Source organism: Ramlibacter sp. AN1133 (genome assembly GCF_037890035.1).
Lineage (GTDB): Bacteria > Pseudomonadota > Gammaproteobacteria > Burkholderiales > Burkholderiaceae_C > Ramlibacter.
Map to the genome: position 1 here is coordinate 56,666 of NZ_JBBKTQ010000011.1, position 57,671 is coordinate 114,336.

The following is a 57,671-nucleotide window of genomic DNA, read 5'->3' on the forward strand; positions in this document are numbered from 1 at the left end:
CTCCTCGATGGCCCGCACCGACGCTGCGCGGTCCAGGCGCATCTTGCCGCCCAGGAAACTCTCGGTACCGATGTAGCCCAGCACGACGTCGGCGTCGGTGACTGTGGGCAGCCTGCCGCCCAGGCCGTAGCAGGCCGGACCGGGATCGGATTCGGCGCTGTCCGGTCCGACCTTCATCAGGCCGAGGCGGTCGATGCGGGCGATGCTGCCACCGCCCGCGCCGATCTCGATCATGTCCACCGCGGGGACCTGCACCGGCATGCCGCTGCCTTGCTTGAACCGGTAGACGTGGGCGACCTCCAGCTTGCGCGCCACGATGGGTGAGCCGTCGTCGACGATGAAGGCCTTCGCCGTGGTGCCGCCCATGTCGAAGAACAGCACCTGCGGATCGCCGATGGCGCGCGCGATGTAGGCGGCGCCGATGGCGCCCGCCGCGGGGCCCGACTCGAGCAGGCGCACCGGAAACTTCGAGGCCGTCTCCGCGACGGCGGTGCCGCCGTTCGACTGCATGATCAGCAGCGAGCCGTTGACGCCCACCTTGCTCATTTCGGCGCGCAGCGCCCGCAGGTACGGTTCGACGACGGGGGTGACATAGGCGTTGATGGCCACCGTGGAGGCCCGCTCGTACTCGCGGATCTCCGGGGCGACGTCGCAGGACAGCGAGACGGGCAGGCCCGGGGCCACGCGGGCGATGATCTCACCGAGCTTGCGTTCGTTGACCGGATTGCGGTAGGAATGCAGCAGGCACACCGCGATGGCCTCGACGCCCTGTGCGAGCAGGCTCCTGATTTCGGCCTCGGCCTGCGCCTCGTCCACCGGCGCCTCGACCGAGCCGTCGGCCAGCACGCGCTCGCGGATCGGCCGGCGCAGGTGGCGGGGGACGATCGGCTGCGGCTTCTCGATATCCAGGTCGTACAGGTCGAAGCGATGTTCGGTGCCGATTTCCAGCGCGTCGCGGAAGCCTTCTGTGACCAGCAGCGCCGCCTTCGCGCCGCGGCGCGTCAGCAGGGCGTTGGTGACCAGGGTGGTGCCATGCAGCAGGCGGACCACCTGGTCTGCGCGCAGCCCGCCAGTCTCGATCATCTGCTCGATGCCGCGGGTCACGCTGGTCGTGGGATTCACGTGGTCCGTGAGGACTTTCGCCGTGATGGAGCGGCCGCTTTCCAGTTCGATGGCGAACAGATCCGTGAAGGTGCCGCCGATGTCGGTTCCTACGAGGTACATGTGTGCTCCCGGGGCCCGTCAGCTGCGCTGGCCGGCCAGGCGTTGCGGGTCCATCGCGATGACGTCCACTTCCACGTCGATGCCGCGCAGGCCGGCCTGGACCAGCGTCCTCGCCGGACGCGGCTCGGGAACCATCTGCTCGTAGACCTCGTTGAGCGCCGGCACGTTGGCCAGGTCGGTGAGGTACACGGTCATCTTGACGACGTGCTCGAGTCCCAGGTTCGCGGCGCCGAGGATCGCTTGCACGTTGGTGAGCGTCTGGCGCACCTGGGCCGCGAATTCACCGCGCTGGGGCTCGTTGGTCTCGGGCAGCAGGGGCCCCTGCCCCGACACGAACACGAACGGACCGGCCGCCAGCGCCTGCGGGAACGGACCGCGGCCCGCGGGCGCCAACGGCGTGTGAATAGGGCTCTTCATCTCAGGATGCATCGGTATTGCTGTTGGTTGTCGGGAGGAGCTCCTCGTAGGAGCCCGCGATGTTTCCGATGTGCAGCCGCATGGCCTGCGCGGCCGCCTCGCCGTCGCGGCGCTCCATGGCGCTGAGCACCCGCTCCATTTCGGCGAACGAGGCGTCCACCCGGCCCGGCTTGGCCGCGTTGAAGGCGCGGACCCAGCGGATCTGGTCGCGCAGGTTGTTCAGGATCTCGGTGATCAGCGGGTTGCCCGCCACCCGGTAGACCAGGCCGTGGAACATGTCGTCGAGGGCGAGGAACTCGTCGAAGTTGTTTTCGGCGCCCTTGCCCTTGAGCGCCTCGAAGCGGGAGCGCACCTGGGCAAGTTCATCGACGGTGACCTTCTGCGCCGCCACGCTGGCCGCGTGTCCCTCCAGCAGCAGGCGCAGCTCGCTCATCGCCGCCACATCCGCGGCCGAGAACTTGCGCACGAAAGTGCCCTGCTGGGGCAGCACGCGAACCCAGCCGTCGCGCTCCAGGCGCGCCAGCGCGCCGCGCACAGGAGACCGCCCTACCCCCAGGTCTGCGGCCAGCTTGGCTTCGGAAAGCTTTTGTCCCGGCTCGTACCGCACCTCGAGGATGCCTTCCTTGATCTTGCGATACGCATCGGTGAATCCGACTTGCGTCATATCCCTTTCCCCTTCGTCCGAATGAACTGGTTAGCTAGGCAACTAGTTAACTAGTCGGCTAGACTCTAGCTCGAACCTTTCCGGCGGTCAACGCTTTTTCCAGGAGCTGCCTCATGCGCCCAGTCGTTCTCATCACCCACGCCATCCACAAGGCCGCCATGGCACGCCTGCAGGAAGAGGCGGACGCCCGGGTCCTGGCGGACCCGTCGGCTGCAGGCCTGCTGCGGGAGATCGGGAGTGCGGATGCCTTGCTGGTGCGCATGCCCATCCCGGCCGAGGCCATCCGGGCCGGGCGGCGCTTGCGCGTGGTCGCCAGGCACGGCGTGGGCCTGGACTACATTCCGGTCGACGTCTGCACAGAACTGGGGATCCCGGTCGTGTTCACGCCGGACGCCAACACGGAGTCCGTGGCGGAGCACGTGGTGGGCACCATGATCGCGCTGGCCCACCAGGTGGCGCGGGCGGACCGCATGGTGCGAGCGGGCCGCTGGGGGGAGCGCGACGCCATCATGGGCATCGACCTGCGCGGGCGCACGATCGGGATCGTGGGCGTCGGACGCATCGGGGCGCGCGTGGCGCAGATCTGCCGCGAGGGATTCGGCATGCAGGTGCTGGGGTACGACCCCCACCTGGATGGCGCAGCCATCGAGGCGCGGGGCGCGCAGCCGCGGACGCTGCAGGCCCTGCTCGCCGAAGCGGATTTCGTGACGTTGCACACGCCGTCGACGCCGCAGACCCGCCACCTGATCGATGCCAAGGCGATCGCCGGCATGAAGCGGGGCGCCTGGCTGGTCAACCACGCGCGCGGCGCACTGGTGGACACCGAAGCCCTGACCGCTGCCCTCAGGTCGGGTCATCTCAGTGGAGCCGCGGTGGACGTCCTCGAAGTTGAACCGCCGCCGGCGACGCTGGAGCTGCTGCAACTGGACAACGTGATCGTCACGCCCCACAGCGCCGCCCTGACCGACGAAGCCATGCGCCGCATGGGCTGCGACGCGGCAGAAGACGTCCTGCGCGTGCTGCGCAACGAGACCCCCGCGGCCTGCGCGAATCGGCAGGTGCTCAAGGGATCGCGGTAGTCACGCCGACGTTGCCGTGTGCATTCCCGATCTGCTCTCCACCTGGGCTGCGCTGGACCCTGTTGAAGGTCCGAGCAAGCCGTAAGCCCGAAGCGCCGGCCGATCTGGAGACCCTGGCGGACAAGATCAACCGCGTGCGCACCGCGCCCGTAGGTTCAAGTCAAACCGCCACCCCCGGCGTGGACCGCATCTCACGGCAAGGGAGGCTGCGTGGTTGCCAGGTCGAACTGCAGCCCGCTCGATCCTTCACCGCGGCCCACGGCGCGTTCCACACGTCTCCAGTTCAAACTGGTGCCACCGAACCAGCGGGCAAGAACCTCGGCCTCACGCAGGCGTACGCCGGCACGCGAGACCTCTTCATCGTGCACGCCCGTGCGTTGCACGCCGCGCAGCAGGCCGCCGGCGGGCTGTTCCGACGACGGAGCGACCATCGCGAGCCGAAGGATGCGCGGCAGGCCGGCCGCCAGTTCCAGCGCGAACCAGTTGGAAGGCACGCGCGTCTGCAGCACGTAACGCAGATCGCCCACGACAGGGGGCGTGAAGGATTGCGGAACCTGCCGGTCCAGTGCCTGGGCGCGGTCCAGGGGCGCTCCGGTCTCGCCCTCGACCGCATGTTCGATGGCCCACACAAGGTTGGCCATCTCGTCACGCATCAGCCGCACGTCCTGCAGGTCGGGCCCCCGCAGCACATGCGCGGCCACCGGTGGCACGAACAGCAGGTCGCTCGGCCGGCCATCCGCGGCGAGCGGAGCCAGGAACGACCAGCCCTGGCGCGGCGCCGCGCCGGCCGGACTCGGCGCCCGCACGGCCCCCGGCAGCAGGGTCGGAGCGAGGCCGAAGGTGTCGCTCACCATCACGCGCTCCACCCGATGGACCGCCCCCACCGCGAGCCGCAGCGGTACCAGGAATGCATCGTTGCCGTAGTCGAAGGCGAACTGCAGCACGGCCATGCGCGCCAAATCGGTGGCCGACGCCTCCACCGCGCCGAGGTCCACTTGCGCTTGCTCGAAGGTCCAGTAACGCGGCTCCGGCATGCCGGCGAAACGGATCGGCGTCGGCACCGCAGCATGCTGCGTGGTCCTGCCCCCGGTCAGGCCGCCGGCGCCCGAGGGATTGCCGAGGTCGAAGCCGTGCCAGTCGAGGTCAGTACCGTGATGTTCGACCGCTTGCAGTGGCTCGGGCAGCCCGGCGGCCCCCACCGCGAAGCGGTACTCCAGCCGCTGCGGCTGCCACGCCGATGGAGCGCTCGCCGCCGCGGGTGCATGACGGCGATCCACTTCGTCCGCCCAGGCCCTCAAGGCGGCGCCCGCCGCGGACGCCCAGCGCGCGCCGTAGCCGCGTTCGCGCACCGCGCGGTAAACCTTCTCGCCATCGGGCACCCGGTGGAGCGCCAGGGCGTGCAGCGCTGCCGCCGTCGGCTCGCCAGGCGCCGCGGCTCCATCGAGGTGGTGGGCGCGCAGCACCCCAGACAGTTGGCTCGAGTGGCCGGCGGCGCGCAGCCGCTGCGCCAGCAGCAGCCCGGTATCGAGCTTGCGCCGCAGCGTCCAGCCCCCCGGACGCGATGGCGCGGCCTCGATGACGGCCTGCAAGGGCATGGCCTGTGGATCGTAGCGCTGCACCGCACCGCCGCGCTCGACGGTCTCGAGCGCATGGCTCGTCACCTGCACGTCGGCGTGTACGGGCGTGCCGCCGTCCTCCCCGTCGAGTTCGCCGAGCACCCATTGCCGGCCAAGCAGCCACGCCGCGTCCCACACGCGCGCCGCCAGCCCGGGCTCGATGTCGGCGGATCGGGTGCGGGGCTCGAGGCGAACGAACACATCACGCATGGGCATCGCTCCTTGGTCGGTCCCGCGTCAGGGCGTGCCCGTGGCCAGGCGCCCGAGCAGGCTGCCCGGAAGCAGGCGGTCGCGCAGCACCAGCGCGGGCAGCAGCTGGCCGGCGGCACCGAGCAGGTCGGGATCGATCACGCGCATCTGCGCCAGGTGAAGCGCTTCCTGCACCGCCAGCAGCAGATCCTCCAGCCGCCACTCTTCACGCGGCGGCGGGTTGCACAGCAGGATCACGTTCGGCGCGGCGCTCGACGGCGCATCGGTGCGGAACGCCAGCGCTGCGTCGATGTCGGGCGCCGGTACGAACTCGGTCCAGTCGTCGATGAAGAGCCCGCTCACCGCATTGCCATCGCGCACGAGGGTGCCGGAACCGCACGCTGCCACATGACCCGTGCGGCCTGGCAACACGCGTCCGGGCAGGCCAACCCAGGATTCACCCGCGGCGACGGGCGTCTGTGCGACCTTCATCCGGTACGGCGACGCGACGGTGCGGGTGACGAGGTCCCGCGCCTGTAGCGCGTCGTCGAACAGCATCATCTTCGACCGCACCGCGGCCGCGCGCTGCACGAACGCACGCAGGTCGTCACCGCTGGTGCCCAGCGGTGCGGCCCAGACCGCCGCGAGTGCAGCGGCATCCACGCGCAGCAGCGGCAGCGCCGGCTGCGTCACGCCGAGCAAGGCCTTCATGCGCTCGGGCCATCCCGTCGCGGACGATGATGCGGCCAGGCGCTCCTCCAGCTGCGATTTCAGTCGACGCGCCTGCTCCTGCCTGGACGCCGGGGTATCGGGCGTGTCCGGCGCGGCCGATGCGTCGGTCCAGTGGCGCGCGCGATCGATGACGCTTTGCTCCGGCGGGTCATGGGCGAGCGCGGCAACCAGCGATCGCGCAGCCTGGCGCGCGAGGTCCAGGCGCGCCTCACCGTCCTGCAAGTCCAGCACTGCGTCCACTGGCAAGTCGGCCGGCGTCAGCGCACGCGCTCCGAGCAGCACAGCGCGCAGGCGCGAGGCCAGCGCGCGCAGTTCAGCCACGCCGATGCGAACGGAGGTCCAGCCGGCGGGACGCTGCAGGCTCAGTCGAAGTGCATTCGACGGCGTGGACAAGCTGATCGTCCCCTTGTCACGGTGGTGGAACTCGCCCAGCGCGAACAGACGCTGTTCGAGCAGCGCCGACGCCGTGGCCTGCATGGTGTCGGCCAGCAGCAGCACGTCGATGGCGGCCAGCGCCAGGTCGGCCCGCCGGCGCCGCTTGGCCGTCTTCAGCAATTCGGCCAGGGACGCGGTCCACGAGGTGGTCGCGTCGGTCACCACCACCCACACGCTGCGCGGAGACGGCAGCAGCGACGAAGCCCACGCATCGGCCGCGGCATCGGCCAGCGCACGTGGCGTTGCGTACCAGGCCGCGTCTGCCGCGGCGGTGTCGAACATCCAGCTCACGCGGTGTCCAACCGCATCGCCGCGCAACTGCGTGCGCAGAACCTCGAGGTCGTCGGGCAATACCGGCTGCCCGCTCATGCTGTTGGCGGCAGCGGCCGAGCGAGCGCTTTGACCGCGCACGAGCTGGTGGACCGATTCGGCCAGCAGGACGTCCGACAGGGCGTCGACCGCGTCGGCCGCCTCGCCCAGTGCCGCCTGGAGCACTTGTGCATCAGTGACTTGCACAGACGACGGCAGCAGGCCGATGTCGGGCACGGCCGAGTCAGGGGCCGTCGCCAGCCGCAGCAGCGCCAGGCCGTCGACCACCGCGTTGGCCGAGACCGCCTCCGCGGCCCCGCTGCCGGGGGTCAGCCGGTTGGCCTCGATGGGCGCCAGGCTGCGCAGCGGCGCGATCATTTGGGGTGCGGCACCGCCACGTTCGACCAGGGCGCGCTCGATCGCATAACCGAGCAAAGCGCCCAGCGGCTGGCCTTCGGCCACGCCCTGCAACAGCTGGCGTGCCTGGCGCACACGGCGCGAGGACAGGTCCACCGCGAAACTCGATCCGCGGCGCGCCGCCCAGTCGGCGAAATCAGCCGACATCAGCACGCCCGCGGTGGCGGCCTGCGCCAGGCTGGGCGCCAACGCATGGCTGCCAGATGCATTGCCGCTGCGCCGGTCGATCCGCTCGACCAGTCCCCAGGCTCCCAGGGAAAGCCCGGCAGCAGCCTGCAAGCCCGGCATCCAGGTCCCGGCGGCCGGGTCGCCACGCACCTCGGCCAGGCGCTGGGCGGCACGGCGCGCAAACCACCCGTCGAGGCGGTGGCCAAGCAGGCCGAGCCCTGCGCCCAGCGCCTGTTCCAGTTCGCTCGGCGAAGTGTCGCGCAGGCGTGCGAGCACGACCTGGACCTCGAAAGAACGCGGCGCCAGGGCGGGGTCGACGACGTAGGCCACGCGCCCTTGCGCGTCCACCACGCCTTGGCGCGTGGCGATCATGTAGCCGCGCGCCAGATCCCACCACGTATCGTTGGTGTAGCCGCCGGGCTCGAAGTACTCTGGGTGGTTGATCGCCGTCTGCCGCGCGGTGGCCATCGCCGCGTCGCTCTCGCCCGCGATCAGCGCCATCGCGTCGGCATGCGCGGCCGAGAGCACCGCTTGACGCGCCAGCTGAAACAGCAGGGTGCGGGGCAGCGGCAGTGCGCCACCGCCGGCCATGTCGCGGTAGCGGTCCTGCAGGATGTCGTCGATGCCCATCTCGCGTTCCAGCCATGCAAGGGTGGTGGCCGGCGTGGGCGCGCCCGGAGCATCGTCGAGGACCGGCGCCAGCGTGGCCAGCGCGGCCGGCTGCAGGTGCAGCCGGTCCAGCAGCGGAGCCTGCCCCGCCGCGCCGTGGCCCATGGCGGCGAGCAGCGCCGCCGCCGCGTCGCGCCGCGCGATCGAGTCGGGATCGATGGTCAGCTGCGGGTTTGCCGCCAGCGCCAGCGCCAGCCCGACCGACAGGCGTAGCCCGATCTGGCGCGGCCGCGCATCGCTGCGCAGGATGTCCAGCAACACCTGCAATCCGTTGCCGGCCTGCGCGCTGCCGACGCGCGGCACCTGCCCAAGGGCCGGCGCGTACACCTGGTCGCGCAGCACGTCCAGTGCGACGGCGAACCCCGCAGACGCGCCGGTGCCGGCCTGACCCACGGGCAGCAGGCCATAGGGCTGGTCGCCGACCCTGAGCGCCGGCAGGTCCTCGGCGCGCACGTCGTCGGCGAATTCGTCGAGCACGGCGCGCAGTTCCTGCGCGGGCACCGCGCCGCCGAGCGCTTCCGTCAGCCCTGGCTCGATCAGCATCACCAGCAGCCGACGCAGCGCCGCCACGCCCATGGCGTCGCGCTGTACCGCACCGCTGGGCGTGTAGCCAAGCACTTCGGCCGGCAGGCCCAACGCCGCGCAGAGCCGGAAGCTGGCGCAGTCCTCGGGCTGACCGGCGCGGATGCGCTCGAAGTTGGGCGTCGCCCTCTGGCCAGTGCGGGCCCCGGCGTAGATCGCCTCGTGCAGAAGCTCGGCGGGCGGCTCGGCCTGGTAAGGGGTGCGCTCACCCGGCAGCGCGTTGGTCGGCACGCCAGGCGCGCAGACGTCGAGGCCGTCGCTGCACTCGTGTGCGCGCAGCAGCGCCGCGAACGCGGCCGCACCGGCCGCCGCGTCGCGTCCGGCATCGACGCCGACCACCACCAGCCGATGCACCACCGCGTCCGGCGCACCGAGCGGCACCTCGATCCCCATGCCGGCCTCCCGCGCGGCGGCGAAGTCGGTCAGCCATGCCGCCTGCGCGCCGAGCGGGCCGGCGGCGGCATCGGTGTCGAACGGATCCGGCGTCACCAGCAGCGGATCGCGCACCAGTCGGTCTGCGGGCCGCACCACGTCGGGCGGCGACGGCCGCAGCGGCGGCGGCTGGTGCAGCCAGGCGCAGGCGATGAAGCGGTCCGGCAGCGCGCGCGCCCGCCCGGGCGAGGACCATCCGCCGGCGCGCGGGCCGAGCGCGTTGCCGTCGGCGACTTCCGCGACGTGTATCGCGCGCCGTGCGCCGACAGCGGCCACCAGTTCGGCCCACGCCGCGCGCGCATCGGGCTCCACGCGGGCCAGCGCTTTGCGGTATCGCGCCCGGGCCGCAAGCTCGGCCGAGGTGAGGGCCGGCTCGTGTCCGTCCAGGTGGATCGTGTCCGGGTAGATGCGCACCAGCAAGGTGTCACCGCGGTAGCGCGTCTCCAGCCGCACCGGCAGCAGCGCCAGCGGCAGCCGGCGGTCGACCACATCGACCCCGTCGCCGCGATCGAGCACCACCGTGCGCGCCTTGTCGCACTGGTCGAGCAGCTGCTGGCGTTTCTGCTGCCAGGCCTGCAGGTCGCTCAGCAGGCCGGCATCGCCCGGGCGCTGCATCGCCTCGCCGCGCAAGACCTGCAGCCTGGCGTCGGCGTCACGCAGACCGGAACGGAACTTAGCGAGCGCGTCGCGGGCACGTTGGCGTTCGGGGGTCAGCATCGTGTCGCGCGTTTCACAGCAGCGTGGAAGCCGCGACGTAGAGCCGTTGCGGCGGCAGCACGCAGGCGGCGGCGAATTGGGCGGCATCGGCGCCCGCGGCGGGCACCGCCCAGGCATTGTCGGACAGTCCCGGGCGACCGAAGCGCAGGGTCTGCGGCTCTTCCTGGAAGGTCAGGAAGCGGTCCCTCACGCTGGTGATCGGCGTGGCGAATCCGATCAGCCGCGTGTCGGGTTCGAGCAGCGTGTCGAAGGCGGGAAGCGCCCGGTCCGCGGCGCTCAGGGCGCCGACCTTGGGCGCGCCGGTCGCAGCGTCGCGGGCGTGCAGGTAGACGGTCGCCCGGGGGAAGCGCCGCACCAGCTCGCCGCGCATCACCAGCACCGTCAATGCCGCCTGGCCCGGCACCATGTGCGAGCCCAGGGTACCGAGCCAGGTGTGGACGCGGGGCACCACGCGGTCGTCTTCGCGCCAGAAGCTGTCGAACACGGTGCCTCGCTGGTCGGTCGGAAAGCCGCGCCAGAGCAGTTCGCGCGCCATCTCGTGATTGAGGCCGACCAGATACGACTCGATGAATTCGGCGTTCGGCTGCAGCAACGCGAGTGATTCGGACGGCATGCCGCCGAGTCCGGGCACCAGCCACTCGCGCGACAGCTCGAGCAGATAGCCGGCCATCGCCGCGGGCAGGCGGGGCGCCACCAGGATCGGCCGCAGCCCGTCGAAGCAAGCGGCCGGTGCGGCCGGGACGGCGAGGCGCGCACGCACCCGCCGCGGTACCGTCTGCGCGGGATCAAGTGCCGCCCACAGGTCCTGCGCGAAAGTGCCGGTGCGGCCGCTCGGCAACGGGGTGCACGCCGCGGGCTGCGTCCGGGTCGCCAGAGCGGCGTATTCGCGCACGATGGCGTGCAGCGGATGCGGCGTTCGCGTCGGCAGGCCACCAATCGGGCCGGTGATCGGGCCGGTGATCGGGCCGATGACCGGGCCGATGACCGGGCCGATGACTGGCGGCGGATTCACTTCGAACGGCAGCCGGCCCTGGCCTGCCAGGAGGCGCACCGGCACCAGCCGCGCCCCCGCCGGCGCCGGTGCGGTGTCAGGCAGCAAGTTGTTGGCAAGGGCCTCGAGCATGGACTCCGGTGCGACCGGTACACGGGCGTCGGGGTCGATGCGGCGCGCCAGGCGGCGCTGCAGCGGTCCACCCGGGCGCAGCAGCTTGCGCGCCGAGCCCGACACCGCCAGCGGCGGCAGGCAGCTTTGCTGCATCGCGCCCTGGAAGCTCAGCGCCGGGCCGAAACGCATGCGCGCGAGCGCCGGGGCCGCATACGCGACCAGCGCCCAGCTCCCCGCGGACCCGGCGAGCAGTGGCCACAGGCGGCGCGTGCGCAGGCTGGACGCTGCGGCCTGCGCCATCTCGCCCAGACGCAGTTGCCGGTTGGCCTGAACCACCTCGCCTGCCTGCTCCCAGCAGGCGGCCATGAACTCTTCCTGGTGCCGCTGCACGACCTGGGTACCGAGCGCAGCGGCGACACGGCGGACGGGGTCGCGATTCAGGGCGCCAAGCCAGGCCGGCGCCAATGGCGCGGTGGTCGTGGCCGCGGCATGCCAGGTGCCGTACGTTGGAGGACCGAGCCGGCCCGGCAGGTCCAAACGGGCGGCGATCGCCGCCGATAGCAGGGGCGCGGTCACCAGGGGGATCGGATTGGCGGGCCGCAATGCGCCGTCCTGCGCCAGCGTCAGGGGTGCAGGCGATGCAGCCAGTCCGCCGCCCGGACGGCTGGCATCGAGATCGCGTCGGCCCACGGCGAGCGCGCCGGCCGGCCGCTTGAACCCGCGCACCAGGTCTTCGAAGCTTCCCCCCGGACCGGTCTCGAACGTCCACTGCGCATAGACGGGCAGCTCGATGGGCGTCGACACTGTGCCGCCCGCTGCCGGCCATGCCGGGCCGAGCTCGACCCCGGCGTTGCCAGGCGTCGTGCCGAAAGCTGCCGTGACCGACGCGCGAAACGATGGCACCAGGCAGGCAAGGTAGCGTTGCGCGGGGCCGAGCCGGCGGGGGCACAGGATGCGGGACCATGCCTGCGCCGCGGCGCCGAAGGACTCGGCGCGCGAGGGCGCCGCGGTGTCGGCTGCGGCCCGGGCGAACTGCGCGTGCGCCCAGGCAAACGCCTGCGCCAGATCGGGCAAGGCCGCCGGATCCTGCACCAGCACCCGCCAGGCGGCATCGACCCGCCGCAGCACCGCTTCGTCCTCGCGCAGCACCAGCAGCACCAGCCAGGGCTGAAGGCGGTTGCCTGCGGGTGCGAACGGCGTGAACAGCCACGGCAGGTCGGCGCGTTCGAACTCGACCCAGGCAAAGCTCTCCGGAGCGACACCGCTCGCGCCCGGCGCCGGGAAACGCCCCCGGATCTGCGCTTCGTGCAGTGCCGTCACGTCGCCGGGACCGGCCAGCACCAGCCCGGGGGCGTCGGCCACGATCGGCGCGCCCACGCCTTCGACGCGAGCCCGGGCGGCGACCGGCGCACGCAGCAGCGCCCCCGCCCCGGGAGTCTGGCTCACCGAAGCGGCGAGCCCCTCGCGCACGTAGGCCACCAGATGGGGCGTCGTCATGCCGCCGTCTCGCAGTCAAGGGTGACGACGCTACCGGTGCGGCCGGTGGCGTCCAGGCGCCGCCGCTCGTCGTGCGCCTGTGCCGCGCTGGTGCCACGGCCTGCGCCGACGAGGCCGAGCGTGTCCCCGTCCGCCACCACGAAGCGCTCGGCGCTGATGCGCACGCCCGCGCCAGCCTGGAGTCCGCTGTTCGGCCGTGCAAGCGGCGGCATGGCGGGCACGAAGGCGGGATCCACTTGCAGCGCGCCAAGGTCGATGACGGTCTCGGCGTAGTTCATGAAGATGGACAGCGCGCGGTCGGCACAGCAATACCCCGGCAGCGCCGCGCGGCCGCCCGCCGGCATCGCTTCGAACGCGGGACGCGAGAGCTTCTCGTCCTCGGTCAGGTCCTCGAACTGACCGGGCGCAAAGTCGGCCAGCACCGGCTCGGGCGTCGCGCTGGTGCCGACCCCCGTGTCCAGAGCTGCCAGCCGAAGCGACACCGGCCCGCCGGCAGGACGCGCGCCGCCGTAGCGCAGGATCGTCTTGTCGAATGGCAGCAGGCGTTGAACCAGGGCGACGCTGCCCAAAGGATGCAGCACCAGGCCGTCGCCCGGCGCAGCGTCCTTCAGCACCGCGATCGAACCCGTGCCGGCCGCGGGCACCCCGGCCCACGACTCCCGGCGCGCGAGTTCGCGCACCATCAGCTCGCGCAGATCGACCTCCTCGATGGCGGGCGGCTCGGCGGTGCCTACGGTGACGTCGAACGGCACGCGCACCTTGACCACCAGCTCGAATTCGGCGGCTCCGACGACGTTCCAGGGCCGCGGTCCCGAAAGCCGTGCCTGCAGCCGCGCCATCAGGAGCGGCACGCCGTTGCGCGACACGATCAATTCGGCCAGCAACTGGCACAGCAGGCGAAACGGCTCGAACTCGATCAAGGCGTCGAACGCCGCGCGGCCCTGGACCGCGAACGTGCCGAGGGCCGTCTCGGTACCGGCGTAAAGCTCCACGCCAGCGCCGAACTGCACCGAGTTCGAGGTGACCGCGAAGTAGGTCTCGAAGCGCAGCCGGGGGTTGTCGCCCGAACTGAGCGCGAGCGCCAGCCGCCTCATGTTCGCGGGCATGCGTTCGGGCGCCGGGTAGCCGGGGAAGAACCCGCCCATCGACAGACTGAAGGCCTTCGTCGCGCCCCAGCCGAGCACCATCGCCATGTCGCCCGTGAGGGTGAAGCCGGCCAGCCGCGAATCGACCAGCGCCGCGGTGATGGTCGCCTCCTGGCGGTCGAAGTCGAGCACGCCCACCACTTCCAGGCGGATGTCGGCGACGGCCTCCTTCTCGGTGGGCAGCACGAGTCGCATGCGCCCGAGGATCGCCAGTCGCAGCGGCGAGGGAATGTCCAGCACCACCGCCAGTTCCAGGCGCAGCAGTGCACTTGGGCCCCAGCTCAGTTTCACCATCGGCCCGAACACGAAGCGGCCTTCCTGGATCGGGAAGATCGACTGCAGGTCGGCCAGCACGGTGTCGATGCGGCCGATCGGATCGCGCGGGAACAGGATGGATCCCAGCACCCCTTCCGACACGCGCCGCTTGAGCGCCTCGGTGTCCATGCGCCGGTGAATACCGACGATGCCGCCGACTCCCTGCAGCGCGAACCCGAAGCCGAGCGGGATCGACGGGAACTGCGCCGCCAGGATCACGAGGAAGCTGTAGCCGCCCGGGTTGTCGGGCAGGCGGGTGTTGACCAGCGCGATGGCTGCGATATCGATCGCCTTGACCGAAAGCTGCAGCGCACCCGAGTACCGGCCGATGTCGGGCTCGAAGGCGATGAAGCCGCCCCCCTTCACGGGACCGGAGTCGACCTTGATGGCAACTCCGGACGGCGGCTTGACCCCGGCGCGCAGGCTGGCGAAGCCGGCCGCCCCCGGTGTGCCGTCCAGCCCCAGGCGCAGCCCCAGTCCGGTGACGGTGCAGACGAGCGGGCCGAGCGTGAGCCGCAGGATGCTGTCCAGCGTGAGCAGCAGGCCAGCGGGGCCGGCATCGCCGGTCAGCGCGAGCTCGCGAACGTCCAGCGGCCCGAGCGACAGGCCTTTGACCAGCACGACCCGCGAGGCCCGCGCACCGACGCTCAGGCGCAGCCCGTCCGCGGGACCCCACCGGACCCCGAGGTCGAAGGGCGGCACGGAGAGGCTCGCGAGCACCTTGGCGAGGAAACCGTCGGATCCGCCGGCGCCCACCTGCACCGCGATGCCGGTGACGTCGAGCGACAATTCAAGCGTCCACCCCTGCGCATCCTGCATGGTGCTCGCGACGCCGAGCGCGATGCCGCCGATCGCCAGGCCCGGCCCTTCGGCCGGCCCGAGGCGCAGTGCCGGCGTGCTGCGGGTGGCCAGGGTGGCGGAGGCCGACGCCGTACCACTGGTGCGCACGCCCGCACCGGCAAAAGTGATGGCCGCGGTCGCCGACGCCTGCAGTCCGGCGCGCCAGCGCTCGCCCTGCCGATCCAGGTACCAGCGCCCACCCGGTATCACGTGCACTTCCACCCCGGGGCCCACAGCCTCCAACGCGAGCACGCCCCAGGCGTTCAGGCTGCCGGCCTCGTCCGATGGCGCCGGGGCGGCGGCAGTAGCACCGATGTCACCGAGCTGCGCGGGTGCGGTGAAGATCCACAGGCTCCCGGGAACGCCGCGCACCGCGTCGGCGGGCAACCAGATCGACGCCAGTCCTGCCACTTGCAGCGCCTCGGGCAGCATCGGCCCGAACCCGTTCCAGGCCTCCTCGGCCATCCGCGCCCCTGCCCCGCCGGTGCTGTAGCGCTCGCCGAGCGCACGCAGGGCCGCCGCCGGATCGGTGACCCAGCGGCCGAGCTGCTCGAAGTCCAGCTGTTCACGCACCCGCGGCGCGCGCAGCTGCGTGCTGGCGAGCGTCAGTGCTGGCAGGGTGCGTCGTTCGAGCACCCCGAGCGCGAGCAGCAGCAGCCGCGGCACCGGCCAGTGCCGACGCAGCCATGTCGATGCGAGCGAGGCCATCACGTCCTGTGCCAGTTCACCAGCCAGAGCAGCCGCTTCGGCTGGCGCCGATGCCGGAAAACGCACCTGGGCCAGCGCCGTGGCCGCCTGGGCGATCTCGATGCCCAACTTGGCGAGGTCGGCCAATGTCCCGAGGACATCGACCGGTTGCTGCTGCGAGCGCGCCGACAGCGCCTGGACTGCCGCGACGGTGCGTGCCAGCGGCGGCAAGGCGTCGACCAAGCCATCGATCGCCGCGACCTGCCAGCCGAGCGACTGCGTGTAAGCCAGCAAGGCCTCGGCGGACTCGGAGGCCGCACGCAGCGGCGCTATCAGTTCGATGGCGGCGACCGCAAGCTTCTGTTCGAACGGGGTGGGGTCGCTCATCGCAGGGCGGTCGAAGCCGTCAAGCCCAGGGGGCGCGTGCGACTGCGGTGTAGGAACCAGGCTGGCCGCTGAACGGGGGCTCGCCGGGGGGAGCGTGGCCGACGGCAGACAGCGCCGCCACCGTCTCCCGGGCCTCACCTGGGCCGGTATCGGCCAGCAGCCCATCGATCGCGGCCCCCTGGAAGGCGATGGCCGCGCCCAAGGCGGGGTCCGCGAGCGATGCCAGGGGGATCGGCGCCCCGGCGGCCAATCCGGCCGCGGCGCGGTAGGCGGCGCAGGCCGATGCCACCGCGGCGTTGAGCCGGCCCCCCGGGCCGCCGTCCGCGTGGACGACGTCGTTGGGACGGTTGATGTGCCACCGCATCAGGGCGACCGCGGCGCGTTCGCTGCAAACGAGGTGGCCAATGGTTGCAGGGGCGTCGAAGCCACCGCCACCGCCCCAGGGCGAACCCATCAGTTCGCCCAGGCGCCTGAGGGAAAACTCGCGGTTGGCCCGGCGCATGCCAGGCGAAAGCCGAAGCGCCTGGTGAAAGCGGTAGAACATGCGCCACGATCGCATCCAGGTGTGTTCCAGATGGCGCTGCGCCGCATCGGGCACCTGCGGCTGAACCCTCGCGAGCCTCTGCGCCGGATCGCCCGCGCCCCACATCGGAATTCGGGCCACGTACTTCCCTGCGCCGACGCGCAGCACCGGGCCTGCCTGACCCCAGGGTGGCGCATGCAGGCCGAAACGACCCAGGTCGCGGTGGAAGCCCGCCGGGTCGCGATGGCGGTACCAGGAAAGCATGGCCCCCATCTCGCCGGCGCCGCCGGCGAGCGCCAGCGTCCAGTGGCACCAGCCGATCGACAGCAGCGCCTGGTCCCAGCCGTTGAGGACATCTTCGTGGCCGAAGGTCTCGGGATAGGTCATGCCGTACAGCACCCGCCAGTCCGTCTGGCGCGCCGGCATGTCCGCAGAGGGAGGGTCCTGGAAGCGGGCCCAGGTCAGCCGGGTGGATTGCCAGTGATCGCTGTCGCGCATCGACGGGCCGCCGATGTCGAAGTCTTCAGCCCCCTTCTGGTGAAAGCGGCCGAGCGGGGTGGCATCGATCCCCGCAGGTGGGACCGGCTCGCCAAAATCGGCCAGTGTCGGCGCATCCGCGGCCACCGCATCGCCCCACCGCATCAGCCGGTCGATGGCCCAGTGCCGGCGGCCCTGGGTCATGTAATCGAAGTCGTCGACGCCAGCCACCGGGTTGCCCATCGCACCCCAGATGTCGGCGGACACCACTGCGGCAGCCACGGGCACGTTGGGCTGGGTCACCGCGCAGGCGACCACCTGCAGGCCGTTGCGGGCCTGGGTACCGAGCGGCCCGAGGGGCGGCGCGCCCTGCTCGAGGGCCGGCAAATTGAGCCACAGCTGCAGCATGCGGCGGGTTTCGCCATCGACGATGCCGTGCACACGGCCGAAATAGCGCCGCGGCGCAAGCTGCTGCTGCGCATGCAGCACGCCGCCGCTATCGAGGGACCAGCGCGCCTGCGCGCTTTCGACCTGGAACTCGCGCACGGCCATCGCCACGCGGGCGTCGAATTGGGTGGTGCCCGCTGCAGGCGCGGTGAAGCCCAGGGAGCGCAGGTCGCCCACCAGGGCGGCGACATGGCCGCCGACGTCGCCAGGCCGCGCTTTTCCGGCGAACCGTGGGCCGGCATCGTCGTCGCCGAATTGGAGGTCCCAGTTGCCGTACAGCGGCTGCGCCCGGTGTGCGGCGTCGAATCCGCGCACGCCGAACCCGGCGCCGGGCCACTCGCCGAAGATGGCGCTCGATTGCCCGGCAAGCACCGCTGTCAGCTCGTCGGTCAACAGCTCGAGCGCCGCCAGGCCCCAGGGTGTGTTGATCTCGCGTTCGTTCCACCACGACTCGAACTGCCCGCACAGCCGCACCATCCAGCGCAGCAAGGGACCCAGGCGTCGTTTCAGCTCCTGAGGCAGCGTGGCGGAGGACAGCGACAGGCCGTGGAAGGCAGTTGCGGGCGGTGCAGTTTCGAAGAACGCGCTGATCCGGTTACGGTCGTTCCAGCGACCGTCGAGGCCGACCGGTCCGTAGTAGGCCTGCAGCAGCGCGCTCGCGGGCTCGCCGCGCTCGCTGCGGGCGATCACCAAGGCGTCGATGCAGCCGTCCAGATCCTCGCGCGGCGCGGCGCTCGCCACCGCTTTGCGCAGGGGCAAGGGGTCGAAGGCAGCGGTTTCCTGCGCCGCCCACTCGGCCACCGGCCGGCCTCCGCGCGCGACCCGGCGAACCCGGTTCCACGCGATCCAGGCGCGTGCCACCAATCCCAAGACGGTGACCTGCTCGATCTCCTTGGGCCACACCGCCGGCTGGTCGACGCCCGGCTCGAGCAGCGGATTGGGCGGGACGATTTGCGGGCCGCCAAGGACCAGCCACAGCGGCCACACCGAGACGCGCACCGCAGGGCCGGCGTCGCGGGGCAGGTCGATATGCCCGGTCGTTGCGGCCGTTTCCCAGCACACGCTCGGCTCCACCGAATTCGCATCGGCCTCGTCCCAGTACCACCTGGGCGCGACCGCCCACTCGGCCGCGACGTCGATGAACATGAAATCCCACTGGAAGGGACGCGAGACGATACGCAGCCGGTGCGCCAGTTCCTTGCGCCCGGCGATGCGCCCTTCCACCTTGCGCAAGGCATCGAGGTAGTCGTCGAAGTCGCGAATGCCGCGCCCTCGCCCCGGCCAGGCCTGCGGGCCGAGAGCGCGCACGGGCCTAGCGAGGACCGCGGCAGGTACCTGGCCTCGGACCAATGCATCTACTTCGCTGAGCAGCCCGGAGAGTCCCATGCCTCCCGCCCGTCATAGGTTCGAGTCGGTCGACCCCCTGGAATGGAGCGAGGCGCCCGAGCCGGCAACTGAACGGCCGCTGGGGCCGGCGAAACTGTGGTGGGCTCTTTTCCTGGTGAGGGTGCCCGGAACTCGCTCATTCGAATCAGGCCCTCATCCCACCGGCGCAAGCCGAGGCGAGCGACCGCGCACCATGCCAGGAGGCCGCCGTGACGAACCAACCGGCGTCACCCGTGGCGCACGCTGCGCACTGAGAACGGTCGCATTCTGGGAGCACTCGCCAGGTTTGGCAATGACGTTCATCCGCATGAGGGAGCAGGGGCGGTCCTGCCGTAAACGACCTCGCGCAGGCTCAACGCGGGAACAGACCGCCAGGGGTGGGCAGGGGCGAGGTGCCCGGGGCTTCGCGGGCCCCCAGGTGCTCAGCGACGATGCGTAGACGCCCTCGCCGGGCCTGGTGCACAAATCGGCGCCCTGCAGGATGAGGCGCTTGTTGGTGTTGGTGAAGGACGCGCCGCCGGGCAGGCGGCACGAGCTCCGAGCAGGCGGCGTGGACGGCAGCGCGGATCCGGGCGCATCTTCAGTCGCCCAATGGGCTCCTTGCGGCGCGCCCGGATCGGGAACACTCTTCGCTGCAGGCGGCGGGACCTGGGGCTGAGGGGGCATACCACCTCATTGCTCGCTGATCTCTCGTGGCAGGTGTCGCAGCTCATATCGGCACAGCGGGGACACCGCACCAGAGGTGCGGTACACGGCCGACCTCCCTGGCCCGGAGGCCGGCGCGAAATCAAGTCGCTCAGCGCGATCGTGATCTACACCAATCCCTCTTCCGCCATCGACAACGCCGCGCCGGGGGCGACGATGATGTGATCGAGGACTCGAACGTCCACCATCGCGAGAGCAGACTTGAGCGTCTGGGTCAGCGCCTCGTCCGCCCTGGAGGGATTCACGGTCCCACTCGGGTGGTTGTGGGCGAGGACGACCGCGGCTGCTCCCAGCCTGAGTGCTTCTGCCACGATCTCCCGTGGGTACACGGACGTTTGCGTCAGCGTTCCCCGAAACATCACGTCGAACGCGATCAGGCGGTTCTGGGCATCCAGGAACAGTACAGCGAACTCCTCGCGGGGTTTGCGAGCCAGGTGCAGCTGAAGGTAGTTCTTGACGGCGTCGGGTGATCCGAAGACCTCACGCTCGCGCAGCTGCTGTTCGATCGCTCTTCGCGAAAGTTCGAGGATGGCAGCCAGCGCTACCCGCCTCGAACTTCCCAAGCACGCAGGCAAGGCGTCAGGCGCCGCAGCGAGCACTCCGGCCAGCCCTCCATGCTGTTCCAGCAGCTGTCGCGCCAAGGCGCAGGCCGGCGTTCCGGGAGCACCGGAGCGTAGCGAAACCGCGAGCAGTTGCGCATCCGTCCATGCGGTGCAGTCCGCGATCGGCCTCCCGCACCCGGCCGGCAGGTACGTGCTGGCGACTTCATGCACCCGGGTCATGGGCAACCATTCCCTGCCTGGCATGGTGCGAGGCCCTGCAGTCGCCGGCGATGCGGGTGCATTCCGCGGCAAGGTCACCGAGCTCGGCCATCAGGAAGCCGAGGTTCTCGATGCAATCGGGCGCAACGGACCCGTCCTGCAGGTCCATGGCGCAGCGCGCCATGAGGTGGCCCAGTGCGCCGACGCCGAGGTGGATGGTGCGGGCAGTCGCTTCTGCGCTGGCGGCCAGCGCAGCGAGGTCGCCAGCGTCTTCCGCGACAGCCGACGTCACCTTGTCGGCCCGTGTCAACAAGGGCAGCCGCCGCAGCAGCTCCCGCATCGGGCGCGCAGCGCTCGCCTCGGCTCTCGGTCCGTGCTGGCTCAGGTGTCCCGAGGCGGACTTGGATTTCAGTGTTTGCAATGTCATCTCCGAAAGGAGGAAGAGCACACCGGGGGGTGTGCCCTTCAGGTTGAATGAGCCCGGGCAGTCACTTCGCGTTCCAGGGAAGCGCGCTGCTTGTTGACGTTCTGGCACGAGGCAATCCACCGGGGCCGGTGATCAGGTGGCGCCCGGGGCGTGGGCAAAGGCGGCGCGAAGCACCTCGTCGATGCCCGTGGTGGGGTGCCCGGCGGCAGCCCGGTTCAAGGCCTCGACAGCATCGGCCTCGTCGCCTGCTGCAGCGATGGGCGTCGCTGCCGCCGGATCCGGTACACGCGCTTGCTGACTGCGCTCAGCTTCGCTGCGGGCTTTCCGGCGCCGGCTGCGCTGCTGCCGTTTGCGCTGCTGCGCCTGGATTTGCGCCACCGGGCTGTATCCGTCGATCGCGATGCAGATCTTGCGGGGTCGCTCCAGGGCGAATGGATTGATTGCCATGGCTATTTCGCCTGTTGCTGGGGTGATCGATGCGAATGCACGCGCCTGGGCGCGCGCAACGTACGTCGCGCCACGCACCAAGGTGCGGTACGCACCTGCGGGCGAGCGCCGCACAGGTCGGTTGTTGGCTGGCGCCAGGGCCAGCTGCAGGTCGGATGACCCGGCTGGGGGCAGATTCTCCGCAGGCCGTGAGCACGCGGTCAAAGGGTCAGGGTCTGCTTCGTTCGCATCGGCGCTTGGGCGCTGTCCCCTGCGCGCGGCCGCCCAGTCCTGCAGTCTGCACGCCAGCGTGCGGTCGGACGCGTGTTGCGCCGCTGCCGGTGGCAGCAATCGCACCTAAAGTCGCTGGGTGGCCCGGCCTCCTGAACTTCTGACAACCGCCATCCTCGGGCCATGGCTTGTCACGGCGGACGCGGCGGACGCGGCGGGCCGACTGCAGAAGGTGTATCCGTCCCTCGTGCACTGGTACGAGGCTGCCAAGTTCGTGCCCCACCAGCCGCAGCTGCGCGATGCACTTCTGTTCAGCCCCACGTTGAAGGAAGCCAGGAATTTCGCCCGCGGCCGGCAGGACGCATGGCGCGCCGACTGGCTGTGCACTCGCCACTCGGTACTGGTCGCCGGTCTCGGCATGCTTGCCTTGCAGCGGCCCGAGATGGACCTGCGGCGCTGCCCGCTGGCGCATGTGAAGACCGGACTCGCAGGCATGCAGCTTCCCCCCGGGGTCCTCGACCGCTGCGCCGAACGCTTCGAGCTGTGGCGGCGGGCTCCCCGGGTCAGTGTCTTCGGTGCTGGCCAGGCCCCCTGCCCCGTCGTCGGTGCACGCCTGGCGAAGCTGGTAGCGCCCTTGCCGGCCTGGACCCTGGTGACGACCTGCAATGGGCGCGCGCCGTGGCGGGTCCACGACTGGGCGCGTGCGCGGTACATCCCGGTGCAATACCTGGGGACTTGCCTGCAACGCACCGGCCGCAAGCTCGTGACTGCAGTGATCGCAGCGAGCGACCACGTGGTGGTCTTCGAGCAGCGCAAGCACAGGCACCTGGACTTCGTGCTGCACACGGCCAAGTCGCTGAAACGGAAGATCTCGCTGGAGCTCTATGAACCGGACGCCTTAGCGGGCGCGCAGCTCAGCATCGCATGAGGCGCGCGCAGCCGTTCCAGGCGGCGGGCGCCTGGTGGCGCGATGGTCTGGCCACAGCGCGTCATTCGGATCCCTCGCGTGCGCTCGCCAACACGGGACCTGATTCAGACATGAACCTCGGGAGAGATTGGCAGGGTGCCCGAGGCTGCGCCCTGCCCGTGCGCACGTTCGGGGCATCCCACCGTTGCAGGAGCTCGCGTTGCACGGCAGCTCCAATGACAACGCTGGTGCCCCTAGCCTTCACGCTTCCTCGGGTTCTTCAACGCTCGCTCAGCGCGGGAGACGACACATGAAAAGCATGCATGGCCTGGCCTGCTGGGTCGCCGCAGTCTTCCTCGGCGGATGCGGCGGCGGTGGCGGCGCCAGCGACACTGTCGCCACGATCGGGCCCGGATCCGGTCACCGACATCGGCCGGCCGTCCACTGCCTCGCCGTCGACGGACGCGGGCAGCGCCTCTGGCCCTGCGGTTTCCGCCCCGATCACCGTCTCGGCGGTGGTTGCGCCCAGCGTGACCACCGCGGACTGCGCGCGCCTGACCAGCGAAGCTGATTCCATTGCCGCCCTGGACCTCGCGAATCCAAATATCCGGGCTGTCAACGATTTCGTGCTCGCAGTCGATCCGGAGCGCGCCAACAAGGTGTTCGTTCGGCGTCCTTACGACTTCGTCAACTGGGTCGCCAGCAATGGGGGCATCCTCAACTTACTGACGCTTCGAGTGGCAACGCACGAGACGCTGCACATGACGGACGCTGTGCTGCGTGCCTGCGCCCCGACCGGATACAAGGCGTTGTTCTTCGGAAGAATCCTCGACACAGGCCTGCTGGCGAACGAGACCGCCTCCATCAAGATCGTCGAGGGCGAGATCGAGCCGGCCCGAGCCGCGGTTCACGACCTACATCACCAGCGCCGCCGCGGGCAACGATTTCACCGTGCTGCTGGACGAATTCGCCGCCCTACGCGGGCGCGGCGCACACCGCCTTCGAGGCACAAGCGCTGGGCAGGCCCGGCGCAGCGACGGGCACCCTCGACGCTGACCTGGGCGGCAGCGTGGCTTTCATGGTGTTCCTGGAGCCATCCTGAAGGCAGCCCGCCTGCACGCCACCGACACTTCCCCTTTCGAGCGCGTTGATGAGACTTCGACAATCCCATCGTGGCTTTGTCGCCGGTGACCGCAAATGCGCGGTCAGCTCGGGACGGATAGTCCCTTTCATTCGTTAGGCCGCACGAAGCACCTGCTGCCGTGGCTACACTTCATATCTGCAATACGCTTCACTGAGGTATCGGACTGGCTGGCTCCGACCCGACTGGCCGCCATTTTTGGAGGGCAACCGTGCATTCAACTTTGCGTCGAGTTTTAGCCGTCGTGCTGGCCTTTCTTGCTACCGCACCTGCAGTCGCTGACGATCAGTCGACGAAATCTGAGAGCTTCACGCCTTACGAACTTGTCGGGGACTGGCAGTTCATCAACACCAACTCGGGAACGAAGTTCGGCGGTGATATCAAGATCAAGGTCGATCGCATTGACAACTCTGGCGCAATGCGTGGCCTAATCTCCTACGATGGCAGACAAATGAATGACGTCTGTGGAACCCGCGGCGTCTTTAGTGACGAGCCAGTGGAGGCCGAAATCATCAAGTCAAAGGACGAGTACCGCATCTCGTTTATGACCAAATGCGTGCGAGGGCAGAATCCCAGACTATTTAGCTGGACGCTGGTTTGCTCTGGTGCAGTCTGCTCTCAGCCCACGGTACTACCCCACGGCAAGGGTGTTCTTACCCTGACAGAGAAGCGCTGAACAAAGGGAGGAGAACGTGCGGCCTAACAGGTCTACAAGGACTTCCCGGTAGTCCAAGCCTTTCTTGCTGATCTCATTCCGAGCAGTTTGCCCGTAGCCGGCATCGACACAGAGACAGACTGCACATCCACAAACGGCCTTGTTGCACGCGTGGTGCGGGCCCGGATACGAACCGCTCAGCACGGCTCCATTCGTGCGGAGCGGGCACCAGCAAGGGGCCGCTGCCTGTTGGAGGACCGGCATCCCGCGGCCAGCGGCGCCGACCGGGCTCGAGAGGATCTGCCTACGCAATTTGCGAGCGTGGGATCCCAGCGCCACGACGGGCCAGCGCCCGCAGGACAAGGCGCTGCCACGCGCCTGCGTGGCGCAAAACGCTAAGGGTGGAACGCTGCGCCAGCACCAATTGCGTCGGAGCTTCGCTCTCGGCGGCGGCACTGGAGGCCGGCGTGACCATCGCGACCTTTGTCAAGCTGCAGAGGGCGATGTGGAGCGCGCGTCGAGTCCAGTCGGCGATATCCGCGCAAGGCGGTGCGGGCGCGCGCCAGACGCCACTTGGCCCAGGTACGGTCAAGCGCGCAGTCGCGCCGGATTGGCTGCAGTAGGAAATGGCGGCCGCTCATGCCCAACGGGGCCGCAGCCGCTGCCGAGAGCTTAGTCCTTCAAGCGGACAGTCCTCCCCGGCAGTTGGCTGAACTTGCCGTCGGCCAGAACTTCCAGCATGCCTTCCTCGGTGGCCAGATCGAAGGTAAGTTTAGTGACACCACAATGAGGCCTAGTGCGCGTGATAAGGATTACGAACTTTCCGCCTTCCGTACTGAACTTTGCGTCCGCGGGAACGGCTTCGCAGTAGTCCCTGCTGTTGAAGTGAAATTTACCTTCCTTGGGGAATGCAGTCCAGGACTGGTCGCGGCTGCCCTGGAGGCTCCACAGAACCGTAAACTTCTGACGCTCAATCCACTTGTTGCCCGCCGAGTCCGCTGCAACCGCGGCCATGGAGTCGGAAGCGGTCGAGGGCGTTTGTGCGAACGCCATGGCGGTGAGTAGCGTCAGGGCGGCGATTGGAATGCTCTGCAAAATCGATTGCATAGTATTTTCTGCGAAGAACTCAGTCCCTTAAACGGACGACTCTGCCAGGCAGCTGGCTGAACCTACCGTCGCCCAGAACTTCAAGGACCCCTTCATTCGTTGTCAGGTCGAATTTGAGCTTGATTACGCTGCAGCTCGGCCTGGGCTGCGTGACGATGATCACGAACTTGCCTTCTTCCGCGCCGAACTTCGCAGCCGCAGGAACTGCTTCGCAGTAGTCCGTGCTGTTGAAGCGGAACTTGCCTTCCTTTGGGAACGCCGTCCAAGACTGGTCGCGGCTGCCGGACAGGCTCCACATGACGGTGAACTTCTCACGATCGGTCCACTTCTTGGTCGCCGAGTCTGCCGCAGCAGCGGCCATCGGTTCGGAATTGGCCGACTGCGTCTGCCCATACGATCCGATACTGGCGAACCACGCCAGAATCACGATGGGAACAATCTGGAGAGGAGATTTCATAGTACCCCTTGGGTAGTTAGGAAGTTGATCACCTTAAAGGTCAAGAACGGTGCATCGTCGCTGGTAATGTGGTGTGGCGATGTGGAAGCTCGAGGCGCTACCCGTCAGTCACGAGGCGTCAGGACTCGATTCAATTGATCCCACCGCCACACTCCGCCAGTAAGCCGCTGCCGTTGACCACCAGAACCGTCCGCGCGGATCGCAAACCTCACAGGAGGGCAGCCAGCCATGCGGGGCAGCGTTGTGATCAGAAGTTCGGACTCTGTCTGCTCCACTGTGGCTTTCAAGGGGGCCGCATAGCAGATGCCCAAGCCCGGTGCCACCATCATGAGTCGGTAGTCTCCATCGCTGCCCGTCAAGGTGATGTGGCTTATCCCGGGAGCTCCGTAGCCTGCGGCGTTGGGTGCGTTGGCGTCAAAGGTCTGGTAGTTCCAGGAGCGCGGCAGCTTCAGGCCAGGTGGCGACGCGGTCGGATGATCTGCCGCATGCATGGAAGCGATTGTCCCGACGCCAAAGATCAAGGCGAACCATCGCGGCATCTCATCTCCCCGTTTCCCGAGAACTCGCGTCCTAGTCAGCCAATTTGAATTCGATGAGTTCCTCGTCGACGTCCAGGTCGCGAAAGTTGTCGCGCCATTCGTATCGGACCAGGGCCTTCACGGCGGGCGCGTACCAGTACGTGAGCGTCACGCTCCAGATCTTTCCTGGAAATCGTTGCGACGTCATGCTGCCGACGGCACGCAGCTTGACGGTATCGAAGGCACCAGCAGGCGTCGTCTTCTTTTCCTCGCCGAGCACCTTCACTTTGAACGAGCTTAATCCTGCGTTGCCGGAGCTTCTGTTCTGCCAGTTCGTCTTGAACTCCCAACTCGCTTCAGCTTCCAGCGGAAACCGCAGCAGCTGATATCCCACGTCATTCACGACGTTTCCGCTGTCAAGGATGGTGAGATCGGGGGTGATCACCCCATCCCTGGCGCCGAATGACATTGCGATCTTCGAGGACTCCACGAGCTTCACCGCTCGAGTGGATTTGCTCAGGGTCGCTTTGGTCAACGCGTCCTGCCGCGCCACCGTCCATTGGTCACCCTCTTTCAAAACCGGACGCTGGACCGGCAGCACGTCGCCGAGCGCCGCGGTAGCTGCCGAAATGGCGACTGCGCCGGTGAGGATTGCACGTGCAAACATGAATCGGGCCCCTCTCTGGTGAAGGTCGGATGTGACCACCGGATTCGCGATTGGCATTTGACACGCAACAAGAATCGCGCGCGTCCCGAGTCACAGCTCGGGTCTACCCTAGGAAAGGCTCTGGCCGAAACGAGGGTGCGGGCCCACGCCTGACCGCGGCCGTGTCCGCTCAACGCATGCGGCGACCTCAGTCAAGATGGGGCGTCCAGCCGCTTACGGTGGAACGATCAACCAGCGCGGGCCCGGCGCTGCCCGACGCGAAGGTCGCGGAGGCATTCGCTGGCGCCTGGGCGACGCGCGCGAACTCAGGGCGCTGCGAAGCTGTTCACGCTGTTGAACTGCACCAACCAGTTGGTGGCGCGGCCGCTGACGTCGAAGCCCGAAGGACACACTGCGACACTGAAATCGGTGGAATTGGTGAATCCGCTGCTGAAACCCACGCAAGTGGAATTGCTCGGGTAGCCCAGGGGCGCCCACGTGTTGGAGTTGGTCATGCGCCACGACACGAATCCATTGGCATCGATCGTCGCGGCGGCACAGCCCAGGACGCCTCCGCAGCCCTGCCGGGTCTGTCCCGCGAAGGCCCGCGACCACGGCGCCACGGCACTGGAAGCGGTCAGCGACAGGCTGTAGGCAAGGTTGGCGGTGTTGGCGACGTTGGTCACGTCCGAGCGGGTCGCAAAGCTGGAGGTGTCGACGGGCGCGATGCCGACGGTGGCGCGCGAGCCGGTATCGGTGGAGCCCGCCGGCGCAGGAATGGACTGCGCCGAAACGCCGGTGGCCGCGAGTGCCAGGCCGGCCAGTGCAACGCGAAGGGTGGTCATGGGTGTCTCTCCTTGCGACAAAGATCGGCCCCGCGCCGCAGCGCGGGGTTAGGCGTAGAAACAGAACACGTTGGCGAGCGAGCGGGCGTTCGGATTTCCGGTCAGGAGTCCACCGCTGCCGTTCCTCAGGAAGATCTGCCACACGACGCCGGTGTCCACCGCATAGGCCGCGATGCCGCCATCCGCCGAGGCGTAGGTCTTGGGCACCAGCTGGATCAAGGGCGTGGCGGCCATGCCCGCGGCCGGCGAACAGACCGGCTTCGTGACCTGGCCGCCGGGCCCGATTGCGACGTCGGTCACCTCGTAGGACTGGACGAACTGCAGATTCGACGTGAGGTCGCGCAGGCGCATCCAGCGTGGCACGCCGCCGGCGGGATTCAGCCGGCACACCAGCATTTCGTTGCTGCTCGCCGGGTCGTAGGCCGCCGTACCGGCCGCGCCGCAGGCAGCGCCCGCGGTGGCCAGCGGTCGCAGCGAGGCCATGCTCACGTAGATGCCGTTGATGCACAGAAGCTTTGCCCCGGTGCCGTCGTCGGCGATCGAGCCGTTGGGGAGGTTGCAGGAAGCGCCCGCCCCCGAGTAGTTCGCCAGCGACCGCCACAGCGAGCCCCTGCAGGTGAGCAGTCCGCTGCCGGCGCTGTCGCGCGCGATCGCTCCTTCGTCGCCCGCGGCGCAGGCGCCGTTGAGCGCATACAGGCCGGAGGGCACCAGCCGGTCAGCCTGCGCCCTGCCGGAGGTGCGCACCTCGGCCACGCCGCCGCCGACGCCCACGTACGCGTAGATACCGTTAGCGCCGGTGAACCCGGCCGGGTCCGTGGAAGCCAGGATGTTGCCGCCCACCACCACGTCCGGCGCGCTTACGCCGCCGGCGTATCCCGCCGGCAATTCGTCGGGATTGGCGCAGCCGAAGGCGGCACGCCCCGTGGCAGCGCGGATCTGGGCGCAGCCACCAACGCTGGTGTTGCCATTGACCGCCGCCGCCCCGCTCACCGCCAGGGTGCCCTTGAGCGTGGTGGCGCCCGCAATCGTCACCGGCCCCTGGAAGTTGGGATCGCGCGTCTCGTTCAGGACCAGGAAGCGCTCGAACAGCGCGGTGTCGACCGACCCCGAGCCGCAGACGATGCCTTCCACGTTTCCGACCGGGTTCGGCACGCTGAGGGCCGGCCCGCGGATCGTGCTGCCGAAGTTCTGCAGGGATTGGCCGCCCGAGCCACCCTGCCTGGACGTCATGAGCGAGGCCAGATCGAAACGCGTGTCGGGGCTGCCCAGCGTCACCGGCGTGGTGGTGCAGGCGAGTACCTGCACCTGGCAGGTCGGCCCCGGGCAGCTGTTGCGCGTGATGCTGACCTGCAGCGATTGCCGCGTCGGCAGCGCGCCGGAGCCAGAGGGGAAGCCGGGATTCAGACGGCCCAAGGAGACCAGTTCGGCCACCGTGGGCTGCAGCAGGACGGCGATCCCCGGAACCGCCGTGCCGTTGGCGTAGCTGGCCCAGTTCAGGAGGACGTGTTGCTGCGCCGCCGAGGCCACGGCGCCGATGTAGGTCGCGGCCCCTTCGGCCAGGCTGTCCTCCGACTGCTGGCGCAGCTGCGCAGACAGGTACATCGCCAGCAGCGCAGAGAGGGAGATGCCGACGATCAGTTCGACCAGCATGAAGCCGCGAGCGTGCGATTCCCGGGATCTGGCCATCGTGTGTCCTGTGCGAGGGAAGGCGCCCCGAAGCTCGCTGAACTCCGGAGCCCTGCTGAATCAGCGGAAGGTGAACACGAAGCTGTTCGTGTCGCCGGCGGTGCAGGCGTTCTGGGCGGTGCCGCCGTTGTAGCTCGCCCCCACGGCCTTTGCGTTGACGCCGTTGACGGTGATCACTTCGGCAGTCCTGGACAGCTGCGCGGCCAGCCCCGGGCACGCCGCCTCGTTCACCGTGGGCACCGTCACGGTGAAGGAGTCACCCGCCACGCTGATCGTGCCGACCGCGACGCCGACTTGCGAGTTGGTGGCGCCGATGTCGTGCTGCACCGTGGCGGTGCCGCCGGCGCCGGTGATCGTCAGCGCCGAGGCCAGGCCGCGGGCGGTGTTGGCGAAGTTCGCCGTCGCCGCCGCCGGCGCCCCGAGATTGTTGTAGGGCGTGGTGCCCTGGCCGGCGAAGTTGGAGCGCATGCGGGTGACCACCTTGGAGATGTCGCTGGCCGTAGGCTCCGTCTTGCCGCCGATGATGACGCCGCGCGCGACGGGCACGGCAAACACGGAAATCACCGCGATGATGGCCAGCACGATGAGCAATTCGACCAGGGTGAAGCCGCGCTGGCAGCCGGTGGTCGGGAGCTTGGGTGCGATCTTGGTCATGGAAGCCTTTCGAAGGTAGTCCTCAAGGGTGTGACAGGGGAAACGCGGGGAATCGAAGACGGCCAGGTCACCTGGAGCTGAAGTAGGTCTGCATGACGGACCTCATCTCGTAGATCACGCTGAACTGCCAGCCGAAGACGAACAGCACGGTGGCCACTCCGGTCAGGAGCAGTACCCAGCGGTAGACGGTCAGGCGGAACAACACGTCCTGGATGACCGTGCCCTCCACGTACCTGCCGGTCTCCTCGAAGCCTTCGGCAAAGCCGTTCGCCTCCTGCGTGTCGCGCAGGAAATAGAACATCTCCCGGGACAGCAGATTGGTGTCGAAGGCGTCCGATCCGACCCCGCCGGTGGCATCGATGGCATCGATCACCTGCTGCACCCGCCAGCGCAGCCAGTTGGAGCGAACGCTGGCGGCGAAGGTTTCCAGCGACTGGCGCAGCGTGAACATCACGTTGCCGCGCCTGCGGGTGAGCGTGGCCATCGTGGACAGGAACAGCGCGCCCTTCAGGTCGCGCACCACCCGGTACAGGATGACCTTGCGGTCGAGCCAGTCCCGGCACGGTCCGATCAGGTTGCCCATCGTCCAATGCACGTAGACCACCACCATCGTGGCCGCAGCCATGGCGTACACGCCGTAGCTCCTGACGCGCTCGGCGTGCCCGACGAATGCCTTGGCCTTGGGGCCCCACTGGTCCAGGGGAATGAACCCGTAGATCTCGCGCAACTTGGCGGCCGCAACCAGCGGGAACGCGGTTGCCATGAGCAAGGCCACCACGACGCCGACGATCGCGGCGGCCAGGGTGCCGATGACGGCAGCCTTGACCCGGTCGCCCAGCCGCGCCGCGCGTGCAACGTCCTGCAGCGCGGTGAGCAAGGCGCCATCGCCGCCCGCATCGGCGGCGATGCGGATGATCGAAACCTCGTCGTCGGGCAGAGTCCCCTGCCAAGCCCCGGCCAGGCTGGCTCCATTGCCGGCATACACCTCGGCCCAGTACGCCGACAGGACGCCCAGCGGCTGGCCCGGATAGCGCTGGGCATCGCGCTCGAAGATCTCCAGCAGCTTGACGTTGCCCCGGCCGGCTGTCAGCTTGCCGGCGAGGATCTCGTAGTGGCGCGCGCGCTGCCCGCGAAAGCGCACCGCGGCCCGCCGCACGCGCGCCGGGAGCGCCGCTGGCGCGCGCAAGGCCCTGTGGTTCGCGCCCTGGCTCATGGTGCGGCCTCCGCCCGCCTGCCACAGCGCTTTTGCTCCACGGTTTCGAAGGACATGAAGCGCGGCTCGATCTCGCGCGGATCGATGATGCCCTGGCCGGCCTTGAACACCGCGCATTCCATCGCCGTCTTGCCGGTGAGGTCGTCGTCGTCGTAGCGCGCGTTGGCCAGCGAGCGCCAATACCGGGTGAGCTCCACGTTGTTGCCCGCCATGATGAACCTGAGCATCTCGTCATCGGGCTCGATCATTTCGCTCACCACCGTGCGGCCCGAATATCCGTTGAGTTCCGGCAGCTCGGACTTGCTGCATTGCGCGCAGCCGCGTGGGTTGCGCAGCCTGAAGCGTTCGGCGGCAAGGCCGTACAGCCGCTCGATGCGCTCGAAGTAGGCCATGTGGGCCGCCAGCCGCGCGCCACCCAGCTGGTGTTCAGCCGCAAAGTCGGCCGGGCTCAGGCCGCAATGCGGGCAGGTGGTGGGCAGCAGGGCCTGGTAGACCAGGACCTTCAGGATGTCGGGCGTGGCGAGCACCTCGCGTGGCATGCCGATCGCCGGTGAGGCGAAGCGGTCGATGATCCCGAGGGCTCCCTTGGCGTGCGTGGTGGTGTAGACGCTGTGGCCGGACTCGGCAACCTGGCGCGCGATCATGCCGGTGGTGACGTCGCGGACCTCGCCCAGCAGCAGCACGTCCAGCGCGGAGCGGTAGATGGCGGCCACCGCGGACCTGAATGCGCTGTCCTCGCCGCTGGCGCTGAGGTCCCGCGTCACGGTCTTCTGGTACATCCAGGGGATCTCCAGCTCCACCGGATCCTCGATGGAAATCATCTTGATGTCCCTCGGCAGCTCGCGCAGCAGTTGCGCCAGCGAGGTCGACTTGCCCGAGCCGACCACGCCGGAAAATACCGTCATGCCGCCTTCGGAGTGGATCACCCGGCGCAGGATTTCCATCTGCGAGCGCGGGTAGCCCGCGCTTTCCAGCGAGCGGATGCGGGCCGACTCGCCCAGCCGTTGCAGACGCAGCGTGACCACCGTGCCCCGGTCGTTGGCCATGCCGCTCCAGCGCAGCCGAACGCGGGCGCCATGCGGAAGCCTGCTGCTTCGCTGCAGTTCGAGCTCCACCTTCGCCTGTTGCTCGGTGCGCGCCTGGAACGCAGCATCCGCCCCGCCGCTGCTCTTTTGCCATGCGATCCCCAGCATCTGCACCAGCGTGTCGGTGGCCAGCGACCACATGGGGGGTCGCACGTAGCGCCCGCCGATCTTGAAGCAGACCTGGCTTTTCGGCGCGCCGAGGTCGATGGCGAAGTCGATGTCGTCGGCGTTGTGGGCATAGCCCCAGGACACGATGTCCTTGAAGCTGGTGAACAGGGCATTCTTGTTCGGGTCGCGCGCGATCTCCGTTTCCACCGCGAGCCCGTGCGCGTCGATGTGGCCCTGCGACAGCGACATGACCAGCGCGCAGTGCATCCAGTAGCCTTGCGGACCCTGCGTGACGAGCGCCCAACCGAGCTTGCGCAGCTGCTCCACCACGGCCGCGACCTCGTCCACCGTGACGGCGCCGCGGTCCGCGAACAACAGACACTCTCTGGCCGATGGACTCAGCTGCGCCACCGCGATGCGGCTGAACAGGTGCTGGCCGAGCTTCACGTCTTCGTTGACGACGCGATGGAAGCTGACGCGCGCCAGCTCCGAGGTCTGCGCAATCAGGGTCTCGGCAAAGCGCACGCCGGCGAACACCGCTGGCGGGGGCTCGCGGTCAGCACAGCACTGGCTGGCGGGCCGGTCCGCACCGGCGGCCGACGCCGCGCGTCCCCGGGCCGGCGAGCACACCCGGCGCGCCGTCCGGGACGGCCCCTGCGGCGCCAGCAGCGCCGGGCGCCAGCTTTCTCCGTTCATCCAGGCACGCAGCACGGACAACATGCGGTCCTCCTTCAGCGCATGCCGGTCGCCAGGGGGAGCGGCGCTGCAGGGCGCGAGGAGCGCGCGGCGTGCGCGCTCGTGGCTGCCGGCAGCGGTCCCTGCAGCGCGCCCGCCGGCAGACCGGCCGGAATGCCCGCCAGCGTGGCTGCGGACGGCTCCGTGCGGGTGCCGGTCCAGCACGCAGTGGGGCACTGCTGCGGCTGCACCCCGCGCGCGGCGGGCTTGAAGACGACGCAGCGCTGTTCGATGGCTTCGATGCGGCAGCCATGCACCCTGGCGCCGACGCTCACGCCCTCGAACGGCTGCCCGTCGGCGTACAGGCTGGCGCGCAGTTGCGCCTGCGCTCCGGCGATCGATTCGACCTGCACCGACATCGGCGCCGGCCCCTTGCGCCTCGCGCCCGGCACGGCCAGCTCCAGGTCCAGTCCGGCCGCCACGTGCTCCCTCCTGGCCTTGGCGATGGCCAGTTCGTTCTCGGCCTTGATGAGCGCTTGCACCGTGAGCACATTGGGCTGCAGCGCCGCGATGCCCGCAGCCGGGGAGCTGCCGGCCGCTGCCGGCCCGCTCGCCGGCGCCGCGGCCGCTGCGGGCTGGGCGACACCCGGGCCCGCAGGCGCCATGGCGATCAGCAGCGACGCCGCCACCCAATTAATGCCTCGCATACATCTCTCCTTTCGCCTCGGCCATCACGCTGGAAGCCCGCAGCTCACCCTTGGGGTCGTGGTCGTCGAAGCTGAGCCTGATCTCGGTCCAGTCGGCGCTGACGTCCGCCTGGATCAGCGCGTCGATGTTTCGCATCGGCGCCTTGACCGTCAGCGTCGCGGCCTCGATGCCCTGGGCCTGCGGCGGCACCGGCATGGCCGTTCCGTCCTTGCGCCTGGGTGCGCTGATCTCCACCGGCATGAAGCGGTAGCTCACGTCGGCGGCCAGCGCCGGCAGCAAGGGCTGCAGCCGGCTGGCCACCTCGACCCGGAAGAATTCCGCTGGCGGCAGCTGCTGCAGATCGAGCGGCTGCACCGGCTGCATGAAATGCCAGCTCACGTCCATGCCATGGAGCGGCGTGAAGCTCGCGGTCCAGCCGGCCGGCAGCATGGCCGCCACGTTCCGGTTCACCACGGCGCCGTGACCGCGCCCGTACTGCGCCAGGCAGGACCAGCTGCGCTGGGCGGCGTCCTTCGGCAGGGCAGCCGGCGAGGCGCGGCACACGGCCGCCGTGAGGATCCAGCCTTGCCAGCGCAAGGGCAGCGCGTTGAGCTGATCGCGCGCCTGCAGCAGCAAGCGACCATCCGCCGCTGCCTTGCCGGCCCGCCACCTGGCGATCGCTTCCGACCAGGCCTGGGCAGGGTCGGGTTCGTCGCTGGCGGCCGACAGCGCCGAGGCGCGCGCCGTGCGCCTGGCCCAGCCCTGGTAGGCCTGCTGCGCCGCGAGCAGCATGGCGATGAGCACACCGGTCGCAAGGACCGGCCGGGGCAGGCTCATGCCCGCGGCCGGCAGCGGCTGCAGCAGGTCCGAGCCGCTCGCCAGTGCCTGGAACAGGTCTTCGTCGCTGCAGGACCTGGCGCCCTCGATCGCACCGCCCTCGATGTTGGTGTAGAGCGTCGGCGCCTCCTGTGCGCCGGCATGGACCTCGCGGGCGATCTCGTGCACCCGCTGCAGCGCCTGGCCGTCGTCGATGCCCTGCAGGAACAGATCGGTCGATGTCGGCGCGCCGTTGGCGAGCGCTGCGATCCAGTATTCGCGCTCCTGGATGCGCAGCGCGCAGATCGCGTTGCCCACCATGTGGCGAGCCGCCACGCAGGCGGCCGGATACACCCGCAGGGCGGCCGGCGTGTCCCTGGGTAGCACGCCCAGCCCGAGTTGCTGGCCGCGGTAGAGGTAATGCGATGCGCCCGCCTGGCGCGCCAGCTTCAGCGCCTCGTCGCGCCCCCCCGTGGTGGCAATGGAGCGCCACTGCACGCCGAAGGCCAGGGCCCGGGTGCCGCTGGCGTCTTCCAGCAATTCCAGCCGGGGCGCGGCCTTCCTTGCGGCCGCAGCCGCGCCTCGGCGCAACAAGGTGAGCCAGGCCATGGCTAGACCCCCTCCTCCACCACCGCCGTCACCAGCAGCAACATGCGCGAGCGGCTCACCCTGGCGGCACTGGAGCCGCCGAACAGGATCGGCGCATCGGAGCCGATGCGCCGCGTGTTGTCCTGCGCCGTGAGGGACTCCAGGCCGCCGACCAGCACCGTCTGCCCGGAGCGCACCGGCAGCTCCTGGATGAAGCCGGTGCCGTCGATGGTCTTTTGCTGCACCGTCACGGAAGCGCCCGCCGCTCCGACCGTGAAGGGCACCAGCGGCTGCGCGCTGGTGAGGTCGAAGGAGATCGACAGGAAGATGGAGTCGTCGCCCTTGGCGGTCGGAATCACCGTCACGAAGGTGCCCACGGTCTCTTCCTTCTGCGTGACCGTGGGCGCCTGCTGCGCGGTCAGCACCGAGGAGCCCGCCGGCGCCGCAGTCGCCTGCACCTGGTCGACATAGTTGAAGGTGGTGCGGATCGCCTGCGTCACCGGACGGCCCGATGTGGTCAGGAAAGGGAAGAAGCGGCGGTTCACGACCACCCCCAGCTCGTTGAGCGCGCGGATCACCAGGCTCGATCCGGCCAACGGACCGGTGGTGGGCCCCAGCGACAGGCTGCCGACCTGCGGCGACGTGAGCGACGCGGGGCTGAGGTTCGACAAGGCCCGGTTGGTGGTTCCGTAGAGCAGATTCCAGTCCACGCCCAGCTCGCTGGAATCCTTGTCGACCACCTCCAGCACCTCGAGCACCACACGCACCCGCCGCGACATGATCCGGTTCTGCTCGGCCACGAAGTGCGCGATGCGCTGCAGGTTCGCGGGGGTGTCGGTGGCCACGAGCGTCTGGCTCTCGTTGGCCAGCGAGGCCTTGCCACCCGTGGACAGCATGGCGTCGACGGCGGCCATGAAGCCCTTGAACTGGTTCTGCTCCTTGGTCTCGAAGCCGGTCTTGGACGTGCTCTCGAAGATCGCATTGCTGCCGGCGTTGCGTCCGAGGCTCGCCACCGTGCTGGCCACCTGGGGGGTGCCCGCAAGCTGGAACACGCGGGTCTCGACGCGGAAGAACTCCGCGCCGCTTGGCACCGGCCGCCACGAGAGCTGCACCTGGCGCGCCACATCATCCAGCAGCCGCCACAACGGCGTGGCTTCGCCCGGCAGCACCACGCGCAGCGGTGGCTGCACCGGCGAGTTCTGCACCGCCGTGCGGGGACCGAAGGCTGCGGCCGGCAACAGGGCGTCCGGCGTGGCGGTGACCAGGATGCCGGAGGCCTCGGAGATCTGGCGCAAGGCGAGTTCGAGATCCACCGCGGACTTCTGGTACAGGGCCAGGACCGGCACCGAGCGGCGCAGCACCTCCGGCATCGCGATCTCCCGCGCCAGCGGCGTGCTGTTGCCCGCGATGTAGGGCCGATGCACGTCCTGGGCAGCGAGACGCTTGTTCTCGCTGTCGATCGCCGAGGACCGGAAGGCCTGCTGCGCAGCGGCGATCTGCTGCGAGGCGGCCGCCGCATCGCGCTGGGAGGCGCGAGGCGCATTGGCACAGCCGGCGAGCACCAGGGATGCAGCAAGCCAGTAGCGTGCGATTCCTTTCATTGCTGGCTCTTTCACTGGACAGTCTTGTCGCAAAGTTCGGCCTTGGGAATCACGCGCAGCACGTGGTTGGCGTAGAAGCAAGGCTGCACCGGCCGATCCGTCAGCTCGGTGGAAGACAGCAGGATCCGAACGGCAGCCTTGAACTCGGGGCCGAAGGTCTCCGGGCCGGCCGGGGCCGCGACCGGGAAATCCTTGTCCAGGGCCCAGTGGATCGGCTCGTGCACCCAGCCCGTCTCCCTGGCCCACCGCGCCAGCGCCTGCCGCACGGTCCGGTCAGCGACGCTCACCTCGTAGCGCACGCTGGACGCCAGGGGCGGCGCAGGCACGGGCGCCCCGGCCGTGGGCAGCGCGGGCGCGGCGATCGGGAGGGCCGACTCGTAAGGTCTGGGCGAAATGGAGATGCCCTGTTGCCCCAGGGCAAGGCCGCTGGCCAGGAGACCGGCGCCGAGGACGCCGGGCCGCACGCAGTGCTGGTTCGGTTTCATCACTCACTCACGATCTGAAGCACCTGGTCGCGGTAGGCGGTCGCAGCAATGCGGTAGCCGGCGGCCTTCGCGTGCTTCACGACCAGGTCAGCCGCCTGGAGGAAGTCAGGTCGGTCGATTTCGGCGTCGCCGGTGATCGCGATGGCAGGCGCGCCTTGCCAGATCACGCGCCAGCCGCACTCCCTGGCCCAGCGCGTCAACATGCGGTCGACGAATTCGTCGGTCTTGCGCATCGCGAACTTCTGCGCGCCGGCGGCTGCCACGGCTGCTCCCGGGCTGGGCGACTCCTGGCCTTGCCGGGATCCGGCCAGCACCGCCCGGGCTTGCGCTGGATCGAGCACCCCGGCTCGCACCAGCGCCTCGAGATGGGCGGCCAGGGCCGGATTGGCAGCAGCGGTGCCGAGCTTGGCTGGCGCGCCTGCCTGGCTCATCGCCGGCGCCGCCTGCTCCACCTCGACGACGACCGTCGAGTCCCAGAGCTTCGCGCGCGCGGGGGGCTTCATCACGCCGGTGCGCAACGTGATGCGGTCGCTCGCGATTCCTGCCTTCATCAGCGCGCTGCGGATGGCTTGCGCGCGTGCCCGGTCCAGCCCTTCCTTGTAGCTGTCGTCGTCGCGGCCGATCACGGTGAACCTGGCCACGCCAGGAGCCGCCTGCGCGAGCCGCTGAAGCGATCGCAGCGCGTCGCGCGACAAGCCATAGGCTGCGCGCGCAAAACCGACGGAATGCTCGGTGGTGGCCGGCCGCTCAGGCCAGAACACCCGGTCCCCCTTCACGGGCGTCGCGTAGCTGTTTCGATCCAGGGCCTGGGGTGCATCGAGCTCCATGGCCACCGGTGCCAGCGAGGCCACCAGCCGCCCGCGCGCAGGCAGCGGGGTGGCCCCATAGGGCTGCCGGAGCCCGGACTCGGCGACGGTCATCACCTGCGGAGCGTCCGGGCGCTGCGCTCCAGCGTGGATCACGTCGGCCTGTGCCCTGCCCACCTGCAGCAGGAAGCGGCCGTGCACCTGTGCGATGCGGACGTAGGGACCTTCCTGGACGGGAATCAGCAGATGCGGAACTCCGCCGGCGGCCGCGAAGATCGCGGGCACGGCCTCGCCGGCGCGGAACTGGAAGTAGGTGCTGCTGCCGTCGTCGAACACCTGGACCGGCCTGACGCGCACATCGCCACTGAGCAGGTAGCCAAAGTCGTAGGCGCCCACCCGTGCCGGATCGGCCCCTCGTGCGGGCGCCAGGGGGCTGGTGAGCAGCGCAAGCGCGAGCGAGGAGATCGCGAGCCTGGACTTCATCGGGCTTGCTCCAGGGGGTAGTGCTGCGGGAACACCATGTCGGACACGACCTCGACGTTGATGCGCGTCCCCTGGTCCACGGTGAGGGTGGGCGCGATCACCCGGTTGCGATCGAGTGCCGTCTTGCTGACGTCGGCGAGGACCTGGCCGGCCGCGGTGACCGGACCCGAGCTGCCCAGCTGCGTCACGCTGGCGGGCTGCTTGCCCCGATCGGCGAGAACGGCGATCAGCAGGCTGGTTCCGAACATCTTGAGGAAGTGGTTGTCGACCGCGCCCGCCATGCCCGCAGCGCCCGCGAGGTCGGCCCCGGCGGCGGCCGGGAGGTCGAACGAGTAGCCGTTCGGAAGCACCAGCCGCTCGAACGCGAACATCAGCCTGCTCTGGCCGACCAGCACGCCGGAGTCGTACTTGCCGATCAGGGCCGCTCCCATCGGAATCAGCAGGCGGCCATCGCTGTCATAGACGTTGCTGCTCACGTAGGCGGTGATGCGTCCGGGCAGGTCGGAGTTGATTTGCCGACCCAGCACCGCGGGGATCACCTTGCCCTGGCGCAGCACCAGCCGCGTGGCCGCCTGGTAGCCGGCGAGCACGCGTGACCGCGCCGCGCCGTCGCGCGCGTATTCGCGCACCCAGTCGTCCCTCGACCGCAGGGACACGCCGGGGGCCGCCTGGGCCAGCCGCAACTGCTGCGCGAAGGCCTCGATCTGCCCTGCGATGGCGGCGCTCGGCGCGGGGGTCGCCGACGCAGCTGCCGGCAGGGCGGGCGCCTCGATCCAACCGGGTCCGGCGCGGCCCGCCCCGGTTGCGCGTGGGTCCTCGTGGGGCGCCTCCAGATCGGCGACGAGCGCCTTCGCCATCCGGGTCTGCGCCTCGAATTCCAGGTCCTTTTCGCCGCTGCGCAGCGGCGCCGCTGGTGCGGCCGCCGGCGCCGCGCCCATCCTCAGCGGCGTCTTGCGGTCGAAGAACGCGCTGCTGTCGTCCATCCTGCGCACGCCGGCCGGAATGGCAGGCATGGCAAGCGGCAAGGGCGCGGTCGCGCCGGAAGCGCGCGCAGCCGCTGCGCCCGCGACCCTGGCCGTGCGCGCGGCCTGGGCTTCCTCGTCCTTGAGCATCTGGTCGGTGCCCGTCTTCTTCCACTCGCGCAGGTCCCGGGCCGCCGACGGCGCCTGCGGGGCGGGTGCCGTGTGGGACAGCACGAGCGAGCACACGAACGCGAGCGCCAGCACGAGCGCGGCGAGCACCGCCAGGGTGGACTTGCGCAGCGGCACCCCCGGCTGCGACGGCTCGGGGTCCAGGATGGTCTTGTCGGAGATCGCCATGTCAGGGGGCCTCTCCCGCAGGGCTGAAGAAGCTGCGCCTGGGAACCGCCCTGGTGACCCGCACCTCTTCGCGCCCGAGCTTGAGGACGGCCGCGGGCAGCAGGCGCTGCGCCACCAGGTAGTCTCCCTTGACCTCGAAGTTCACCAGGCTGTAGTCCTTGTCGGCCATCACGGCGAACAGCGCCGGCAGCTCCTGCAGGTTGCCGGGCATCTTGAAATAGGTGAATCGCCCGTCGTCGAACACCACCCGCGGCCGGAACGCGGCATCGCCGCTGATCTCGTAGCCAAAGCGCAGCTGGTCCGGCGCGATGCCGGCCGCCAGCGCGCTGGCCGCCTTCCGGGGCGCCGGCGCTTCGGCTTGGGGCGCAGCAGCGGCAGCCGTGTCCTGCGCCTCGGGCATGCCTTCCATGGTCAGCACCAGCTCGCGGCTGTAGGCCCAGCTCACGCGCTGGTACCACTTCCTGCCGTCGCCGGTGGAGCGCAGCACGAACTGGTAGCTGCGCTTGTCGGTGATCACGGTGAGCGAACTCTCCTGGCCTTCGTAGCGGGGCTTGACGAACAGGTTCTTGCGGTTGCGCGTCGGTGTGAATTCCCAGTTGGCGGTGTCGCCGGCGGCGACCGACTGGATCGCCTCGTCGCCGGCGAACTGGATGTGCGTCACCGCCTTGGGCTTGGCCAGCACCAGGTAGGTGTTGTCCGGGTCGTAGGCGAACTCCACCAGGCGCGAGTCGCCGCGCAGCGGCGTGGCGAGCATTTCGGCCGCCGCGGGCGCCAGCGCAGCGCTGCTTGCCGCGCCAAGCAGCGCCAGCCCGCACAGGCGCGCCAGCGAGGGGCGGCTGCGCCCAGTCACTGCGCGCGCTCCTCGGTGTCGGAAAAGAAGGTGACGTACAGGCCCAGCGGGTTCGCCAGCAGCTCGGCTTCCTGCGTGGGCGGCAGCAGGCGGTAGTTCAGCGTCACCCGCATGCGCCTGGACCGCGCGGGTTCCGGGCCGCCGGCGCCCACGCGTTCGCTGGTGATGACGTAGATGAAGGCCGTGCCCTTGCGCGAGACATCCACCGCCGCGACCTTGGCCTCGCGCACCATGTCCGGTTCGCTGCGCATGCGCTCGTAGATCCGTTCGCGGGCGCGGAACTCCGCGAATTGCGCCACGGCCTTGTCGGCGCTGCGCGCGTTGGCCCAGCGCAGCGCCTCGCCGGAACGAAGCGGGTCGATCGCATAGACCGCCTCGGCCCAGCGCGCGAGCTCCGACTTCACCACCGCCGTACTGGGATCGATGCGGTCGATCTGCACCGGCTTGTTGACCACCCCGCTGGCCGGGTTCACCTCCACCACCCACGGCCGCACTTCCTTGAGCGGCAAGATCGTCGCCACCGAGGCGATGCTGGCGAGGGCGACGATGATGCAGCCGCAGGCCACCAGGAAGGATCGGTTGGCGCTCACCAGTGCGGATCCGTAGATCTCCGCGAACTTGCCTTCGGCCTGCTGGTACAGGGATGCCGGCGTGTTGGGTGCCGACTGCAGACAGGCCGCTGCCGCCTTGGGGCTGTCCGGCCTTGAACGTTTGCGCAGTGGATTCCACAGTCCCATGTCGATGCCTCTGGTGTTCATGCTAGGAGCGACTGGAGGTTTCACCGGCGGGGCAACGAGTGGCTTTGCTGCGGTTGGAGCGATTTCGCGCCGCCAGAGGCGGCCACCGGGGCACCGGGGCGCCGCGCGGACTCAGAAGACCAGGCGCAGCAGGACGCGTGCCAGGCCGGACACGGCGACCGCCAGGCCGACCACGCCGACGCAGACGGCGATCGGATGCTGGCTTGCGAGTGCGACGACCGCGTGGCGCACGGCAGTCGCCGGGTTCGCCTGCAGCAGTGCGCTGCGCGCTGCCTGCAGCACCGACGCTTCGCCCGCGCAGCCGATGTTCTCCAGGGCGTCCTCGAGCAGCAGCAGCCGGGTCCAGGCCGGTTCGCGCGCGATCTGCGCGAGCCAGTCTTGCACCGCCTCCTGGCCGGGCGAACCGGGGACAGCGCTGGGCCCATCGGCAGAGGACCGGGCCGATGCTGCGCAAGACGAGTCCGCGGTGAGCCGCTGCAGCAGCGAGCAAAGGCGCGCCTGGTCTTCGGCGGGCAGCGCCATCGCGCCGGCGAGGACTTCGGCCAAGCGTGATGCCGGGGGCGCCTGCATCACGGTCCTTCGTCAAAGGCGAGTGCCGGCGCTGCCCTTGCGTCTGGTGCTGGCCTGCCGCGTTGCAGGCCGGGCTCCCTGTAGATGCAGGCCTTCAGGGGCACGACGTTCATGCGCGCCCCGCTCACCACGCCCCAGGACCACAGGGCGTTCCAGAGCAGCGCCGCATAGCGTGCGTTCTGGCACGGGGACGCACTGTGGTAGCTGGCCACGCCGAACCAGGAATTTCCGTGCTTGCGCAGTTGCCGCGCGAGGTGCCAGGCGGCCACGTAGGTGGAGACGCAGCCGTCCATGAGGTTGGCCGGTGCGATGCCCCAGGCGGCAAGCTCGGAAAAGTGGATCGAGTTGATCTGCGCCATGCCGAGGTCGAGGGAGCCGTTGGCGTTGCGGTGGACGGCGCCTGGCTGGAAATCGCTTTCGACCTTGAGGATCGCGCGCAGCACCCACGGGTTCACGCCGTGGTAGTGCGCGGCGGGCGCCACGCACGGCGCAGGTTCGCTGAAATTCAGGGGGAGCCGCCCCGGCGCAAGCGCCTGCGCGGCGACCATTGCGCCAGGGGCGAGCCATGCAGTGATGGCGCAGGCCACGCGGAATTCGGTGAGCATGGGAGCAGGCAATCCTAGGCCGGGCTCTGCGCTGCGCGCGCCGTCCCAACGCGCCCCTGGACCCACGTTGACGCGCGCCGCGCCTGCAATGCGACCGGGGCGGGGAGCGGATCAGGAATCAGCGCGCCAAGTTGTGACGGACCTGCTGCCGCATGCGGCGCACCCCTGAACGCAGGCGCAGCCGCCGCCGCACCGGGCCTTCGCGCTCTCCACAGCGCAGGCCAGGAAGTTCAAGCCGCAGCAGCCGCACCACCCTTGGGCAGGAGGAGATCACCTCAGCCGCGCGGCCCTTGGCCCAACGCTGCCAGCGGCGCCTGTTCCTGGATGGTGTCGACCATCTGTCCGGCCACGGTTCGAAGCTTGCGGCTGACAGCCGGCAGGGCCGCGAGGGCTTGCCAGAACTCCCGTGCCATCGGCGCTGCTGGCGAGGCGAGCGCACCGCCGTCCGGGGCGAAGCGCGTGTACTCGGCGACGCCGCCCGACCTCGCATCGGGCCTCCAGCGCATCGGCAGCATGTCGTAAACCGGCGCCAGCCTGAAGCGGCCCTTGCGGACGTCCTGCAACTGCACGAAAAGCGCCAGGTTTCCGCTGTGCATGTCCGTATTGCCGATCAGCCGCCCAAAGTCCAGAAGCGTGCGCGCACGGTCCGCATCCTCCCGGGCGAGGCTGCCGCGGCTGGCGAGCGCTTCACAGCTTTCTGCCCAGTTGCGGTACACGCCATGCACGAAGGCGCGGTGCGCGTTGCCGATCGATACGACGTGCCGCCTGCCGGTGGCAGCGATGCGGTCGAAGCGCTCGGAGATCAGGTACGCACGCTGGGCCGTCTGGCGCATCTGCGCGCCCGCCGCGGCCAGGCCGTGCCTGGCCAAGGTCGATGATGCAAGTTGCTCCGCGTACAGGAGGTCGGACCAGCGACGGCCGCCGGGCGTGTCCAGGGGTGGCGAGAACTTCACGATCACCGGCCCACGGTCCTCGAGCTGCGCGAGGAATTTCGGCTGTTCGCCTCCTGCCGACGATCCCGCGGGCAGTGTGGTGGCCACCGTTTCCGCGGCGGCGTCCAGCTGCTCGTCGATGCGATCGGCGGCGAGCCTCAGACGCTGGCCGCCATCATCCTGGAAGCCCAGAGTGATGGCCCCGGGCGCGTCGTGCACCTGCAGTGCGGCGTAGAGGATGGTCTCCAGCGACCACCGCTCCGGCTCGCTCTCGACGCCCAGCGTCGCCAGGGCTCGCGCCGCGATGCGCCCCAGGAAACCCTCGGCCCGCAAGGTCGTGAGGTACCACGGCAACAACTCGCCGGCGTAGTCCCCCAGCTGGCGGGACTCCACGTAGACGGTCTCGTTGGCCAGGTAGGTCAGCGTGCCCACATTAGTTCGGCCCCCCTGCTCATCCGTCCACCACACGGTATGCTGTGCCGGCCTTCCGTGAATAGATTTTGGCGCACCATAACGGGTGGCCCTGGCCTTTCCGAGCTTGACGATCTGCGGCCCCATGTGGGCCAGCAGCCTGGACACGGTGGGCTGGCTTTTCCCAGTGGCAGCGCCGAGCTCAGCCGCGGTGGCGGTGCCGCGGTCCGAGAGTAAGCCCAGGATCAGGTGGTGGTCAGAAGAGAGGGCCACCAATGAATAATAAATGAATAGATATTAAGGTCAATGGCTGCGTCGGGGCAAAGCAGCTTCAGATTTTCAGAGCCTGTTCAGGTGCGCAAAGATCAGGGCTACTCGCAAACCGGGCGCGCGAAGTGGCTCTCTTGGCAGTCCTAGGACATTTCGCCGCACGCGAGCTTCTCGAATGGCGTCCGATATGGGACGAATGTCAGCTTCACAGTACTCATCGGGCCGCTTCGGTGCCTTCGACGCGCGACTCTGCGGCAACGGGACGCCTGGAATTGTTCTTGTGATGCTCGTCCCTCACCGCGAATCTCTTGCATCGCGCAGCGCGCGCTATCGGCATTGTTGGAGCTGCCGGTTGCAGCTGGGTCCGGAGCGTGCGGCCCAGAGCTTCGCGATGCTTTTCAACCTCGCTAATTGAATCCATTCACCAGGCTGGAAGCACGCTCGAAGTCTTCCAGACGCACCATGACGGGCGATTGCCGCCGCGCAATCGCACGATTCACGGCCGACTGCAGAATGGCTTCTGCGTTCGCGATGCTGGAGTGCCCGACGACCTCGGCGATGCGGTCCAGGCCAATGCCAGCGTCAAGGGCGATCTTCTTGCGCTCAAGCCATTGCTCCACGTAGCGGGAAAGGTCATGCGCCGAGGGCAACTCGAACACCACCTTCTCGGTGAACCTTCCGCCGCGCAAGAGAGCAGGATCGATCTGGTCCGGGTTGTTCGTCGCCGCGATCCAGACCACGTCGCGGACGCGATCGCCGACTCCGTCCATCAGCGTCAGCAGCTTGTTGGTAGCTTCCGTGGACCCGGAAAACTGCCGGTCGCGCAGCAGTTCGTCGGGCTCATCGATGAAGATGATGGTCGGACGCAGGTCCTGCGCTTTGGCATACAGCGCCTCCAGGCGTTTCGGATCGCGCGCCAGATCGGCGCCGGTGGACGGGAGATACGCCCAGCCAACCTCCTTCGCCAATGCTTTGCACGCAGCCGTCTTTCCCGTGCCGGGCGGGCCATAGAACAGCACGCCGGTTGGAAGGGTGCCCCCATGCCGTTCCGTGTGTTCGGGATCAAGCATGCGTGCGGCGATGAGATCCAGCATTTCCCGTGTGCTCTCGCTGAAAATCAACTCGTCCAGCCGCTTCACATTCTCGGGGACGTGACCGCGCTGGCCCTGCAGCTGGCGCAACGCACCCATGAAGTCCTCGAATGCAACGCCCTTGAGCCCCTTCGCCTTGACATAAGACGGGAGCTCCTCGGTGACCGCGAGGATGCGCTTCACGGAGAAACCATTCCAGCGCTCTGCGACCGACTGGACGACCCGGTCCTCGACCTGCACGTCGGGCAGGTTTTCGCGCAGCCCCCTCTTCAGCAGGCCAATGCGGGCGGGCAGGTCCGGGGGGGTGATTTCGACTTTGAAATCGAACCGCCCCTCCCGAACGCCGGCGCTATCCAGCGTGTTCATGTGATTCGTCGCCGCCACCAGGATGACGCGGGACTGGCGTATGTCCACCATGAGCGTCAACATGGCGTTCACCAGATCGCGGTCTTCCTTCACGCCGTCGGCGCGGCCATCGCGCGACTCCAGGAAGCTGTTCACTTCGTCGATGAACAGTACACAGGGCTGCAGGCGCCGCGCCTGCTCAAAGGCAGTGCGGACGCGTGCGCTCTTCTCGCCGACCCACTGGCTCGCAATGTCTGCATAGGTAAGTGTCACGAGCGGGAGGCCAAGTTCGCCCGCGAGAGCCTCTGCGAAGGCGGTCTTGCCGTTCCCGGGCAGGCCGTGCAACAGAATGCCGTTGCGCGGTCGGCTGTGCTCCTTTCTGGGAGCAGTGATCGCCTGCGCGGCTTCCTTCAGGCGAGTCTTTACAGCCTCGTTGCCATAGATGCTTGCAAACGTGGACCTCGGGCGCGAAGTTCGAGCGACGTCTGCGGCCTCAACGTTCTCCATTTCGCGCCCAATCCGAACTCGTTCCCGATCCCTCAATGCCCCCCATCTGGCGGTGTACGCGATCAATCCGCTCAGAATGATCATCAGAGCAAGCGGCAGGTAGCTTGCGCCCCTGACTGGACCGACAAAAACCCAACCAGCAAGCACGAGGGATGCTAAAGCGCACACCCATGGTGCGATCAGGGCAGAAGGCCTGAATCGCACCCTGTCGCGAGAAAGCACAAATCCAATAGCACCGTATAGGAATAGGAGCAGCAGCGAAAGCGCCAAGCACCCCAACGCAATCGTCTCGCCTGAAAGCGGATAACGATAAGCGTAGACCACCGGTTCGCCGCTAGCGCCCTTGTAGGCGAGTGTCAGGACCCATCCCGCTCCACTGAAGAGCACCAGCCACACCATCGATTCGATCAGCTTAGTTTCAAGCCACAGCATCCGGGCCCTCTTCACGCTTGCTGCCTCAAAGATACGCGATTTCGTGGCCGTCTCAAGTGCCTGGTCTCCGTAGAGCCGTCACACAGACGTCGTTAGGGAATTCTTGATCCTATGCGCACCCTCGGGAGTCGCGGCCGGCCCTTCAATGCCTTGGAAAGATCATCTCTCACGTTGCCTACTAGGGTTCCGCCACCCCTCAGCGTGCCTGTCGCAAATCCGCTGGCGAAGTCTGTTCCGGCCTGCATCCCCACTCTATTAGCCAACCCCCCCGAGATTCCGCGAAGGCCACCAAATCCCACACTCCCAGCATTCCCCGAAAGCAGCCCCGCCGCAATGGAAGGTGCCTGACTCAGAAGCAGGGTCGCAAGTAGTGCAAACACCAGCATCAAGCCCAGGAGAAGAACGTCCGTCGAGAAGGTTTCACTCGCCGTCGCATTCCTGGCCTCATTGGCGTACCGGCTCGCGAGTTCGTTCATCACGGTAAGCAGGCCCGCCACCACGTTCAACAGGAAGGCGATCACGATCTTTAGCATGCAGGCGCCCAAGAGGAACTTCAGCCAACCGTCAAAGAGCCACGCCAGCGGCCGGAACATGAGGAACGGGACCATCACCGGGGCCAGGGCGAGCACCAGTTCCACCGAGACGAAGCCCATGATGATGTGCGCCGCCATCACCACCCCGGCCAGCACCAGAAGGAACGCCGTCACGATCTTGGCTGCGACGGACATCACAAGAGCCCCCAGGGACGCCCCCAGGAAGCTCAGAACCCCCAGAACACTCGAGCCGGTATCGGCCGCACTGGTCACCCGCGGCTGGTCGACGACCGCAGAGATCGCACGGAAGATCGGGTCGGCTCCTGCCTGCAGGGCTGCATTGAGCGTCGCCATGTTGGCCCCTCCGATGGCGGCTCCGATCGTGTCCATCGTGCCCACGATCAGTTCGGCGGCCCCCCGATCCAGAAACAGGGTCACGATCCCGAATGCCACGAAGATGGGCACCCACTCGCCGATCAGTTCGCCGAAGCCCCGGCCTGTGGCCATCGTCTTGACGCTGCTCCACACGAGCAGGGCGACCAGGAAGAAGGCGGTGAGGAGCGTTCCGAAGCCGCGCAGCTTGGCATTGTTCTTCAGCTCGTCCAGCTTTGTCGAAACTGCCGCGGAGATGTCGCTCAGGATCTGCTCCCGCTGGAACGAGTACGTGCTGCGGGTGCTCGTGGTCGCCAGCGGCGTCGGCGGCTGCCCCGCCCCCTGCCCCACTGCAACCGTGCATGCTGCGGCAAACACAACGAGGACCGCGCGGGCGATGTTGCGGCGCGTCCGCATGCGCTCGCGCAGGTGCAAGGCCAGGACGGTGGCTCTTTCCGCCAGCAGCCCGAGCAGCTGCGCGAAGACTTGCGTCGCGCCGGAGCTCCCGGGAGAAATCACTGGAAGCCCCCGAAGCTGCGCTGGCGGCGTTCGATGGCTTCCTGGCGTTGCCGCAGAAGGTCCTGCTGCGTGAGGGACCTGGTCATCGACTCGGCCTCGCCTGCGTCGGCCTCGCTTCGCTGCGCCAGGGTGGCGCTCAGCACCTCCAGCAGCTTCGCGTTCTGCGTGATCAGCCGGTTCATCTGCGCATTCATGAGCTGAAGCGCCTGGTGTTGTCCGACCGTTGCAGGGATCTGGCCTTGCAGGTCCCGTGCGAAGCTGTAATCCGACTGCACCTGCTGCAGGACCGACTCTTCGTACCGGAGGCGCTCGACGGCGCGCTGATTCTTGTTGGCTGCGTCCGCTGCCACAGAGGCGACATAGCTGCCCCAGCCCTTGCCGCTCAGGCGGGCCTCCGCGATGCGATGGTCCATGATCGACTGCTGCTGTCCGAGGCTGCCTGTGAGCTGCTGCAGTGCTCCCCTGTAGCGCATCAAGTCATTCAGGGCCCGCAGGGAGTCGGTTCCCATGCCTTCCGGAAGCTGGGGAAGCCGCTGCAGGTTGGCAAGCTGGGTCTGGAACTGCTGGATCTGGGTCGTGTACTGGTTCACGGCCGTGCTGGCCGTCGTCGCGCCGTCCAGCGCCACCTTGACCAGTTGCAGGTTGTTCATGATCTGGGTGGGCTCGGTGGCCCCCACGATGGCGCCGCCGGCGCGGGCAGCTGTCGCTGCGGCCAGGCAGAGGCCGGCCAGGCCCAGCGCGGCCAGGTCATGTCTTGACATCGAGCACCTCCCGCAGGAAACGCAGTTCCCAGTCCGGCCCGCCCGCTGCTTCGTACTCGCGCAGCCGGGCGCGTTTTCCCTCCTGGACGGTTGCCTCATTGATGGCGACCAGCGCGGGCGGCATCCTGGTGTTCACGAGGCGCGTGAGCGTCGGACGCACCAGCAGGTAGTCGCGCTTGGGGATGGCCTGGGCAAGCAGCGCGATCTGGGCATCCGTGGTGCCGAACACCTGCCTGTACAAGTCGGCCTGGCCGTGCACACTGGACTTCACCGAAGGCAGGAAGATCTGGGTCGGGATGTTGGCCACGAAACTGCCGATGTTCGGCAGGCGCGCAATTTCGTCCAGGGCCTGCGTGGCGAACACCACGAACGCCCTCTTCTTGCGCAGCGTACGCAGCCAATCCTGCATCTTCTCGGCGAACGCCGCGTTCGAAAGCATGTACCAGGCCTCCTCCAGGTAGATGAGGGTCGGGGAGGAGCCGTCGAGGCTGCGTTCGATGCAGTAGAAGGCGTAGTCCATGAAGGGGCTCGCCACCTTGCGGTCGTCCAGGAGCCCGCCGCACTCCATCGCGACGAGGGTGCTCAGGTCGAAATCGTCCTCGTGGTGGTCGAAGTAGCTCGCGTGGGATCCCACCGTTCCGTAGCCGCCCTCCCCTTCGCTTTGGTCCACATACGGTGTGAGCTTGTTCGCCAGGTGCTGGTCCTGGCCGGCGATCAGGGCGTAGAGCGCCGACAACTTCCAGTTCGCCTCGTGGCTGCGCCGCAGCTGCTGGATGGCGGTATTCAGCGCGGTGCTCTCCGAACCGGACACCTGGTGGCCGTCCGCCCCGATCAGGACCTCCAGCCACTGCCGCAAGCGCCCCTCGTCCCCGTTCCTGAGCATGACGCGCACGGGATTGAGCCGCGGCCGCGCAAGGCCCCTTCTGCTCATGTCGATGTGCCTGCCGCCAAGCAGCACGGTGGCCATCATCAGCGAGTAGTCCTTGTCGAACACGTAGGCCCGCGACGGGTTGTACTTTCGGAACTGGGCGATCAGCAGCGTCATCAGCGAGGTCTTGCCCGAGCCCGAGCCGCCGATGATCGCGGTGTGTCCCAGGTCGTCCTCGTGGGGGTTGAAATCGAAGGCCACGCCGTAGGGGGTGAGGAAGCGGCACAGGGGAGGAACCTCATATCCCAGCACGCGCGAGAACAGCGGATGGGTCGGCTCGCCGCGCGAGATGGTGCGGATCGGTGCCAGGTCGGCCAGATTCGCCGTCGACGCCAGCCGCCAGCGCAGGGTGGCGTGTGCATTGCCGGGAAACGTGCCCAGCAGCGCGGACATCAGTCCGTGGCGCTCGCGCACGATCGTGAATCCGTTGGCCCTGAGCGAACTCCCGAGCAGGTCCACGGCGGCTTGCGCCTGCCGCGGCGAGTCACCCAGCGCCAGCAGTGTCATGTTGTAGTAGCCGTACGCGACGTCCCCTGCGGTGAGCTCCACCAGCGCGTCCTGCGCGTCCTGGGCCAGGTGCAGGTTGCCGGTGTTCACCTTGTCGCTCTGCACGTCGAAGAGGCGCTCGGCCACCCGCGTGGTGACCGATTTCACCTCCGCGCGGTAGAACATTTCGGCGTCCTGGATCGCCTTCTCCGCCGGCAGCCGGTCCAGGAAGCGAAAGGCCTGCACCAGCACGTACTCGCAGTCGAGGCCCATGAGCTGGTCCACGTACTGCGCGTGCGCCTCCGACGGCGTGCCGGTGGTCGACAGCGCCGCCGCGTACAGCGTCTTGGCCGGTCCCTTGAAGCGCAGGAGATCGTGCTGCCGCTCCAGCGTGTCAGAGGCCAGCGTCGTGTTCAGGTAGGCCAGGTGCGCCGGGGGACTCACCGGTCCGGCAGGAGATGCCAGGTTCGCCCGCGCATACAGCTCGCCGAGGAACTCGCCGTCCAGGAGGCGCCGAAAACCGAGGCTGCGCTCGACGATCCCGCTGAAGGCGCCGATCACCTTCTCGAACTCGTGGGCCATCTGCGCGAGCTGTCCGCGCACGCGGGCGATAGCGCCTTTCTCCGACAGCCGGCGCTTCATCAGGCCACTGAGTGACTTCTGCACCCGCCCGTCGTTCTCGGCGAGCTCGGCGCGCACCGCTTCGAAGAAAGCCTCGGACCTGTTCGGGAAGTTGTAGGCGATGAACAGGCGCTGCGTGAGTCGCGCGTTCCTGCGCTCGCTGCAGGCCCGCTCCCACTGCGCATCGATGAGGCGGGCGACCGGATTGCTGAACTCGTTCTTCAGGTAACCCGCCGTGAAGCGCCGCTCCTGCACCGTCCAGAGCGTGCAGCGGTCGTTCAGCGTACGAAAGGCCATCTGCAGCAGGTCGATGCCCTGGTCGGCGGCGAAATCCTCCTTGCCCTCGACATCTTCACCCTCGTAGGCGAAGCCTGCCAGCAAGGAGCCGTCCTGGCACAGGACCAGGCCGGGGGCGGTCACGCCGAACCAGGGAAGCAGTTCGGCGTAGCTCCTGGCGGCCCGGCGCGGCTTGGTGAACAGGTCCTGGAAGGAGAGCATCGGAACGGGCTCACCGTGGAAGTCCGCGGCCCCAGCCCTTGGGACGGTTCTGGAAATCCGTCGGGCGTGGGGTCGCGTCGTACACGTGGTCCTCGTTGAGGTAGCGCAGCAGGATGGCAACGTACTGGTCGTCCACTTTGGAAAGCCAGCGGCCCATCAGGACGCCGAGGACGGCCAGTGGCGCCAGCCAGTAGGCCCGCGCCACCAGCGCGAAGACGGACAGGAACACCAGTCCGCCGAACATCCCCTGCTCCACTCCCAGGATCAACTTCGGCCGGTGCAGCGAGGCATGGAAAGGGCTGCTGCGCGAAGCCACGGCGGTCTACTGCAGGCAGGCACTGAAGCCGGGGACGTTCTGGACGAAGCTGGAACTTGCAAGGACGGCGCCGCTGCTGACCACCAGGCCGAACAGGACGCAGACGGTGATGATCCGCGCCCAGTCCATCTTGGTGATCATGCCGATGACCAGGGTCGCCACGCAGACCAGGATGAAGATCAGGATGGCCAGCGGCCCTTTCAGCCACTGGACCACCGAGCAGCCGAACTCCTGCACGAAGGGGACCTGGATCTGCTGCGCGTAGGCCGGGCCGGGCATCAGCGCGAAGGCCGTGACGAGTGCGAAGACGGCGAGCAGCGCGGCAGCCGCCGGTGTGCGCAGCGGGCCTGTGGCGGTGCTGCGAAAGGAAGGACGGGAGCTGCGCATGGGAACTCTCCTCTCGGAAACCGGGTTAGAAGCTCTCGATCTCGTATGCGCCCTTGGCACGATCGTATGAATGAACGCGTCCGACTTGAGAGACGCGACGCTTGGCTCCGTCACGCTGGATATAGAACATCCAGCGCACGGTTTCGGCGATGCGCATGCGCAGCGGCTCGAAGGGCACGCCCATGTCGGCCATCAGAAGCAGGTTCTCCAGTCGTCCCAGGGCAGCGTTCGCGCTGTTCGCATGGAGGGTGGCCGCCGATCCCGGATGGCCGGTATTGGCAGCATCGAGCCAGTCGTAGGCCTCGGCGCCGCGGAGCTCACCGACGATGATCCGCTTGGGTGCGTAGCGCATCGCGCTGCGCACGGCCCGGCGCGCGTTGATGCCTTGTTCCTCGTCGCACTCCAGCAGCACGTGGTTGTCGGCCTGCACCTGCAGCTCGTGGACGCTCTCGATGATGAACAGGCGCTCGCGCGGGTCCATGCGAGCCAGCGCGGTGTTCATCAGCGTGGTCTTGCCCGACCCCGTCCCCCCCACGATCAGGAAGCTCTCGTGGGCCGTGATGGCGCTGTCAAGCAGCTGGGCGTGCTCTTGCGACATCACGCCCTCGGCAACGTATTGCTCCAGGCTCTGGAGCCGGGAGCAGTGCCGGCGGATGCACATCGACGGTCCGTTCACGGCGACCGGCGGCAGGATCGCCTCGACCCGGAAACCCGGCAGGCGGCCGGACAGGATCAGGTGCCCGGACTTGTCGCCCACTTCCTTGGACACCATGGTTGCAACGAGCGTGATCGCCGCAGAAATCTCGCCGGCCCCCAGCCTCACAGGCGCGCGGAAGTCCTTGCCCGCACGTGAGATGAATACCTCGTTCGGGGCGTTGACCATGATCTCGTTGACCTGCTCGTCTTCCAGGAAGGGTCGCAGGACATGCAGCGTGTCCTTGATCTGACCGAGGATCTGCTGCCTGAATCCGATTCGCTGGGGCGGTGCGCCGCAAGGCGCCACAACTGCTTGCATGCAGTCGATTCTGGAGTGGCAGTTGCGCAGGCCGTGCGGGCCCTTCGATGGCCAGATCCCCCGTTGTCGCGTCAAGCGGCTTCAGCGCCCGACTCGAGGCGCCCGATGGGAGCCTGGCACCGACAGGGGGAGCGCCACCACCCCTGCCCTGACCGGCGCGGGCAGCCGCATGGGAACCGCTCGATCATTTCAGCTGTCGCCCAAACGCACGGCACTCAGGTCGTAGCCACAAGTGCGAAGCGCAGGACGCCCAAGGCTCAACAGCCGATCCAGGTCGCGCTCGGCGCGCTCGGCCGCCTTTCGCTCGATCAGGCTCCAGGCCCTGTCCTGCATGTACAGCCTGGCCTCGCTGCGCTGATCGTCCTCGCTGGCGTCGGGGTGCGCCAGGCGCACCAGCGCGAGCACCTTGCTTTGCATCTCGTCCAAGTCCATGCGCTTGAGGATGGCGAGGTTCTTCTCATGGAGATAGGTACGCAGCTCTTCGCGCGACCGTCTCAGGTGCCCCTCGGCGACCAGCCACACAGCCTGTTGCCGGTCCACCCCCGGCAGACCCTTTTCGGCGAGGCAGCTTGCCAGGCGGCCCAGCTCGGAAGGCACGTTGCGCGAGTCGTCGAGGTTCTTGTGCTCCAGCGAGATGCCGGTATTCAGGGTGGGCGCCGGCCGGTGCTGGTCCAGGCAATACACGGGCACCCACGCAGTCTCGGCCTCGTCCGCTTTGCGCAGTTGCACGGTGACCGCATAAGCGGTGGCCAGACGCTGGTATCCGTCGTACCCGCTGGTCAGAGTGGTTCCGGCCGGAATCGTGAGCGTGAGCTCGCCGCGGCGCCAGCCGCCGGTGCGCCGGACATCGATCAGGACCAGCGCCTGTCCGGGGTCGATCTGTCGTTCGCTGGTGGAGGCACCCGAACGGACCTGGACCGCGCTGTAGTGACGACGCTCGCCGGCTTTGCTTTCGGTGGCGTTCTGCTGCAGCGTCACCTTGACCTGGACGCGGCCCGCCGCGAGCGCGTCGGGAAGTGTTTCGTCGAAGCCGCCAAAAACGGTGTGGCCGGTCCATAAGGAAATCACGATGACGAGCAAGGTCACGACTGTGGAACCGATGCTCTTGGGCATCATGACGACCGAACACGCAATACGTATGCCATGCCGCGTGGCTGGTCAAGGACGTAGAGCGACCCATCCCTGGTGCGCAGCATGCCCCCGCTGCCATTGACCAGGCTACGCATCGCGCCGCCGCGCCATACGAGCACGCTATTGCGTGTCGCGACGAACGCCATCGCATCGTCCGCCAGCACCGCGATCGACAGCACCGGCGATTCGTCGAGGGTCAAGGCTGATGGCGCTTCGTTCCCGTCCATGCGCAGCAGCGCCACGCTCGTGGCGACATAGACCGCAGCGCGACTCTCCGCAACGGCGACGATGGGCTTGGCCGTCTCGAGGAGCACCTCGAACCGGCCGTCGGAGTGCACGCGGTACAGCCGGCTCGACTCGGTGTCGCGGCCGTACAGCAGCGCGGTCCCGGGCGTCACGCCCGGGGCGAGCCGTGCCTCGGCGAAAGGCATGGGAATCGCCTGGACGGGGCGATGCTCCGCATCGAGCCGGCCAAGGAAGCCGCCGGCGATCGTGAGGACCGTGCCGTCGGCGTCGACCGTGAAGCTGCTCAGGGACGGACCTTCAACGCGATGCTCCTCGGCGCCGTTCGTGCCGAACTCATAGATGGCCGCTCCGGTGGACAGTACGAACGCGCCGTTATCCGTCACGGCGAAATCGGGCAGCGTGAGACCCAGCGCGGCGAACTCGTGCGCCTCCAGGCGGCGATCCACCTGTATGCCTTCCCGCACCGAAAATGCGGTGGATGCCCGCAGCTCCTGCGCGAGCCAGGCGGTCTTGCCAAGCCCGTAGACGGCAACGATCGCCAGCGCGAGCAGCGCCAGGCGGACGGCGCGCTTCATGCGGCCTAGTTGCATAGATTCTTTCCGCGCTGACCATCCCACGTGGCGCCGGAGCAGTTCGAAAACGTCTTGCCGTCGCCGATGGTCCTGAGTTGCTCTCGCATGCGCGCCCGCCATGCCGCGTCGTTCGCGGCAGTTTTCGCGTCCTCGACGGCTTTGCGGGACTCCTGCGCGGCTTGCGCGCGGTCGGCGTCGCCGGAGTCGGATCGGCTGCCGGCGCTCAAGTGGACGATGAAGTCGTCCGTGGCGACCGCCTGCACCAGCGGGTCGACCGTGCGCACCGGCGTGGCGATCGCGCGTGCGGCAACCGCCACGGGAACAGGCGCGACGGGAACAGCGGCTACCGGGACCGGCACGGCGGCGCGCGCGGCGAACACGCGCAGGCTCGGCGGATTCCTCAGCAGGATCTGCTGCTCCTCGCCCTGCCAGCCGCGATCCAGAAAGTCGTCGAGCAACGCCGACAGCACGCGCTTGGGCATCTCGCCCAGCGCGCCTTCGGAAACCTTGTTCGCATACTCCCGCGCCCAGTTGGCGCGCATGTCGAAGCGATTCCAGCCAGCCGGCTTGAGCAGGGATTTGAGCGGCCCCTTGTTGCGCAGCAGCCGATGCAGCGCGTCGCCCGGCTCGCTCGCCAGTTCTTCCAGACCCGCCCGTTGCAGCGCCTTTCCCAGCGCCCAGGAACCTGCCGTATTGATCGCCATCTTGGTCAGCACGAACTTGCCATGATTGGCGACGGCGCCCCACAACGCCTCGGTGCCATCCAGGCTGCGGGCTTCGAGCTGGCGCTGACGTCCCAACGCGCGATGATGGATGGCGAGCGCCTCGGGATCCGTCCTCAGGTCGACGCCCTGCGCGCGCAGCCCGCGAAGACGCCCGGCGTCGGCCCCGGCCAGAAGCAATTGCTCGGTGAAGAACGCGTCCTCCCGCGGAACGGCAATCTCACCAGCCTCGATGGCCTTCTCCGTCACGAAGATCAGCGTTCCGGCGACCACGCCGAACCCCCGCGTGCCCTTGACGATCCGGCTGATGCCTCGGCCTTCGAGGTTCTTCAGCGCGCCCGTGCCCAGCTCCCAGACCGCGTGCTCGGTCAGGACGTAGCGGGGACCGGCGAGATACGCGGGACTGGCGAAGCCCGGCAAGTCGGTGGCTTGCGGCACCGGAGGCGGCTCGCCGGGATCGTTCGCGGCGCCGTAGGGCTGCGACCAGGGAGAGTGCGGCGCAAGGACTTCATTGCGCGGGTCGGCGGCGAATGTGACGCTCGAAGGGACGCCGGCCAACAGCAGCAGGGCCAGCCCAGACAGCATCGCGACCCAACGCGCCTGCGCCATTCCAGATCCTAGGGCTGCTTGAGCAGCACGGGGTGGCGATCCATCCACCGCAACAGGTTCCGGTCCAGCCACGCCGCGTCGTTTCGCAGCCAGCGCTCGGGGAGCGTGGGCTCCCGGGTCGTTTCGGAAGGGCCTCCGGTGATAGTGATCGACGGCGCGCGCGCGATGCCGGCGAGCCCCCCAACCAAATTCGGCCCGCTCGAGGACGATGGGCCACTGCCTGGATCCGTGTGGACCGTGATGGGCTTCTCAACGCGTCCTGTTTCGACTTGCGCGGAACGACCGGTCACCTGGGCATGCGCGGTCGCAACGAGGAGCAGAGCGGCGAAGCCGCTCACCAGACCATGCGCAGTGCCTGCGTTGCGGCTCATGTTTTGCAGTATAGGAGGGGATCCGACAAATGCACGCCCTATCGGGATCGATTGAACCTGCTCTGGTCTCGCCTGCGCCTGCAGCCCTTGTGACCGCTTCGCGGCCAGTGTGGTATCCGTCGTCCAGGAACGCCCCCGGGCGTGCAGCGCGCCGTTCAGCGGGCTGAGGATCTGCCGCTTTCATCCGATTCGCTGCAAGGTTGCGCCGCAGGGCGCTGCCACTGCCTGCATTCAGTTGACTCTGAAGGCGCACTGGCGCGCTTGCAAGTCCGTCCGGCTGCTTTGGAAAGCAAACCCCTCGTCATCGCGTCGCGCCGGCTTCAGCGCCCGAACAGCGGCTGGCTGTTGGAGACCAGGATGGACAGGGGAAGCGCCACCACCGCCGCCCACACTGGCGCAAGCAGCGGCGACAGGCTGAACGGCAGCGTGAGGTAGAGCACCGGCGAGGCCAGAATCGGGATCACCAGCATGCCGGCCAGGGTGAAGGTCGCCGGCCGGATGGCGCCGAATTCCGCCTGCTTGATGCTTCGTTGCATCAGGCCATCGAACACGGTGGCCGCGAACAAGGGCGCCAGCGCCGCCAGCCAGAACAGCACGATGGCCAGCCGCATGGCGGCGACGTAGGCCTGCATGATCAGGCCCTGCAGGTAGGAGTTGTACATCCTCGAGAGAATCTCCCCGCCCGGCCCCGCCGCCCGGGCGCTCAGGCGCCGCTCCTGCTCGGAATGCTGCGCCCGCGCCAGATTCGTGGTGAGCGCGGCGACCGGCGTCTGCGTGAACAGGCCGTCCGCGAACGACAGCACCGCGGCCCCCACCGTCTCACCCATCACCCCCCGGGTTTCGCGGATCTCCGTGGCCAGGTAACCTTCCATGCTCGATCCGCTTCGCAGCAAGGGCCCGGCGAAGAAGCCCAGGCTGGCCAGCAGCAGCCAGAATCCCAGATGCTGCGAATTCTTCATGCGGCGCTGCCTCAGCCCTGCCCGGCGTGCTTGGCCAGATACCCGGCGTCCACCGGGTCAGTGAGGCAGGCGGTCATGTGCGTGCGCAGGCCGGTCAGCACCACTTCCGAGGGCGGGGTCTCCGCCCGTTGCACCAGCACGCGCTCGATCCCGTGCTGGCGCGCCCAGTACAGCAAGGGCTGCGAGAAGTACTCCCAGCGGCGGAGCTGTCCGTCGCGGTCCTCACCGCGCAAGACCACCTGCGCGATCTCGCTGACCACGGCCAGCAGGCCATAGAGGTACACGCCGACCAGACGTCCTTCGAAGGCCTGGCCCTGCTCGATCGCCTGCTGCGCGCGCGTGACGGCGCGTTCCACCGCGACC

Annotated in this window: 48 protein-coding genes (2 of these 48 running past the window's edge); 4 read left to right on the forward strand and 44 right to left on the reverse strand. The window is 68.7% G+C overall.

What is annotated here, in order from left to right; translation table 11 throughout:
* The 3 genes in view from WG923_RS16830 to WG923_RS16840 are tightly spaced (at most 18 nt apart) and all read right to left on the reverse strand, a layout consistent with a single transcriptional unit that may run on beyond the window.
* Window positions 1-1,224, reverse strand: partial view of a hydantoinase/oxoprolinase family protein gene (locus tag WG923_RS16830; RefSeq protein ID WP_340352132.1) — the 5' portion only. 849 nt of this gene lie to the left of the window's left edge; 1,224 of the gene's 2,073 nt are visible here — the first part of the coding sequence; its start codon is at window positions 1,222-1,224; the stop codon falls past the left edge of the window.
* 18 nt (window positions 1,225-1,242) lie between these two features.
* A complete protein-coding gene (locus WG923_RS16835) occupies window positions 1,243-1,641 on the reverse strand; it encodes a Rid family detoxifying hydrolase (protein WP_340352133.1) in 399 nt (132 codons plus the stop codon).
* A 1-nt stretch (window position 1,642) separates the two neighbouring features.
* Entirely contained in the window at window positions 1,643-2,305 is a 663-nt protein-coding gene (locus WG923_RS16840; RefSeq protein WP_340352134.1) for a GntR family transcriptional regulator, read from the reverse strand.
* Window positions 2,306-2,418: 113 nt separating this feature from the next.
* On the opposite strand from WG923_RS16840, the gene WG923_RS16845 reads away from it, so the two are divergent.
* On the forward strand, window positions 2,419-3,384 hold the full coding sequence (locus WG923_RS16845; RefSeq protein WP_340352135.1) for a hydroxyacid dehydrogenase: 966 nt from the start codon (window positions 2,419-2,421) through the stop codon (window positions 3,382-3,384).
* Window positions 3,385-3,575: 191 nt separating this feature from the next.
* On the opposite strand, the gene WG923_RS16850 is transcribed toward WG923_RS16845, so the two are convergent.
* From WG923_RS16850 to WG923_RS16885, 8 genes are all read right to left on the reverse strand, one after another.
* Window positions 3,576-5,210: a hypothetical protein gene (locus tag WG923_RS16850; protein ID WP_340352136.1), complete on the reverse strand. Its 1,635-nt coding sequence runs from the start codon at window positions 5,208-5,210 to the stop codon at window positions 3,576-3,578.
* Between the two features lie 27 nt (window positions 5,211-5,237).
* Complete coding sequence (locus WG923_RS16855) at window positions 5,238-9,650, reverse strand: hypothetical protein (RefSeq protein WP_340352137.1); 4,413 nt, start codon at window positions 9,648-9,650, stop codon at window positions 5,238-5,240.
* Window positions 9,651-9,663: 13 nt separating this feature from the next.
* Window positions 9,664-12,252 (reverse strand): hypothetical protein, encoded by a 2,589-nt coding sequence (locus WG923_RS16860; protein WP_340352138.1) that lies wholly within the window; start codon window positions 12,250-12,252, stop codon window positions 9,664-9,666.
* A complete protein-coding gene (locus WG923_RS16865; RefSeq protein ID WP_340352139.1) occupies window positions 12,249-15,626 on the reverse strand; it encodes a DUF6603 domain-containing protein in 3,378 nt (1,125 codons plus the stop codon). The genes WG923_RS16860 and WG923_RS16865 overlap by 4 nt, the downstream gene beginning before the upstream one ends.
* A 19-nt stretch (window positions 15,627-15,645) precedes the next feature.
* The gene (locus WG923_RS16870; protein WP_340352140.1) at window positions 15,646-18,381 is read right to left on the reverse strand and encodes a hypothetical protein; all 2,736 of its coding nucleotides are present in this window, start codon (window positions 18,379-18,381) and stop codon (window positions 15,646-15,648) included.
* A gap of 890 nt (window positions 18,382-19,271) precedes the next feature.
* Complete coding sequence (radC, locus tag WG923_RS16875; RefSeq protein ID WP_340352141.1) at window positions 19,272-19,946, reverse strand: RadC family protein; 675 nt, start codon at window positions 19,944-19,946, stop codon at window positions 19,272-19,274.
* Window positions 19,930-20,373 (reverse strand): hypothetical protein, encoded by a 444-nt coding sequence (locus WG923_RS16880; RefSeq protein ID WP_340352142.1) that lies wholly within the window; start codon window positions 20,371-20,373, stop codon window positions 19,930-19,932. Before WG923_RS16880 ends, radC begins: the two co-directional genes overlap by 17 nt.
* Before the next feature lie 111 nt (window positions 20,374-20,484).
* The gene (locus tag WG923_RS16885; protein ID WP_340352143.1) at window positions 20,485-20,799 is read right to left on the reverse strand and encodes a hypothetical protein; all 315 of its coding nucleotides are present in this window, start codon (window positions 20,797-20,799) and stop codon (window positions 20,485-20,487) included.
* Window positions 20,800-21,256: 457 nt separating this feature from the next.
* Here WG923_RS16885 and WG923_RS16890 point away from each other — a divergent pair, with 457 nt between their 5' ends.
* On the forward strand, window positions 21,257-21,937 hold the full coding sequence (locus WG923_RS16890; RefSeq protein WP_340352144.1) for a hypothetical protein: 681 nt from the start codon (window positions 21,257-21,259) through the stop codon (window positions 21,935-21,937).
* Between the two features lie 259 nt (window positions 21,938-22,196).
* Here WG923_RS16890 and WG923_RS16895 read toward each other — a convergent pair whose 3' ends face one another.
* On the reverse strand, window positions 22,197-22,454 hold the full coding sequence (locus tag WG923_RS16895; RefSeq protein WP_340352145.1) for a hypothetical protein: 258 nt from the start codon (window positions 22,452-22,454) through the stop codon (window positions 22,197-22,199).
* Here WG923_RS16895 and WG923_RS16900 point away from each other — a divergent pair.
* Both WG923_RS16900 and WG923_RS16905 read left to right on the forward strand, forming a co-directional pair.
* The gene (locus WG923_RS16900; protein WP_340352146.1) at window positions 22,447-23,067 is read left to right on the forward strand and encodes a hypothetical protein; all 621 of its coding nucleotides are present in this window, start codon (window positions 22,447-22,449) and stop codon (window positions 23,065-23,067) included. The genes WG923_RS16895 and WG923_RS16900 overlap by 8 nt on opposite strands.
* Window positions 23,068-23,268: 201 nt before the next feature.
* On the forward strand, window positions 23,269-23,733 hold the full coding sequence (locus tag WG923_RS16905; protein WP_340352147.1) for a hypothetical protein: 465 nt from the start codon (window positions 23,269-23,271) through the stop codon (window positions 23,731-23,733).
* A 651-nt stretch (window positions 23,734-24,384) separates the two neighbouring features.
* Here WG923_RS16905 and WG923_RS16910 read toward each other — a convergent pair.
* From WG923_RS16910 to WG923_RS17065, 32 genes are all read right to left on the reverse strand, one after another.
* Entirely contained in the window at window positions 24,385-24,819 is a 435-nt protein-coding gene (locus tag WG923_RS16910; RefSeq protein WP_340352148.1) for a hypothetical protein, read from the reverse strand.
* Window positions 24,820-24,838: 19 nt separating this feature from the next.
* Window positions 24,839-25,276: a hypothetical protein gene (locus WG923_RS16915; RefSeq protein WP_340352149.1), complete on the reverse strand. Its 438-nt coding sequence runs from the start codon at window positions 25,274-25,276 to the stop codon at window positions 24,839-24,841.
* 570 nt (window positions 25,277-25,846) lie between these two features.
* Entirely contained in the window at window positions 25,847-26,461 is a 615-nt protein-coding gene (locus WG923_RS16920) for a hypothetical protein (RefSeq protein ID WP_340352150.1), read from the reverse strand.
* Between the two features lie 305 nt (window positions 26,462-26,766).
* Window positions 26,767-27,285: a hypothetical protein gene (locus WG923_RS16925; protein WP_340352151.1), complete on the reverse strand. Its 519-nt coding sequence runs from the start codon at window positions 27,283-27,285 to the stop codon at window positions 26,767-26,769.
* Window positions 27,286-27,333: 48 nt separating this feature from the next.
* Window positions 27,334-28,971, reverse strand: coding sequence for a type II secretion system protein (locus tag WG923_RS16930; RefSeq protein ID WP_340352152.1), 1,638 nt, complete (start codon window positions 28,969-28,971; stop codon window positions 27,334-27,336).
* A 60-nt stretch (window positions 28,972-29,031) separates the two neighbouring features.
* Window positions 29,032-29,625, reverse strand: coding sequence for a type 4 pilus major pilin (locus WG923_RS16935; RefSeq protein WP_340352153.1), 594 nt, complete (start codon window positions 29,623-29,625; stop codon window positions 29,032-29,034).
* Between the two features lie 67 nt (window positions 29,626-29,692).
* Complete coding sequence (locus WG923_RS16940; RefSeq protein WP_340352154.1) at window positions 29,693-30,838, reverse strand: hypothetical protein; 1,146 nt, start codon at window positions 30,836-30,838, stop codon at window positions 29,693-29,695.
* Window positions 30,835-32,751: an ATPase, T2SS/T4P/T4SS family gene (locus tag WG923_RS16945; protein WP_340352155.1), complete on the reverse strand. Its 1,917-nt coding sequence runs from the start codon at window positions 32,749-32,751 to the stop codon at window positions 30,835-30,837. Before WG923_RS16945 ends, WG923_RS16940 begins: the two co-directional genes overlap by 4 nt.
* Before the next feature lie 11 nt (window positions 32,752-32,762).
* Entirely contained in the window at window positions 32,763-33,413 is a 651-nt protein-coding gene (locus WG923_RS16950; protein WP_340352156.1) for a hypothetical protein, read from the reverse strand.
* Window positions 33,400-34,818, reverse strand: coding sequence for a hypothetical protein (locus WG923_RS16955; RefSeq protein ID WP_340352157.1), 1,419 nt, complete (start codon window positions 34,816-34,818; stop codon window positions 33,400-33,402). The genes WG923_RS16950 and WG923_RS16955 overlap by 14 nt, the downstream gene beginning before the upstream one ends.
* A gap of 2 nt (window positions 34,819-34,820) precedes the next feature.
* Complete coding sequence (locus WG923_RS16960) at window positions 34,821-36,398, reverse strand: hypothetical protein (protein WP_340352158.1); 1,578 nt, start codon at window positions 36,396-36,398, stop codon at window positions 34,821-34,823.
* 11 nt (window positions 36,399-36,409) lie between these two features.
* Window positions 36,410-36,883, reverse strand: coding sequence for a toxin co-regulated pilus biosynthesis Q family protein (locus tag WG923_RS16965; RefSeq protein ID WP_340352159.1), 474 nt, complete (start codon window positions 36,881-36,883; stop codon window positions 36,410-36,412).
* Window positions 36,883-38,172: a TrbG/VirB9 family P-type conjugative transfer protein gene (locus WG923_RS16970; protein ID WP_340352160.1), complete on the reverse strand. Its 1,290-nt coding sequence runs from the start codon at window positions 38,170-38,172 to the stop codon at window positions 36,883-36,885. Before WG923_RS16970 ends, WG923_RS16965 begins: the two co-directional genes overlap by 1 nt.
* The gene (locus tag WG923_RS16975; RefSeq protein WP_340352161.1) at window positions 38,169-39,491 is read right to left on the reverse strand and encodes a TrbI/VirB10 family protein; all 1,323 of its coding nucleotides are present in this window, start codon (window positions 39,489-39,491) and stop codon (window positions 38,169-38,171) included. The genes WG923_RS16970 and WG923_RS16975 overlap by 4 nt, the downstream gene beginning before the upstream one ends.
* Before the next feature lies 1 nt (window position 39,492).
* Complete coding sequence (locus tag WG923_RS16980; RefSeq protein ID WP_340352162.1) at window positions 39,493-40,341, reverse strand: TrbG/VirB9 family P-type conjugative transfer protein; 849 nt, start codon at window positions 40,339-40,341, stop codon at window positions 39,493-39,495.
* Entirely contained in the window at window positions 40,338-41,099 is a 762-nt protein-coding gene (locus WG923_RS16985) for a type IV secretion system protein (RefSeq protein WP_340352163.1), read from the reverse strand. The genes WG923_RS16980 and WG923_RS16985 overlap by 4 nt, the downstream gene beginning before the upstream one ends.
* Before the next feature lie 111 nt (window positions 41,100-41,210).
* Window positions 41,211-41,645, reverse strand: a complete 435-nt coding sequence (locus WG923_RS16990; protein WP_340352164.1) for a hypothetical protein — start codon at window positions 41,643-41,645, stop codon at window positions 41,211-41,213.
* Between the two features lie 23 nt (window positions 41,646-41,668).
* The gene (locus WG923_RS16995; protein WP_340352165.1) at window positions 41,669-42,274 is read right to left on the reverse strand and encodes a lytic transglycosylase domain-containing protein; all 606 of its coding nucleotides are present in this window, start codon (window positions 42,272-42,274) and stop codon (window positions 41,669-41,671) included.
* 275 nt (window positions 42,275-42,549) lie between these two features.
* Complete coding sequence (locus WG923_RS17000; protein ID WP_340352166.1) at window positions 42,550-43,890, reverse strand: HipA domain-containing protein; 1,341 nt, start codon at window positions 43,888-43,890, stop codon at window positions 42,550-42,552.
* A gap of 404 nt (window positions 43,891-44,294) precedes the next feature.
* Window positions 44,295-46,262 (reverse strand): ATP-binding protein, encoded by a 1,968-nt coding sequence (locus WG923_RS17005; RefSeq protein ID WP_340352167.1) that lies wholly within the window; start codon window positions 46,260-46,262, stop codon window positions 44,295-44,297.
* Window positions 46,263-46,354: 92 nt separating this feature from the next.
* Window positions 46,355-47,686, reverse strand: a complete 1,332-nt coding sequence (locus tag WG923_RS17010) for a type IV secretion system protein (protein WP_340352168.1) — start codon at window positions 47,684-47,686, stop codon at window positions 46,355-46,357.
* A complete protein-coding gene (locus WG923_RS17015) occupies window positions 47,683-48,447 on the reverse strand; it encodes a hypothetical protein (RefSeq protein WP_340352169.1) in 765 nt (254 codons plus the stop codon). The genes WG923_RS17010 and WG923_RS17015 overlap by 4 nt, the downstream gene beginning before the upstream one ends.
* Entirely contained in the window at window positions 48,434-50,980 is a 2,547-nt protein-coding gene (locus WG923_RS17020; protein ID WP_340352170.1) for a VirB4 family type IV secretion system protein, read from the reverse strand. The genes WG923_RS17015 and WG923_RS17020 overlap by 14 nt, the downstream gene beginning before the upstream one ends.
* Window positions 50,981-50,990: 10 nt before the next feature.
* Window positions 50,991-51,296 (reverse strand): VirB3 family type IV secretion system protein, encoded by a 306-nt coding sequence (locus tag WG923_RS17025; RefSeq protein WP_340352171.1) that lies wholly within the window; start codon window positions 51,294-51,296, stop codon window positions 50,991-50,993.
* A gap of 6 nt (window positions 51,297-51,302) precedes the next feature.
* Entirely contained in the window at window positions 51,303-51,683 is a 381-nt protein-coding gene (locus WG923_RS17030; protein ID WP_340352172.1) for a TrbC/VirB2 family protein, read from the reverse strand.
* A gap of 25 nt (window positions 51,684-51,708) precedes the next feature.
* Window positions 51,709-52,698, reverse strand: coding sequence for a CpaF family protein (locus WG923_RS17035; protein ID WP_340352173.1), 990 nt, complete (start codon window positions 52,696-52,698; stop codon window positions 51,709-51,711).
* A 189-nt stretch (window positions 52,699-52,887) separates the two neighbouring features.
* Window positions 52,888-53,784 carry a hypothetical protein gene (locus WG923_RS17040; protein WP_340352174.1) on the reverse strand — a complete coding sequence of 299 codons (897 nt, stop codon included), beginning with the start codon at window positions 53,782-53,784 and terminating at the stop codon, window positions 52,888-52,890.
* 26 nt (window positions 53,785-53,810) lie between these two features.
* On the reverse strand, window positions 53,811-54,650 hold the full coding sequence (locus WG923_RS17045; protein ID WP_340352175.1) for a hypothetical protein: 840 nt from the start codon (window positions 54,648-54,650) through the stop codon (window positions 53,811-53,813).
* A gap of 5 nt (window positions 54,651-54,655) precedes the next feature.
* Window positions 54,656-55,978, reverse strand: coding sequence for a hypothetical protein (locus WG923_RS17050; protein WP_340352176.1), 1,323 nt, complete (start codon window positions 55,976-55,978; stop codon window positions 54,656-54,658).
* A gap of 8 nt (window positions 55,979-55,986) precedes the next feature.
* Window positions 55,987-56,349, reverse strand: coding sequence for a hypothetical protein (locus tag WG923_RS17055; RefSeq protein WP_340352177.1), 363 nt, complete (start codon window positions 56,347-56,349; stop codon window positions 55,987-55,989).
* 320 nt (window positions 56,350-56,669) lie between these two features.
* Complete coding sequence (locus tag WG923_RS17060) at window positions 56,670-57,308, reverse strand: DUF4400 domain-containing protein (protein WP_340352178.1); 639 nt, start codon at window positions 57,306-57,308, stop codon at window positions 56,670-56,672.
* A gap of 11 nt (window positions 57,309-57,319) precedes the next feature.
* Window positions 57,320-57,671: the 3' portion of a hypothetical protein gene (locus WG923_RS17065; RefSeq protein WP_340352179.1), read on the reverse strand. 278 nt of this gene lie beyond the right edge of the window; only the last 352 of its 630 coding nucleotides appear in the window; its start codon lies off the right edge, out of view; it ends in the stop codon at window positions 57,320-57,322.

Excerpts from the sequence above, each read along its gene's own strand:
- WG923_RS16835 (WP_340352133.1), bottom strand. The coding sequence starts at position 1,641 with ATGAAGAGCCCTATTCACACGCCGTTGGCGCCCGCGGGCCGCGGTCCG.
- WG923_RS16950 (WP_340352156.1), bottom strand. The coding sequence starts at position 33,413 with ATGCGAGGCATTAATTGGGTGGCGGCGTCGCTGCTGATCGCCATGGCG.
- WG923_RS16930 (WP_340352152.1), bottom strand. The coding sequence starts at position 28,971 with ATGGCCAGATCCCGGGAATCGCACGCTCGCGGCTTCATGCTGGTCGAA.
- WG923_RS17050 (WP_340352176.1), bottom strand. The coding sequence starts at position 55,978 with ATGGCGCAGGCGCGTTGGGTCGCGATGCTGTCTGGGCTGGCCCTGCTG.
- WG923_RS17060 (WP_340352178.1), bottom strand. The coding sequence starts at position 57,308 with ATGAAGAATTCGCAGCATCTGGGATTCTGGCTGCTGCTGGCCAGCCTG.
- WG923_RS17005 (WP_340352167.1), bottom strand. The coding sequence starts at position 46,262 with ATGCTGTGGCTTGAAACTAAGCTGATCGAATCGATGGTGTGGCTGGTG.
- WG923_RS16940 (WP_340352154.1), bottom strand. The coding sequence starts at position 30,838 with ATGAGCCAGGGCGCGAACCACAGGGCCTTGCGCGCGCCAGCGGCGCTC.
- radC (WP_340352141.1), bottom strand. The coding sequence starts at position 19,946 with ATGACCCGGGTGCATGAAGTCGCCAGCACGTACCTGCCGGCCGGGTGC.
- WG923_RS16970 (WP_340352160.1), bottom strand. The coding sequence starts at position 38,172 with ATGAAGTCCAGGCTCGCGATCTCCTCGCTCGCGCTTGCGCTGCTCACC.
- WG923_RS16965 (WP_340352159.1), bottom strand. The coding sequence starts at position 36,883 with ATGAAACCGAACCAGCACTGCGTGCGGCCCGGCGTCCTCGGCGCCGGT.
- WG923_RS16840 (WP_340352134.1), bottom strand. The coding sequence starts at position 2,305 with ATGACGCAAGTCGGATTCACCGATGCGTATCGCAAGATCAAGGAAGGC.
- WG923_RS17035 (WP_340352173.1), bottom strand. The coding sequence starts at position 52,698 with ATGCAAGCAGTTGTGGCGCCTTGCGGCGCACCGCCCCAGCGAATCGGA.
- WG923_RS16975 (WP_340352161.1), bottom strand. The coding sequence starts at position 39,491 with ATGGCGATCTCCGACAAGACCATCCTGGACCCCGAGCCGTCGCAGCCG.
- WG923_RS16955 (WP_340352157.1), bottom strand. The coding sequence starts at position 34,818 with ATGGCCTGGCTCACCTTGTTGCGCCGAGGCGCGGCTGCGGCCGCAAGG.
- WG923_RS17055 (WP_340352177.1), bottom strand. The coding sequence starts at position 56,349 with ATGAGCCGCAACGCAGGCACTGCGCATGGTCTGGTGAGCGGCTTCGCC.
- WG923_RS16865 (WP_340352139.1), bottom strand. The coding sequence starts at position 15,626 with ATGAGCGACCCCACCCCGTTCGAACAGAAGCTTGCGGTCGCCGCCATC.
- WG923_RS16925 (WP_340352151.1), bottom strand. The coding sequence starts at position 27,285 with ATGACCACCCTTCGCGTTGCACTGGCCGGCCTGGCACTCGCGGCCACC.
- WG923_RS16850 (WP_340352136.1), bottom strand. The coding sequence starts at position 5,210 with ATGCGTGATGTGTTCGTTCGCCTCGAGCCCCGCACCCGATCCGCCGAC.
- WG923_RS16995 (WP_340352165.1), bottom strand. The coding sequence starts at position 42,274 with ATGCTCACCGAATTCCGCGTGGCCTGCGCCATCACTGCATGGCTCGCC.
- WG923_RS17045 (WP_340352175.1), bottom strand. The coding sequence starts at position 54,650 with ATGAAGCGCGCCGTCCGCCTGGCGCTGCTCGCGCTGGCGATCGTTGCC.
- WG923_RS16855 (WP_340352137.1), bottom strand. The coding sequence starts at position 9,650 with ATGCTGACCCCCGAACGCCAACGTGCCCGCGACGCGCTCGCTAAGTTC.
- WG923_RS16945 (WP_340352155.1), bottom strand. The coding sequence starts at position 32,751 with ATGTTGTCCGTGCTGCGTGCCTGGATGAACGGAGAAAGCTGGCGCCCG.
- WG923_RS17020 (WP_340352170.1), bottom strand. The coding sequence starts at position 50,980 with ATGCTCTCCTTCCAGGACCTGTTCACCAAGCCGCGCCGGGCCGCCAGG.
- WG923_RS16935 (WP_340352153.1), bottom strand. The coding sequence starts at position 29,625 with ATGACCAAGATCGCACCCAAGCTCCCGACCACCGGCTGCCAGCGCGGC.
- WG923_RS16860 (WP_340352138.1), bottom strand. The coding sequence starts at position 12,252 with ATGACGACGCCCCATCTGGTGGCCTACGTGCGCGAGGGGCTCGCCGCT.
- WG923_RS16920 (WP_340352150.1), bottom strand. The coding sequence starts at position 26,461 with ATGTTTGCACGTGCAATCCTCACCGGCGCAGTCGCCATTTCGGCAGCT.
- WG923_RS16985 (WP_340352163.1), bottom strand. The coding sequence starts at position 41,099 with ATGAACACCAGAGGCATCGACATGGGACTGTGGAATCCACTGCGCAAA.
- WG923_RS17030 (WP_340352172.1), bottom strand. The coding sequence starts at position 51,683 with ATGCGCAGCTCCCGTCCTTCCTTTCGCAGCACCGCCACAGGCCCGCTG.
- WG923_RS17015 (WP_340352169.1), bottom strand. The coding sequence starts at position 48,447 with ATGTCAAGACATGACCTGGCCGCGCTGGGCCTGGCCGGCCTCTGCCTG.
- WG923_RS16915 (WP_340352149.1), bottom strand. The coding sequence starts at position 25,276 with ATGAAATCTCCTCTCCAGATTGTTCCCATCGTGATTCTGGCGTGGTTC.
- WG923_RS16960 (WP_340352158.1), bottom strand. The coding sequence starts at position 36,398 with ATGAAAGGAATCGCACGCTACTGGCTTGCTGCATCCCTGGTGCTCGCC.
- WG923_RS16885 (WP_340352143.1), bottom strand. The coding sequence starts at position 20,799 with ATGGCAATCAATCCATTCGCCCTGGAGCGACCCCGCAAGATCTGCATC.
- WG923_RS16845 (WP_340352135.1), top strand. The coding sequence starts at position 2,419 with ATGCGCCCAGTCGTTCTCATCACCCACGCCATCCACAAGGCCGCCATG.
- WG923_RS16910 (WP_340352148.1), bottom strand. The coding sequence starts at position 24,819 with ATGCAATCGATTTTGCAGAGCATTCCAATCGCCGCCCTGACGCTACTC.